The following is a 57,671-nucleotide window of genomic DNA, read 5'->3' as shown; positions in this document are numbered from 1 at the left end:
TCTTTTTTGTATTCATAATAACTCCTTTTTCTGTATATACAGTTGTATAGTACACTAAAATTTTAAACTAGTCAAGGAGCAAATTGCATTTCTGGAGAAAAATCGTTAAAATATAGTAAATAATCTTATTAAAAGTGGAGAGTTGAGATGGTAGATATTCTTTACCCGATTTTTGTCATTTATTATACATCTAAGCTGAAGAAAACTGGATTACGAGTATCAAAATTTACTACATTTACCGCCTATAGTTTCTTAATGATTTCTTTAATTCAAATTGCTTTTGGATCACTAGCACTAATTGTTTTTAGTATACCCATTTTCGGTTTTCTATATTTTCGTGCGATAGGAGTGATTCTTTTTCACATTAGTATTATTTATGGAATGATTTTGCTTTTCTTGTCATTAACACTATTCTTAGACAGTCAAAAATCTAATCAAGATATTCAAATCACGCAAAAAATTCCATTTATATTAAATGTACTCATGTTAGCCTTTCATGCGCTCTTAATCTATACTACCTTGGTACCAATCTTTTCCATTCAATGATAAAATCTAAGTATTTTCTTCCATAAACATCAGTAGAAGCAGGACAAAAAATAATCATTTTTTTTACAAAAAGACTTGCTTTGAAGTAACAAGTGTGATATACTTATAAGCGGTTTGAAAAAACTGCCTAAGACAGTAGGGGAGCAAGACTCATAAATATCCTACCGAGGACAAAACGTATCATGTAAAAAGAAGCGTATTGTACTTTCGTGTCTAGGTTTGGGCGCGTTTTTCTTTTGGAAAAATTCCCCAAGCAAAATAATTACGGAGGTGAACACACTAATGAGTGAAGCAATTATTGCTAAGAAAGCGGAACTAGTTGACGTAGTAGCTGAGAAAATGAAAGCTGCTGCATCAATCGTCGTTGTAGACGCTCGTGGTTTGACAGTTGAACAAGATACAGTTCTTCGTCGTGAGCTTCGTGGAAGCGAAGTTGAGTATAAAGTTATCAAAAACTCAATCTTACGTCGTGCAGCTGAAAAAGCTGGTCTTGAAGATCTTGCATCTGTTTTTGTTGGACCATCTGCAGTAGCATTTTCTAACGAAGATGTTATCGCACCAGCGAAAATCTTGAACGACTTTTCTAAAAACGCTGAAGCACTTGAAATCAAAGGTGGTGCAATCGAAGGCGCTGTCGCATCAAAAGAAGAAATCGTTGCTCTTGCAACTCTTCCAAGTCGCGAAGGACTTCTTTCTATGCTCCTTTCTGTACTTCAAGCGCCAGTGCGCAACGTTGCTCTTGCAGTCAAAGCGGTTGCAGACAACAAAGAAGACGCAGCTTAATTATAAGCTACGCAGCGTAGCCTAGCTACAAAAAAATAACAAAATTAAATTTAAACTTATTTGGAGGAAATAACAATGGCATTGAACATTGAAAACATTATTGCTGAAATTAAAGAAGCTTCAATCCTTGAATTGAACGACCTTGTAAAAGCTATCGAAGAAGAATTTGGTGTAACTGCAGCTGCTCCTGTAGCTGTTGCTGCAGCTGGTGCTGCTGACGCTGGTGCTGCTAAAGACTCATTTGACGTTGAATTGACAGCTGCTGGTGACAAAAAAGTTGGCGTTATCAAAGTTGTACGTGAAATCACTGGTCTTGGACTTAAAGAAGCTAAAGAACTTGTTGATGGTGCACCAGGTGTCATCAAAGAAGGCGTTCCAACTGCAGAAGCTGAAGAAATCAAAGCTAAATTGGAAGAAGCTGGAGCTTCAGTTACTCTTAAATAATAGAGCGACTACATTTGTAGCTTGAAAACATGATTAAACCGCTATTCTTAGGAGTAGCGGTTTTTCTTTTTGTTCAAAAAGTAGCAAGAAAGAGCATGACGTTAGATTAGTATTTCTATTTTAGGTGAATTATTGGAGATTCCTTATGAAAATAATTTTACTTTTTAATTGCATTTTGTTATAATAGACGCAAGAAAGAATATCTTATCGGTAAATCCTAAGCGAGCCTGAGATAGTGAGAGTCAGGTGATTGAGAGATAAGTGTGGCGCTTTCTGTAGTATTTTCAAAAACAATGAAGTAATAAATTAGGGTGGAACCGCGTTTCTGACGCCCCTAGTCGCAAGGCTTGGGTGTTGAAATTCGGTTCTTTTTGAATTCGTCTAATGCCTAAGTAGAAAGGAGTACAATGCTTAAAGGATCTTGTTTATGTAAAGCAGTGACTTACACTCTGGATGAGGAATTATCTGAATTAGTTTTTTGCCACTGTTCATTCTGTCGGAAAGCAACTGCGTCTGCCTATACAGTTAATGCCAAAGTTAGCAGTAAAAATCTAGTATTGCATGGAAAAGAAAAGCTTGTTACGTATAGTTCTTCTCCAGGAAAACAGCGTTATTACTGCCAGAACTGTTATAGTCAAATTTTCACTGTTCAAGAAAATATACCAGAAGTCTGTGCTTTGAAATTAGGTACAATAGATGAATGCGATCAGAATTTACAAAATGTTCCTAAACGTCATATTTTTCAGGACCCAGCCTTTTCTTGGTTGCTTGATAAATAAATATAAGAAGATAATATAAATTAAAGGAGTAAACAATGTCTAAAAAAATGACTTTCCAGGAAATCATCCTTACTTTGCAACAATACTGGAATGACCAGGGTTGTATGCTCATGCAGGCTTATGATAATGAAAAGGGTGCGGGAACAATGAGTCCTTATACTTTCCTTCGTGCCATTGGTCCAGAACCATGGAATGCGGCTTATGTAGAGCCATCACGTCGTCCAGCAGACGGTCGTTATGGAGAAAACCCAAATCGTCTCTACCAACACCACCAATTCCAAGTAGTTATGAAACCATCTCCATCAAATATCCAAGAACTCTACCTTGAGTCTTTGGAAAAATTGGGAATCAACCCATTGGAACACGATATTCGATTCGTTGAAGATAACTGGGAAAACCCATCAACTGGTTCAGCTGGTCTTGGATGGGAAGTGTGGCTTGATGGTATGGAAATCACTCAGTTTACATACTTCCAACAAGTCGGTGGTTTAGCAACAGGCCCTGTTACTGCTGAGGTTACCTACGGATTGGAACGCTTAGCTTCTTATATCCAAGAAGTAGACTCAGTTTACGATATTGAGTGGGCTCCAGGTGTTAAATACGGAGAAATCTTCCTTCAACCAGAATATGAGCATTCAAAATACAGCTTTGAAGTTTCAGACCAAGATATGCTTCTTTCTAACTTCGAGAAATTCGAAAAAGAAGCTGGACGTGCTTTGGAATTAGGCCTTGTGCACCCAGCCTATGACTACGTTTTGAAATGTTCACATACCTTCAACTTGCTTGATGCTCGTGGAGCGGTATCCGTTACAGAACGTGCCGGTTACATTGCCCGCATCCGTAACTTGGCACGTGTCGTAGCTAAAACTTTCGTTGCAGAACGCAAAAAACTCGGATACCCACTGCTAGACGAAGCCACACGCGCAAAACTCCTAGCAGAAGAGGAAGAATAGACAGAATTACAGGAATAAATGACTGAAAGTCGACCGTAGGTCGCTAAATAAAACAAGACCGCTGTAGTGAAAGTCGGATAAGAAGTTTCTTATCCGACTGGGGGACTGACGAGACTTAAGGCTTGACAGTTAGCAATGAAACCGAAGGTTTGCTTGCGTCCCCCATTACTAAAGGTCTTGTTGAAGAACATTAATTGTGTAAAGGAAAAAACATGACAAAAAACTTATTAGTAGAACTAGGACTCGAAGAGTTACCAGCCTACGTTGTCACACCAAGTGAAAAACAACTCGGCGAAAAAATGGCAGCCTTCTTGGATGACAACCGCCTTTCATATGAAGGGATTCAAACATTTTCAACTCCACGTCGTTTAGCTGTTCGTGTACTTGGTTTAGCAGACCAACAAACAGATTTGACTGAAGATTTTAAAGGACCTTCTAAGAAAATTGCTTTGGATGCAGAAGGAAATTTCTCTAAAGCTGCACAAGGTTTTGTCCGTGGAAAAGGATTGACTGTAGATGACATTGAATTCCGTGAAATCAAAGGTGAAGAATACGTCTACGTAACAAAACATGAAGCTGGAAAACCAGCGGAAGAAGTTCTGAATGGAATTCCTGAAGTCTTGGCTAGCTTAAGTTTCCCTGTTAGCATGCGTTGGGCAAATAACAGTTTTGAATATATCCGTCCAGTGCATACATTGATAGTCCTATTGGATGAAGAAGCTCTTGATTTGGATTTCTTGGATATTCACTCTGGACGAGTTAGTCGTGGACATCGCTTCCTTGGACATGAAGTTGAAATCCGTCATGCTGATAGTTACGAAGAAGACTTACGTAAAGTCTATGTCATTGCTGATAGCATTGAACGTGAAAATATGATTCGTGAACAAATTAAGGAAATTGAAGCAGAACATGGCGTTCAAGTACAGATTGATGAAGGACTTTTAAACGAAGTCTTAAACTTGGTTGAATATCCAACTGCTTTTATGGGGAATTTTGATCCTAAATACCTAGAAGTTCCAGAAGAAGTTTTGGTTACTTCAATGGAAACTCATCAACGTTATTTTGTTGTCCGTGATCTTGAAGGAAATCTAAAACCAAACTTCATTTCAGTTCGTAACGGAAATGCTGAACACTTGGAAAATGTCACTCGAGGAAATGAGAAAGTTTTGGTTGCCCGCTTGGAAGATGGAGAATTCTTCTGGCGTGAAGACCAAAAACTCAAGATTGAAGATTTAGTTGCTAAACTTTCACACGTAACCTTCCATGAAAAGATTGGTTCACTTCGTGAACACATGATTCGTACAGGACAAATTGCTATACTGCTAGCTGAAAAAGCTGGTCTATCAGTTGATGAATCTATTGATCTTGCTCGTGCTGCAGCCATTTACAAATTTGACCTCTTAACCGGTATGGTTGGTGAATTTGATGAGCTTCAAGGTATCATGGGTGAGAAGTATGCGCTTCTTGCAGGTGAAAATGCTGCAGTGGCGCAAGCTATTCGAGAGCATTACCTTCCAGACTCAGCAGACGGAGCTCTTCCTGAATCTAAAGTTGGAGCAATACTTGCACTAGCCGATAAATTAGATACTCTCTTATCTTTCTTCTCTGTTGGTTTGATTCCATCTGGTTCAAACGACCCTTATGCCCTTCGTCGTGCAACACAAGGGATTGTTCGAATCTTAGAAGACTTCGGTTGGAATATTCCAATGGACGAGTTGATTGCCAGTCTTTATGCTTTATCGTTTGATAGTTTAACTTACGATAACCAAGAAGAAGTGCTTAATTTCATCAAAGCTCGTGTTGATAAGATGATGGGTTCTACTGCAAAAGATATTAAAGAGGCTGTTCTAGCAAGTTCAAACTTTGTTGTCTCTGATATGATTGAAGCAGCAGAAGCTCTTTCAGAAGCTGCGAAAACTGAAGATTACAAATCATCAGTTGAGTCATTATCTCGTGCCTTTAACCTAGCAGAAAAGGCAGAAGGTTCAGTCAAAGTTGATGCAAGCCTCTTTGAAAATGAGCAGGAAAAAGAACTAGCTCAAGCGGTAGAAAACCTAGAATTGAAAGGTTCAGCAAGCGATAAATTAACACAACTATTTGCTCTTAGTCCAGTTATTGATGCATTCTTTGACAATACTATGGTTATGGCAGAGGATATTGATGTTAAGAATAATCGTTTGGCTATTCTAGCTGAACTTGTCAATAAAGCAAAAACAGTGGCTGCTTTTAACCTTCTTAATACAAAATAGTAATTAAAAAGTAGATTGGAGATCCAAAAATGAAACCAGAAAAAATCGCTCGTATCAATGAACTTGCTATAAAGAAAAAAACAGAAGGCTTGACTGCGGAAGAAAAAGTAGAACAAGCCAAACTTCGTGAAGAATATATCGAAGGCTATCGTCGTTCAGTACGTCATCACATTGAAGGAATCAAAATCGTCGATGAAGATGGTAATGATGTGACTCCTGAAAAGCTTCGTCAAGTGCAACGAGAAAAAGGTTTACACGGCCGTAGTCTTGATGATCCGAATTCATAAATAAAAAAATTCTCGGTTTGTGTGTGCGAACCGAGAATTCTATTTTAAAAAAGGAACCATTTTGGGTTCCTTTTTGTTAGTTATTAGTTACTAGCACCAGAAGTAGCATCTGCGCCACCACCGTGGCCGCCATCAGCTGAGTCAGAAGCGCCAGAAGTAGCATCGGCATCTCCGTGGCCTCCAGCAGCAGGAGCAAAAGGTCCGCTACCGCCTACCAAACGTTGACCAGTTTCTTTCAAGTACCAGTCAAGCCATGGTTGGAAGTTAAAGACAATTTCATTGATACCAGCATATGATCCATCTGGATAGTACATAGCTTGGTAGTTGTGAGTATTGATAACACCTGCAGGTGAACCAGGAACAATTGTACGTACGTATTCTTGGTTTCCGTTACGAAGAGTTCCGATTACCCACTCAACGTTTTTCATACGTGCTGGTGGAAGTGATCCGTGAACTGTTGACATACGGCTACCAGATTGAGATGGGACACGTTTTGCAAACATTGTGTCAGGATCCTGGTGAGCATTGTTGTAGTAAAGGAATTGGTTGTTGTCATCAGCATATGTCAATTCAAAAGGCATAGCTTTCAAGAACATATCGATTTGGTTAACTGTAAGGATACCATGGTCAAGTTTAACGTATGTATCACCAGATACAGCACCTGTAATTTCTGCAACTTTTTCTACCCATTCTGGATCATCAGGGTCAACTTCTGTAATAGTTGTGGCAATTGGTTTTCCACAATCCAAGTCTTCTGGTTCAATTGGTTTTGGTTTTTTCAAATTAGATACGACTCCTACGTATTTGACAAAGTTATCTAAGCAAGTTTCAAGGAATTTAACAGTTCCTTCGTTAATAATATTTCCTTTTGCATCAAAAGCTTCTTTGGCTTTTCCAAGAAGGAATTCATTACCTGGTAAAGTGTAGGCATTTACTCCTGGTGCATCAAGAATTTTACGAAGGTGAACTTGAGCACGTGAAGTTCCCTGATCGTAGTATGAAGCACCCACAATCATAACTGGTTTGTTTTCAAATGGATGAACTTCGTATGAAAGCCATTCAAGGACTGACTTAAGTGAAGCAGAAATAGTGTGGTTGTGCTCTGGAGTAGCAATAATCACACCATCAGCTCGAGTAATTTTATTGTAAAGAAGGCGCAACTGGAAGCTCTCGTCCCATTTTTCGTCTTGGTTAAACATTGGAACTTCATCGATTTCCAAAACTTCTAGTTCAAATTTAAATCTAAACTGACGGCGGATGAACTCCAAGAGTTTGCGGTTATATGATTGATCGTAGTTTGATCCAACAAGTCCAACAAATTTCATTCTTTCGATCTCCTATCTTACAAATTTTCCCAATCAAAATCTTCAGCATCTTTGCGAAGAAGCTCTTGTGCATTACGCAATTTCTCAGTAACTTTAACAAAGATACGGAAATCATCAAAGATGGCATCCAATTTCTTGATGACATCAAGATCTACCAAGTCACCGTTTTGATCAAATGCTTGAAGAGAATGTGAAAGCAAGAATTCATCTGGGAGAACATTTGCTTTGATTTCAGGAGCATTAAGAATTTGACGAAGTTGCAATTGAGCACGTGATGAACCGAGTGTACCATATGAAGCACCTGTAATCATGACAGGTTTGTTCAAAAGCGGGAATACACCATATGAAATCCAAGCAAGAGCGCTCATAAGAACAGCTGGGATTGAGTGGTCGTATTCTGGAGTACCGATAATAACTCCATCAGCAGCTTCGATTTTAGCAGCGATTTCCGTAGCTTCAGCTGGGATTTGTTTGTCAGCTGGTTTGTTAAATACAGGTAGATCTTTAATTTCTACCAATTCGATTTCTGCTTTATCAGCAAAGTGTTTCTGCATATATTGAAGCAGTTGGCGGTTTGTGGAACGTTTTGAGTTAGTTCCTACAATAGCAATAAGTTTAAGCATGGGCTTTCCTTTCTCTTTTTGCATTATTAATTATTTATCGTTGGATACCAGATGAACAAGCTAGGCGTCCATCTTTGTCAATGAGGATGGCTTCGATACCATCAATATTTTCGACTTGCCACATAATAGAGGCGCTGCGTTCGCCAAATAATCGTGTGGTCCATATCTCGCCGTCAACAGAGCGGTCAGATATAATGGTTAAACTAGCTAAATCCGTTTCAATAGGATAGCCTGTTTCACTATCGAAAATGTGATGATAATCCTTGCCATTGATTTCAAGATGCCGTTCATAAATCCCAGATGTAACCACTGATTTTCCAGTAATAGACAAGGTCATCAGGTGATTACCGCGTGGATTAATTGGATCTTGAATGCCGATTTGCCACGGACGTCCATCTTTTGATTGGTTGTTCCCAATTGTGAGGATGTTTCCTCCAAGATTGATAAGAGCAGAAGTGACGCCGTTTTCTTTTAAAAAAGCTGCAACCTTATCTGCACTGTACCCCTTTGCTAAACACCCTAAGTCAATTTTCATTCCCTTTTTTTCTAGGAAAACTGTAGAATTGACTGAATCGAGTTTAATAAAATGAGGGTCTATTAGTGGTAGGGCTGAAGCAATTTCTTCAGGGCTTGCAACCTTTGCATCGGAAAAACCAATACGCCAGGTTTGAACCAAAGGCCCTATACTAATATTGAGATGACTTTTAGGCGCTAGACTGTGTTCTAGACCTAATGAAATCAGCTCAAACAAATCAGGGTGGACTTTAACTGGGGCAATACCTGCCTGATAGTTAATTTCCATTAATTCAGATTCAGTACTGTTAGCATTGAAGCGGAATTCAAGTTCCTTGAGCAAATCAAAAGCTTGACGGAGAAGATTATCGGCTTGTTCATGTACTAAGGAAATAGTAATCGTAGTTCCCATTAATCGCTCAGATGATGAACTAAGAGGCAAAGAATCAACTCCCTTCAAATCACTCGGAAATAGCTACAAATCTTGAATGAATAAGAAATTTAAAATTTATAATTTATTTCCATATAAATAGAATATCATAAAGTCAGCGTTTTCACAAATCATTTTTTACAAAAAGTCAAGAAATATGCTTAAAAAATTAAAAACACCTCCAAATCAATGAGGACTCTTTGAAAAAAATTGATATATCTTTCAAAAACTTTCTTAAATGACACCATACGGGTCAAAAGTCTTGAAAACGTTCACAGATAATGGTATACTTGAGAGGTAAATAAAAAAATAAAGGTAGGATTTATCTTATGAGTAAAATCGTAGTCGTGGGTGCTAACCACGCTGGAACTGCATGTATCAACACTATGTTGGACAACTTTGGAAACGAAAACGAAATCGTTGTATTTGACCAAAACTCAAACATTTCATTCCTTGGATGTGGAATGGCTCTTTGGATTGGTGAACAAATCGACGGCGCTGAAGGATTGTTCTACTCTGATAAAGAAAAATTGGAAGCAAAAGGTGCGAAAGTTTATATGAACTCACCAGTTCTTTCAATTGACTATGATAATAAAGTTGTTACTGCAGAAGTTGACGGTAAAGAGCACAAAGAATCATATGAAAAATTGATTTTTGCTACTGGTTCAACTCCAATCTTGCCTCCAATCGAAGGCGTTGAAATCGTTAAAGGTAACCGTGAGTTCAAAGCAACTCTTGAAAACGTACAATTCGTTAAATTGTACCAAAACGCGGAAGAAGTTATCAACAAACTTGCTGACAAGAGCAAACACCTTGAGCATATCGCTGTTGTAGGTGGTGGTTACATCGGTGTTGAGCTTGCTGAAGCTTTCGAACGTCTTGGAAAAGAAGTTGTACTTGTTGATATCGTTGATACTGTATTGAACGGATACTATGACAAAGACTTCACACAAATGATGGCTAAAAACTTGGAAGACCACAACATCCGTTTGGCACTTGGTCAAACTGTTAAAGCTATCGAAGGTGAAGGAAAAGTTGAACGCTTGATCACTGACAAAGAAACATTTGATGTGGATATGGTTGTTCTTGCAGTTGGTTTCCGTCCAAACACTGCACTTGCTGATGGTAAGATCGAACTCTTCCGCAACGGTGCTTTCCTTGTAAACAAAAAACAAGAAACTTCTATCCCAGGTGTATATGCTGTTGGTGACTGTGCGACTGTTTATGACAACGCTCGTAAAGACACTAGCTACATTGCTCTTGCTTCAAACGCTGTTCGTACTGGTATCGTTGGTGCTTACAACGCTTGTGGACATGAGCTTGAAGGAATCGGTGTTCAAGGATCAAATGGTATCTCAATCTATGGCCTTCACATGGTTTCAACTGGTTTGACACTTGAAAAAGCAAAAGCTGCAGGTTACAATGCAACTGAAACTGGATTTAACGACCTTCAAAAACCAGAATTTATGAAACATGACAACTATGAAGTAGCCATCAAGATTGTCTTTGATAAAGACAGCCGTGAAATCCTTGGTGCTCAAATGGTATCTCGTGATTCAGCAATTAGCATGGGAATTCACATGTTCTCACTTGCAATTCAAGAACACGTCACAATTGACAAATTAGCATTGACAGACCTATTCTTCTTGCCACACTTCAATAAACCATACAACTACATCACAATGGCTGCACTTACAGCAGAAAAATAATTGATGATATGACAAAAAAAGTAACTTCAACTATTGAAGTTACTTTTTTATTTTAAGGTTAAGAAACCTCGTCTCTTGCTGGGAAAGTAAACCCTTCTCCAAGGATTTCGTGAGCTTCCGTGATAGTGATAAAGGCCATCGGATCAACTGTATGAATCATTTCTTTCATCTTGACAATTTCATTTCTTGCGACAATACAGTAAATAATCTTTAAGTCCTTTTGGCTATAGTAGCCTTGTCCTGAGATAAAGGTAACCCCACGACCGAGTTCTTCGTTAATTTTATCGGCTAATTCCATCGGTTTTTGAGTGATAATCATAAATCCTTTTCCAGCATATCCACCCTCACCGATTAAGTCAATAACTCTTGAAACGATGAAGTCAAATAAGAGAGTATAGGTTACAAGACGTAGGTCTTGGAAGATGATTAAAATCAACATTAGAATCAGAAAATCAAGTCCAAAAAGCAATTTTCCAACAGAGATATTGGTGTATTTATTAAGGATACGAGCGACAATATCGGTTCCACCAGTTGTTCCACCCGCATTGAAAATAACACCAAGCCCAACACCTAGGAGGACACCAGCTACTAAAGCAACCACAACGAGATCTCCTTCAAGGTTAAACTGAAGAGGAATCTTCTCAAAGATAGCTAACCAGACGGAAACGGCAATGGTTCCAAGTAGACTGGAATATAGTGATCTTAGTCCAAATATTTTCCAAGCTAGTAGGAAGAGAGGGATATTAATCAAGATATTCATCAGCGAAATAGGGATATTAAAGAGGTAATAGGTAATCAAGGTTATCCCTGTTGCTCCACCTTCGAACAAGTGATGTGGAACAACAAAATAAGTAAGTCCGAAGGCGAAGATAGCAGCTCCGAATATAATAGTTATAGTTGATTTAATATGCCGTAGCATTGAGCTCCCCTCCTATTTTTGTGTAAAAGTGAAGTAATAATATTTTTAAAATAAGACTGATATTACAACTTCATGGATTCAATTTTCTCGGAATCAGGTGTAACACGAAGAGTTTTTTGACCGGTATAGGTAACAAAACCAGGTTTTCCACCAGTCGGTTTATTGAGTTTTTTAACCTTAATCATATCCACTTGAACGAGATTAGAAAGACGTCCTTTCGAATAGTAGGCTGCGAGTTCTGCAGCATCCGTCTTGACTTCGTCAGAAGGATTTAGGTTTCCTGAGATGACCACGTGACTTCCTGGGATATCCTTAGCATGGAACCAAAGTTCCTCTTTGCGTGCAATCTTAAAGGTTAATTCCTCGTTTTGAAGATTGTTTCGTCCAACGAGAATAATGGTTTTCCCATCGCTAGCCAGATATTTCTCTGGCTTTTTACGCTTTTGAATTTTTTCGCGTTGGCGTCTTCTAATAAAACCAGTTTGAATTAATTCTTCACGAATTTCAGCAATTTCATCTAGCCCAGCCTGATTGAGGACTGTTTCGACGCTTTCCAGATAGAGAATAGTAGCCTTGGTTTCTTCAATTAGATCAGTCAGATATTTAACAGCCTCTTTTAACTTCTGATAACGTTTGAAATATTTTTGAGCATTTTGATTTGGTGTTAAAGCCTTATCGAGAGAAATCGTGATAGGCTGATTGGTGTAATAATTGTCTAAGACTACTTGGTCTTGGTCATTTGGAACTTGATGAAGAAAAGTCGTTAGTAATTCACCTTTTTGTCGGAATTCCTCAGCGTTTTCAGTAGCAAGCAATTCTTTTTCTTGCTTCTTCAGTTTTTGACGATTCTTTTGCAATTCATTTTCAACTCGGCGAATGAGTTCGCTAGCCTGTTGTTTAACACGGTCGCGTTCAGCCTTGTCCTTATAGTAGCTATCCAAGAGCTCTGAAAGGCTATTGAAAGATTCACCTACACGATTCGAGAAAGGTACAGAGCTAAATGATATTTCCGTAAGGTAAGGGTTTGTTTCTTGAGAGAAAAAGTTACGGAAGGTATTTAGTTTATCATCAAGGAGTATTTTCTCCAATTCCATAGCCGTATCACTTCCCAATCCTTGAAAAAGATGTTGAAGATTCTTTGTAGTTAATTCTTGAGTTTGGAGAATTTCAAAAAGTTTTTCATCCTTAATGGTAAAAGGATTAAAGGCATCTGAGCTTGGAGGAGCAATGTAAGTAGCTCCCGGTAATAAGGTCCGATAGCTATTTTGAGAAAAACCAATATGTTTGACCACTTCGAGGATTTTTTGCTCAGTTTTGTCTACCAAGAGAATATTACTATGTTTTCCCATGATCTCAATGATAAGAGTCGCCTGGATATGATCTCCAATTTCATTTTTGTTAGAAACAGTGATTTCAACGATTCGATCGTTTTCAATCTGCTCGATAGACTCGATAACAGCACCCTGTAAATATTTCCTTAAAACCATGATAAAGGTAGAAGGTTGAGCAGGGTTTTCAAAGGTCGTTTCTGTCAACTGGATGCGTCCAAAAACAGGATGAGCAGAAAGGAGCAGACGATGACTTTGGCGATTGCTACGGATTTGTAAGACCAATTCTTGATCAAAGGGTTGATTAATTTTTTGAATGCGACCGTTTAGTAGTTCAGCTCGCAATTCTTCAACCATGTGGTGTAAAAAAAATCCATCAAATGACATGGTTCTCTCCTTATGAATGTATTCCATAGTATTATATCAAAAAGGTAGAATAAAATCATAGAAATATGGTATAATAAAGCCAAGTAAAGAGAATCGAGAAGCACATGTATATTGAAATGGTAGATGAAACTGGTCAGGTTTCTAAAGAAATTTTAAAGCAAACACAAGAAATTTTGGAATTTGCTGCTAAAAAGATTGGAAAAGAAGAAAAGGAGATGGCAGTCACTTTTGTGACCAATGAACGCAGTCATGAACTTAATTTAGAGTTTCGTGCTACTGACCGTCCAACAGATGTTATTAGCCTTGAATACAAACCTGAATTAGAGATTACCTTTGACGAAGAGGATTTGGCAGAAGATCCTGACTTAGCAGAAATGATGTCAGAATTTGATTCTTATATCGGCGAGTTATTCATTTCAATTGATAAAGCGCATGAGCAAGCTGAAGAGTACGGTCATAGTTTCGAACGTGAAATGGGCTTTTTAGCTGTGCACGGTTTTTTACACATAAACGGTTATGATCACTACACTCCGGAAGAAGAAGCGGAGATGTTCGGTTTACAAGAAGAAATTTTAACAGCCTATGGACTCACAAGACAATAAACGAAAATGGAAGAATCGCGACTTGCTCTCAAGTTTAGATTTTGCCCTGACAGGTATTTTTACTGCCATAAAAGAAGAGCGTAATATGAGAAAGCATGCAGTGACTTCTCTCTTAGTTCTACTTGCAGGCATTGTTTTTCAAGTTTCCAGAATTGAATGGCTCTTTCTCCTATTAAGCATTTTTTTAGTAATTGCTTTTGAGATTTTGAATTCTGCTATTGAAAATGTAGTGGATTTGGCTAGCCATTATCACTTCGATATGCTTGCAAAGAAGGCTAAAGACATGGCTGCAGGTGCAGTTCTTGTAGTCTCTTTATTTGCTGCAGTGACTGGACTTATCATTTTCATCCCTAGGATTTGGGATTTGCTATTTTAAACATTATAGAGGTAACTATGACATTTAAATCAGGCTTTGTAGCTATTTTAGGACGTCCCAACGTCGGGAAGTCAACTTTTTTGAATCATGTCATGGGGCAAAAGATTGCCATCATGAGTGATAAGGCGCAGACGACGCGCAACAAGATTATGGGAATCTACACTACTGATAAGGAACAAATCGTCTTTATCGATACCCCAGGGATTCACAAACCAAAGACAGCCCTTGGAGATTTCATGGTTGAGTCTGCCTACAGTACACTTCGAGAAGTCGATACAGTTCTCTTTATGGTGCCAGCAGATGAACCACGTGGGAAGGGTGACGATATGATCATCGAACGTCTTAAAGCAGCTAAGGTTCCTGTGATTCTAGTGGTCAACAAGATTGACAAGGTGCACCCAGACCAACTTTTGGCTCAAATCGATGATTTCCGTAATCAGATGGACTTTAAGGAAATTGTACCGATTTCAGCCCTACAAGGAAATAATGTTTCGCGTTTGATCGATATTTTGAGCGAAAACTTAGAAGAAGGTTTCCAATATTTCCCGTCAGATCAAATCACCGATCACCCAGAACGTTTCCTAGTATCAGAGATGATTCGTGAAAAAGTGTTACACTTAACGCGTGAGGAAATTCCACACTCAGTTGCAGTAGTGGTTGATTCTATGAAACGAGATGAAGAGACTGACAAGGTTCATATCCGAGCAACCATTATGGTTGAGCGTGACAGCCAAAAAGGGATTATCATCGGTAAAGGTGGCGCTATGCTCAAGAAGATTGGAACCATGGCTCGTAAAGATATCGAACTCATGCTAGGAGACAAGGTCTTCCTAGAAACATGGGTCAAGGTCAAGAAAAATTGGCGCGATAAGAAATTAGATCTTGCCGATTTTGGTTACAACGAAAAAGAATATTAAGAAGAGGTGGGCAGAAGCCTGCTTCTTGTTTTTACAGAAGGAGGAGCTATGCCTGAATTACCAGAAGTTGAGACTGTCCGACGTGGTCTGGAAAAATTAATTCTGGGGAAGAAGATTTCAAACATTGACATTCGTTACCCAAAGATGATTAAAACTGATTTGCATGAATTTCAAAAGGAAATGCCTGGTCAAGTCATTCAATCAATGGGACGTCGTGGCAAGTATCTGCTTTTCTATTTATCCGACAAAGTTTTAATCTCTCATTTGAGAATGGAAGGCAAGTATTTTTATTACCCAGACCAAGTGCCAGAACGTAAACACGCCCATGTGTTGATTCATTTTGAGAATGGTGGTACTTTGGTGTACGAGGATGTTCGTAAATTTGGTACCTTGGAACTGTTAGCACCCGAACTCTTGGATTCTTACTTTATTTCAAAAAAACTTGGTCCGGAACCGACTGAGAAGGATTTTGATTTAGGAAGTTTTAAACTAGCCTTGAAAAAATCTAAAAAACCCATCAAATCGCATCTTCTCGACCAGACTTTGGTTGCAGGATTAGGTAATATCTATGTGGACGAAGTACTTTGGAGGGCGAAAGTTCATCCAGCTAGGATTTCTCAAAGTTTAACAGCACAAGAGGCTAGAAAAGTCCATGATGAAACGATCAATGTTTTAGGTCAGGCGGTTGAAAAGGGTGGTTCAACAATTCGCACCTATACCAATGCATTTGGAGAAGATGGCACCATGCAGGAATTCCATCGAGTTTACGACAAGGCAGGTCAAGCTTGTTCGCGTTGTGAAACCATCATTGAAAAAATTCAACTAGGTGGTCGTGGAACTCACTTTTGTCCTAAGTGTCAAAGGAGGAAGTGATGGGAAAAATAATCGGAATTACTGGTGGTATTGCGTCAGGTAAGTCCACTGTCACAGAATTTTTAAGACAAAAAGGGTTTCAAGTTGTAGATGCGGATGCAGTCGTCCACCAACTACAAAAACCTGGGGGACGATTATTTCAGATTTTAGTGGAGCATTTTGGGGAGAAGGTCCTTCTTGAAAATGGTGAACTGAATCGCCCCTTACTTGCTAGCCTTATTTTTTCAAATCCTGAAGAGCAAGAATGGTCTAAGAGAACCCAAGGCGAGATTATTCGTGAGGAGTTAGCTGCATTACGAAATCAGTTTGCTCAGACAGAAGCTCTCTTTTTCATGGATATTCCCCTGCTTTTTGAGCAGAACTATGCTTCATGGTTTGACGAAACTTGGCTAGTCTATGTAAATCGTGATGTTCAATTGGAGCGATTAATGAAACGGGACCAAATTTCAAAAGAAGCAGCTGAATCTCGTTTAAACTCTCAATGGCCTTTAGAAAGAAAAATTAGTCTAGCTAGTCATAGTCTAGATAATAATGGAAATCAGAACCAGCTGATAGCTCAAGTAGTTCAGTTGCTTGAAGAAATGTGTCTATAAATTAACATTGTTAGGAAGGAGAATTTTGGTATTGTTTGTTCAAATCATCTTAGATTGAAATAGTATCAAATACAAAAAATCTAGTGCGTGTAAAAATTAATCTAAAATGCTCCTCTTGTGGCAGCATGAATTATCTAACCAGCAAGAACTCCAAAACCCACCCAGAAAAGATTGAAGTTCTAAAATATTGCCCAAAGGAAAGAAAAGTAACTTTACATCTTGAATCTAAGTAGAAATTATGATAAAATGATAAGGATTTTAAGGAGTTTGATATGTATAACCTATTATTAACTATTTTATTAGTATTATCTGTTGTGATTGTGATTGCAATTTTTATGCAACCAACTAAAAATCAATCTAGCAATGTATTTGATGCCAGCTCAGGTGATTTGTTTGAACGTAGTAAAGCGCGTGGTTTTGAAGCCGTAATGCAACGTTTGACAGGAATCTTAGTCTTTTTCTGGCTAGCCATTGCCTTAGCATTGACGGTATTATCAAGTAGATAAGAAAATAATGGGCGAGACTAGGTCTTTGCCTATTTTTATTTTTATGCTCTTCAAAAATCTCTTCAAACCACGTCAGCTTCCATCTGCAACCTCAAAACGGTGTTTTGAGCAACCTGCGTCTAGCTTTCTAGTTTGCACTTTGATTTTTATTGAGTATTAAATGATGTTTGAGAAGGTTTTACACCAAAAAATTTTTAACAATCTAGAAAGAAAACATGAAAGATAGAATAAAAGAATATTTAAAAGAAAAGGGACGAGTCACTGTAAATGACTTGGCCCAAGCTCTTGGTAAGGATGGGTCCAAGGACTTTCGAGAGCTCATTAAAACCTTGTCCCTGATGGAGAGAAAGCATCAAATTCGCTTTGAAGAAGATGGTAGTCTCACCTTGGATCAAAAGAAGAAGCACGAGATTACTCTTAAAGGAACTTTTCATGCCCATAAAAATGGCTTCGGTTTCGTTAGCTTAGAGGGAGAAGAAGACGATCTTTTTGTAGGAAAAAATGATGTTAACTATGCCATTGATGGCGATACTGTTGAAATTGTGATTAAGAAGGTTGCGGATCGTCAAAAAGGAACTGCAGCTGAAGCTAAGATTATCGATATTTTGGAACACAGTTTGACAACAGTAGTTGGTCAAATCGTTTTAGATGAGGAAAAACCCAAGTATGCAGGTTACATCCGTTCAAAAAATCAAAAAATTAGTCAACCAATCTACGTTAAGAAGCCAGCTATTCAGTTAGACGGTACAGAAGTTCTCAAGGTCTTTATAGATAAGTACCCAAGTAAGAAACACGATTTCTTTGTCGCTAGTGTCCTAGATGTGGTTGGACATTCCACAGATGCGGGGATTGACGTTCTTGAGGTCTTGGAATCAATGGATATTGTATCTGAGTTTCCAGAAGCTGTTCTGCAGGAAGCAGAAAGCGTCCCTGATGCTCCATCAAAGAAAGATATGGAAGGTCGTTTAGATCTTAGGGATGAAATTACATTTACTATAGATGGTGCGGATGCAAAGGACTTAGATGATGCTGTTCACATCAAGTCATTGAAGAATGGTAATTTTGAACTAGGAGTTCACATCGCAGATGTTTCTTATTATGTAAAGGAAGGTTCTGCTCTTGATAAGGAAGCGCTTAATCGTGCGACTTCTGTCTATGTAACAGACCGAGTTGTACCAATGCTGCCAGAACGACTTTCAAATGGTATTTGTTCTCTTAATCCTCAAGTAGACCGCTTGACTCAGTCTGCTATTATGGAGATTGATAAATATGGTCGTGTTCGTAATTATACGATTACGCAGACTGTTATCAAGACAAGTTTCCGTATGACTTATAGTGATGTCAATGACATCCTAGCAGGTGACGAGGAGAAGAGACAAGAGTATAAGAAAATTGTTCCTAGTATCGAACTTATGGCCAAGCTCCATGAAACTTTGGAAAGTATGCGGATTAAGCGTGGAGCACTTAATTTTGATACCAATGAAGCTAAGATTTTGGTAGATAAAAAAGGCAAGCCAGTTGATATTGTTCTTCGTCATCGTGGTGTTGCTGAACGTATGATTGAGTCCTTTATGTTGATTGCTAACGAAACAGTTGCCGAACACTTCAGTAAGCTGGACCTACCTTTTATCTATCGTATTCACGAGGAGCCTAAAGCTGAAAAAGTCCAGAAATTTATTGATTATGCTTCAAGTTTTGGATTGCGTATCTATGGGACTGCCAGTGAGATTAGCCAGGAATCCCTCCAAGATATCATGAATGCTGTTGAAGGTGAACCTTATGCAGATGTATTGTCAATGATGCTTCTGCGTTCGATGCAGCAGGCTAGATATTCTGAACATAATCACGGTCACTATGGATTAGCTGCAGACTACTACACTCACTTTACCAGCCCAATTCGTCGTTACCCTGACCTTCTTGTTCACCGGATGATTCGTGACTATGGACGTTCTAAGGATGTAGCAGATCATTTTGAACAGGTCATTCCAGAGATTGCTACCCAGTCTTCCAACCGTGAGCGCCGTGCTATCGAGGCAGAGCGTGAAGTCGAAGCTATGAAAAAAGCTGAGTACATGGAAGAGTATGTTGGTGAAGAGTATGATGCAGTTGTTTCAAGTATTGTTAAATTTGGTCTTTTTGTTGAATTACCAAATACAGTTGAGGGATTGATTCACATTACCAATCTACCTGAATTTTACCATTTTAATGAACGCGATTTAACCCTCCGTGGGGAGAAATCAGGTATTACTTTCCGAGTGGGACAACAGATCCGTATTCGTGTCGAAAGAGCCGATAAGATGACTGGTGAGATCGATTTCTCCTTTATTCCAAGTGAATTTGATGTCATTGAAAAAGGTTTGAAAGGCACTGGTCGTAAGGATAGAGGGCGTCGTTCCGATAAGAAAGAAGACAAGAGAAAATCTGGTCGCTTAGGTGATAAGCGCAAGCATTCTCCAAAAGACAAGAAGAAAAAGAGCAAGAAACCTTTTTACAAAGAAGTAGCAAAGAAAGGAGCCAAGCATGGCAAAGGGCGAGGGAAAGGTCGTCGCGCAAAATAAAAAGGCGCACCACGACTATACAATCGTAGATACGCTAGAAGCAGGAATGGTCCTGACAGGAACTGAAATCAAAAGTGTTCGAGCAGCCCGCATCAATCTGAAAGATGGGTTTGCCCAGGTTAAGAATGGGGAAGTTTGGCTGAGTAATGTCCATATCGCTCCTTATGAAGAGGGCAATATCTGGAACCAGGAACCCGAACGTCGTCGTAAACTCCTGCTCCATAAGAAACAAATCCAGAAATTAGAGCAAGAAACCAAAGGAACAGGTATGACCTTGGTTCCTCTTAAAGTTTATATCAAGGATGGCTATGCCAAGCTTCTTTTAGGATTAGCAAAAGGGAAACACGATTACGATAAACGTGAGTCTATCAAACGCCGAGAGCAAGATCGTGATATTGCGCGTGTTATGAAAGCTGTTAACCATCGATAGAAAGAGTGAAGAATATGGAAAAACTAGTTGCCTACAAACGCATGCCTGTCTGGAATAAAGACACCATGCCAGAAGCTGTTCAAAGAAAACACAATACTAAGGTCGGAACCTGGGGCAAGATTACCGTATTAAAAGGAACTCTTAAGTTTATTGAGTTGACTGAAGACGGGGAAGTTTTAGCCGAGCACTTTTTTGAAGCAGGTGCTGATAATCCTATGGCGCAACCTCAAGCCTGGCACAGAGTAGAAGCCGCAACAGACGATGTGGAATGGTACTTGGAATTTTATTGTAAAGCAGAGGATTATTTCCCTAAGAAATACAATAGCAATCCAGTTCATTCGGAAGTTTTAGAAGCTATGGATACAGTAAAACCATGTAAGGCACTAGACCTAGGATGTGGTCAAGGAAGAAATGCACTCTTTCTCGCTCAACATGGCTTTGATGTCACAGCTGTAGATCAAAATGAGCTGTCTCTTGAAATCTTGCAAAGCATTGTGGAGCAAGAAGATTTAGAAATGCCTGTCGGTCTCTACGATATCAATTCAGCTAGCATTGGACAAACTTACGATTTTATCGTATCGACTGTTGTTCTCATGTTTTTACAAGCAGATCGCATTCCAGCTATTATTCAAAACATGCAGGAACAAACCTCAATTGGAGGTTACAATTTGATTGTGTGTGCTATGGATACAGAGGATTATCCTTGCTCAGTCAACTTCCCATTCACTTTTAAAGAAGGGGAGTTGGCAAATTACTACAAGGACTGGGAATTAGTGAAGTACAATGAAAATCCTGGCCATCTCCACCGTCGTGATGAAAACGGAAATCGTATCCAACTACGTTTTGCAACAATGTTGGCTAAAAAAGTAAAATAAATGAATAAAAGGGATAGAGAGCAGTCGTTTTCTATTCCTTATTTGTTACCCTAATAAGAAAGGAAAATCTCAATTTATGCTATACTAGAAGTAGGAGAAGTCGATGAAATTAAACAGAATTGTGATAGTTTTAAAACGATTCTGATCGCCCACTATTCTTTCAGACTTTTTTGTCTAGGAGGTCTTAAGATGACTAGTCTTTTAATTGAACTATACGACCGTCATACCATTGAGAAGAATGTCTACCAGGCTTTTGTCAGTGATTGTGATGAGATTTTATACCTTTCTACAAGAAAAATTGCTGAGGAAGAAAAGCTATCCTTGAAGCATTTTCTAATGGAAGAAGTTCCACACTTAAAACAAGTACATTTTCGACAATTTCACCTAAAAAAAATCTGCCAGGAATTAGACGTGTTTATCAATGATTTTGAGACAGTGACCATCGATGTTTTTGGTGGAGATAATCTATTAGCAATAGTTCTATATCAGTATGGTTTGGAGAAAGGTATTCCCATTATTGCTATGGATGTTGAACAAGGAAAGCAGTATGCCTGGGAAAGGGATAAGATTTATGATAAACAGTTAGAGATTCCTAGTTTATCCATTGAACAATTGATAGCTTTACGTGGTGGAAAAGTCCTTAAATCAAGAAGGCCTCAGCATCCAAATAAGCAAGTGCTAGCTATTAAAAATTTGGCCAAATATGCTATCGAAAATCCTGAAAAATGGTATCAGATTACCCAATTCTTTGCTCTGGCAAAAACAAATGATTTTCACGCTGAAACAGCAAAAGTTTTGGAGAGTAATGGAAAAATTTATTCTTACCCCAGTAGCTTGATTCCTTTGTTCACAAAAGCTAATTTATTGAAAGTAGAAGAGGAAACAACAGATACTGTCACTTATACATTCCCAACACCAGAAGCACATCTGTTATGTCGAACAAAAGGGCATATTTTAGAATTGTATATCTATTTACTAGCCCTCGAGTCGGAGTATTTTGATGAATGTATGATTGGTACTGAAATTGACTGGAATGGGATTTTTCCTGAGGCTGACAATGTTCAAAATGAGATTGATGTTATTCTTCGTAAAGGTCACTCTGTAGTTTTCATTTCTTGTAAAATGACTGATCTAGCAGTTGAAGCTATTAACGAACTTGAAGTTTATGCCAATCATTTTGCAGGTGATAATTGTTTGAAAATGATTGTTTGCTCTGGAAAAATCAATCCTGTTTATAGTCATCGTTGTCAGGAATATGGTGTAATGGTGATAAAACAGGATCAAATACAGAATCTTATTCCCATGTTACGGAAATATATTCGAAGACATCTGAAATAGCTTAGAATTTAATGTGAAAAAGGTTGAGTTGGTCAGCCTTTTTCTGCTTTTTCTTTTCGAATGAATTAGAAAAGGAGAGTTTATGTTTTTAGCTAGAGATAAAAAAGGTCATTTAATCAACGCGTTAGAGAATGAAGTAAAGAAACAAGCTTATTATTGTCCAGCTTGCGGAACGAGTGTTCGCTTGAAAAAAGGAAAAAATGTAAGAACTCATTTTGCGCATGAAAGTTTAAAAAGTTGTGATTTTTATCATGAGAACGAAGGACCAGAACATTCGGAGAATAAGGTGGCACTTTTTAATTGGGCTAAGAAAGATGCTGAAGTAGAAATGGAGTATCCGATTCCTGAACTTAAGCAAATCGCAGATATCCTCATCAATAAGCAATTAGCACTGGAAGTTCAGTGTAGTTCCATTTCTTGCGAACTTTTACGGGAGAGAAGCAATGGTTATCGAAGTTTGGGAATTCAAGTTCTTTGGCTATTGGGAGAAAAGCTCTGGCTAAAAGAGCGACTAACTAAACTTCAAAGAGATTTTCTTTATTTTAGTCATAATATGGGATTTTATCTTTGGGAGTTAGACCATAAAAAACAAGTTTTGAGGCTCAAGTACCTCCTTCACCAAGATTTGAAAGGAAAACTCCATTATCAGGTCAAGGAATTTTCTTATGGCAAAGGAAATCTTCTAGAAATTTTACGTAGTCCTTATCAGCAACAAACTCTTAGTACTTTTTCAGTTGAGCAAGACAGAGATATTTGTTATTACATTCAAAAACAGCTCTACTATCAAAATCCTTATTGGATGAAACAACAAGCCCAAGCTTACTTAAGAGGAGAAAATCTTTTGAATCTAAAAAAACAGGATTGGTATCCCCAAGTAAGGCCGATAGAACATGGTCATTTTTGTCAGATAAGTCAAAATATATATGATTATTACCGCAACTTTCAGGCTTATTATGAACTGAATCTACAAAATCAGCAACAAAAGCTCTATCCACCTGCCTTTTATCAGCAGTATTTCTCGAAAAATATGGTAAAATAGAAAGGATGGAGGAAATTTATGGTATTACAACGAAATGAAATAAATGAAAAAGATACTTGGGATCTATCAACGATCTTTGAAACAGACCAAAAATGGGAAGAAGAATTAGCCCTATTAACCGAGGATACAAAAGAAGCAGCTAGCCTTGAGGGACATCTTTTGGATAGCGCAGAGAGCCTATTAAATATTACAGAGCGTTATTTGGATTTGAGCCGTCGCCTTGAAAAACTCTATGTCTACGCTCATATGAAAAACGACCAGGATACACGAGTTGCTAAATATCAAGAATACTATGCAAAAGCAATGACTCTTTATAGTCAACTCGACCAGGTATTCTCTTTCTATGAGCCAGAATTTATGGCAATTACTGAAGAGCAGTATCAAAACTTTTTAGCAGAAGAACCAAAACTCCAGCCTTATAAACACTTCTTTGATAAACTCTTGCAAAACAAGGAACATGTCCTTTCACAACGTGAAGAAGAGTTGTTAGCAGGTGCTGGTGAAATCTTTGGTGCTGCTAGTGAAACTTTCGCTATCTTAGACAATGCGGATATCGTCTTTCCATTCGTTAAAGATGAAGATGGAAATGAAGTGCAGTTGTCACATGGTGTCTATATGCGCTTAGTAGAATCTAAGAACCGTGAAGTTCGTCGTGGTGCATATGAAGCACTATACTCTACCTATGAGCAATACCAGCACACTTACGCTAAAACCTTGCAGACCAATGTAAAAGTACAAAACTACCGTGCAAAAGTTCGGAACTACAAGAGTGCGCGTGAAGCAGCTCTTGCAGCGAACTTTGTTCCAGAAAGTGTCTATGACAACTTAGTATCTGCTGTTCGTAAGCATTTGCCATTATTGCATCGTTATCTTGCACTTCGTTCAAAAATCTTGGGTATTCCAGACCTTAAAATGTACGATGTCTATACACCACTGTCTTCAGTAGAATACAGCTTTACTTATGAGGAAGCCTTGAAGAAGGCAGAGGAAGCTTTGGCTGTTCTTGGTGAGGATTACTTGAGTCGTGTTAAACGCGCCTTTAGCGAACGTTGGATTGATGTGTATGAAAACCAAGGCAAACGTTCAGGTGCATATTCAGGTGGTTCCTACGATACTAATGCCTTCATGCTTCTTAACTGGCAAGATAACCTAGACAATCTCTTTACTCTTGTACATGAGACAGGTCATAGTATGCATTCAAGCTACACGCGTGAAACTCAACCTTATGTATACGGAGATTACTCAATCTTCTTGGCAGAAATTGCTTCAACAACCAATGAAAATATCTTAACTGAAAAATTATTGGAAGAAGTTCAAGATGACGCAACACGCTTCGCTATTCTCAATAACTTCTTAGATGGCTTCCGTGGTACAGTCTTCCGTCAAACTCAGTTTGCTGAATTTGAACACGCTATCCACCAAGCTGACCAAAATGGTGAAGTCTTGACAAGCGAATTCTTAAACAATCTCTATGCTGACTTGAACCAAGAGTACTATGGACTTAACAAGGAAGACAATCCTCAAATTCAATACGAATGGGCACGCATTCCTCATTTCTACTACAACTACTATGTGTATCAGTATTCAACAGGATTTGCAGCAGCTTCAGCCTTGGCTGAAAAGATTGTCCACGGTAGTCAAGAAGACCGTGACCGTTATATTGAATACCTCAAGGCAGGGAAGTCAGACTATCCACTCAATATCATGCGTAAAGCTGGCGTTGACATGGAAAAAGAAGACTATCTCAACGATGCCTTTGCAGTCTTTGAACGTCGTTTGGATGAGTTTGAAGCCCTTGTTGAAAAATTAGGATTGGCATAAGATGGTTGAGTCATACAGTAAAAATGCCAACCACAACATGCGACGTCCTGTCGTTAAGGATGAGATTGTGGAATTTATGCGCCACAGACAAGAGCAGGTGACTGGTTCTTTAAAAGAACTAGAAAACTTTGCTCGCAAGGAGAATATTCCTATCATTCCTCATGAAACAGTCGCTTATTTCCGTTTCCTAATGGAAACAATTCAACCAAAAAATATTTTAGAAATTGGAACGGCAATTGGATTTTCAGCTCTTTTAATGGCAAATCATGCTCCAAATGCAAAAATAATAACCATTGATCGGAATCCTGAAATGATTGGTTTTGCCAAGGAAAATTTCGCCAAGTTTGATAATCGCCAACAAATCACTCTTTTGGAAGGCGATGCGGTAGACGTTTTATCAACATTGACAGAGACCTATGATTTTGTTTTTATGGATTCTGCAAAATCCAAATACATCGTATTTTTGCCAGAAATCCTAAAACACCTTGAGGTTGGTGGAGTAGTTGTCTTGGATGATATTTTTCAGGGTGGTGATGTGGCCAAGGATATCATGGAAGTTCGTCGAGGCCAAAGAACCATTTATCGTGGTTTGCAAAGACTATTTGACGCAACTCTAAACAATCCGGGATTAACAGCTAGTCTAGTTCCTCTTGGAGATGGAATATTGATGCTAAGAAAGAATCAAGCAGAAATAGAACTGCCTGATGTTGATTAATTTCAGATATTTTTAAGACAATTTAGTAAAATAGATAAGGTAAACATTTATCTAGTGTATAAAAAGGAGTAAACATGAAGAAAAAATTATTGGCTGGTGCCATCACTTTGTTATCAGTAGCTACTTTGGCTGCTTGTTCAAATAGCTCTCAAGGATCTGACCTCATCAGTATGAAGGGTGATGTCATCACTGAGCACCAATTTTATGAAGAAGTGAAAAACAATCCAACTGCTCAACAAGTCTTACTTAACATGACAATTCAAAAAGTTTTTGAAAAACAATATGGTTCTGAAGTAAGTGACAAAGAAGTAGAAGATGCGGTAGCAGAAGAGCAAAAGAGATACGGTGATAGCTATCAAATCGTTCTTTCTCGCGCTGGTATGACAGCAGAAAGCCGTAAAGCTCAGATTCGTACAAGTAAGTTAGTTGAATACGCTGTTAAGAAAGCTGCTGAAGCAGAATTGACAGATGAGAACTACAAAAAAGCTTACGATGAGTACACACCAGAAGTAACTGCTCAAGTTATTAAACTTGACAGTGAAGAAAAGGCTAAAGAAGTTCTTGCTAAAGCTAAAGAATCTGGAGCTGACTTCGCACAATTGGCTAAAGATAATTCAACTGATGAAAAGACAAAAGCAAATGGTGGAGAAATCACTTTTGACTCTGCATCAACAGAATTGCCAGACGTTGTTAAAAAAGCTACATTTGCTCTTGATGTAAATGGTATTTCAGATGTGATCACAGCTCCAGGTACACAAGCTTATTCAAACAGTTTCTATATTGTGAAATTGACCAAGAAAACAGAAAAATCTTCTAACTGGGAAGATTATAAAGAAAAATTGAAGACAGTTATCCTGACTCAAAAACAAAATGATGCTACTTTTGTTCAAGGTATTATTAGTAAAGAATTGCAAGCAGCAAATATCAAGGTTAAAGACCCAGTCTTCCAAAATATCTTTACTCAGTACATTCAAAGTGATACAACAACTCAAACGACAACTACATCAGCAGCAACTGAAACGACAACAACTGCAGCTGAAACGACAACAACATCTTCAAACTAAAGATGAAAACTCTATCTTTCTACTCTTGAAAGGTAGAGTTTTTTTGAAGTTTTCTTAGCTAAAAGCCCAAAATATAAATAAATGTTTGTGAATTCTAAAAGCTTAAATTCTAGGCTTTAACGGATAAGAGTTTTTTTCTAGTCTAAAAAGTGGTATAATAGCATGTAAAACTAGAATGAATAGAAAATTAAAAATTTAGTAGATGGTGAAATATGAAAATTAGCAAAAGGCACCTGTTGAATTACTCTATTTTAGTGCCCTATATTCTCTTATCCGTTCTGGGATTGATAGTGGTATATTCAACAACGAGTGCATCCTTGATTCAGGAGGGTAAGAGCGCCTTTCAATTAGTTCGAAATCAGGGCTTGTTTTGGATCGTTAGTTTGTTGCTTATTGCAGTAATCTATAAGCTGAAACTTGGTTTTCTTCGAAACGAACGTTTGTTGTTTATCGTTATGTTTGCTGAGTTAGTGTTACTAGCTTTAGCTCGTTTGATTGGGATTCCCATCAATGGTGCTTACGGTTGGATCAAAGTAGGACCTATTACTGTTCAGCCTGCGGAATACTTGAAAATTATCATCATTTGGTACTTGGCTCAACGTTTTTCAAAGCAACAAGAAGAAATTGCCGTTTATGATTTCCAAGTTTTAACTCAAAACCAATGGTTTCCTAGAGCGTTTAACGATTGGCGATTTGTACTTCTAGTCATGATTGGTAGTTTGGCTATTTTCCCTGACCTTGGAAATGCTACAATTCTCTTTTTGGTAGCATTGTTGATGTACTCAATTAGTGGGATAGCTCACCGATGGTTTGCAACTATTCTTGGAGTATTGACCAGTTTATCCTTTGTTTCTCTAACAACCATTAAGCTTGTTGGTGTTGATAAGTTTTCTAAGATTCCAGTATTTGGATACGTAGCTAAACGATTCAGTGCTTTCTTTAATCCATTTGATGATGTCGCTGGTGCAGGACACCAGTTGGCGAATTCATACTATGCTATGGTAAATGGGGGATGGTTTGGACTAGGATTAGGAAACTCTATCGAAAAACGAGGCTATCTACCTGAGGCACACACGGACTTTGTGTTTTCTATCGTCATCGAAGAATTTGGTTTTGTCGGTGCCAGTCTTATTTTAGCTCTATTATTCTTCCTAATTCTTCGTATTATTTTAGTGGGAGTACGAGCAAAAGATCCGTTCAACTCTATGGTAGCAATCGGTATTGGTGGAATGATTTTAATTCAGGTATTCGTTAATATCGGAGGGATTTCAGGATTGATCCCTTCAACAGGTGTAACCTTCCCATTCCTTTCACAAGGGGGGAATAGTCTCCTGGTTCTATCAGTAGCTATCGCCTTTGTGTTAAATATCGATGCTAGTGAAAAACGTGCAAAACTCTACAGCGAATATAAAGCACAGCTCTAAGAAAATGTGACAAGGAGAAAAATATGTCTCTTCAAAAACTAGAAAATAACAGAAACAAAACTGTAGTCCAAGAAGAAGTTCAAATCTTGACAGATTTACTTGAAGATATCACGAAAAATATGCTTCCTGCTGAGACTTTTGATAAGATTATGCAGTTGAAGAAGCTATCATCAAATCTAGACTATCAAGGACTAGATAAGGTAGTGAGAAGCCTTTCAAATGATGAAATGGTCTACATCTCTAGATATTTCTCTATATTACCACTTTTGATTAACATTTCCGAAGACGTAGACTTAGCTTATGAGATTAACCATCTAAACAATATTGATCAAGATTATCTTGGTAAATTGTCAACAACCATTGAAATGGTTGCTGAAAAAGAAAATGCGGCTGAAATTCTTGAACATCTGAACGTGGTGCCAGTATTAACAGCCCATCCAACTCAGGTTCAACGTAAGAGTATGCTAGACTTGACTAATCATATCCATACTCTCTTGCGTAAATACCGTGATGTGAGAATGGGACTTATTAACAAAGAAAAATGGCACAATGATCTTCGTCGCTACATTGAGATTATCATGCAGACGGATATGATTCGTGAGAAGAAACTAAAAGTAACGAATGAAATCACAAACGTGATGGAATATTACAATAGTTCTTTCCTACAAGCTGTACCAAATCTAATGTTAGAGTATAAGCGTCTTGCAAAAGAGCAGGGAATTGACCTAAAACAAGCAAAACCTATCACCATGGGAATGTGGATTGGTGGAGACCGTGATGGCAATCCATTTGTAACTGCTGAGACACTCATGCGTTCTGCTACCATTCAAAGTGAAGTAATCTTAAACTACTACATCAGTAAGATTTCTAGTCTCTACCGTACCTTCTCTCTTTCTACTAATTTATCTAAGACAAGTAAGGCTGTTGAAGAAATGGCAGCTCAATCTCAAGATACTTCTGTTTTCCGCGAGAAAGAACCTTATCGTCGAGCTTTTCACTTTATTCAATCAAAATTAATTCAAACTCTTATAAATTTGAAAGAGTGGGCTCTTGTCGGCTCATCAGCAGATGAACGCCATCACATTGAACGACTCTTTGGAACTCAAGGACATCAACAAGGAGTAGTTACTGACTATATTAGTAATCGTCTCTCAGGAGCAATTCAAGAATTGGCTGAAGATCGTCCTCCTTACTACGAAACAATTGAAGAATTTAAACAAGACTTAGCTATCATTAAAGATTCATTGCTTGAAAATAAGGCAGAGGCTTTGCTTACTGGAGAGTTTGCCGAGCTTTTGGAGGCTGTTGAAGTCTTTGGTTTCTTCTTGGCATCTATCGATATGCGCCAAGACTCAAGTGTTCATGAAGCCTGTGTTGCTGAATTGTTAGCATCTGCTGGAATTAATGATCACTATAGCGATCTTTCAGAAGATGAGAAGTGCGAGTTGCTTTTACATGAACTATTAGAAGACCCTCGAATCTTGTCAGCTACTCATGCTGAAAAGTCTGAACTTCTTGAAAAAGAATTAGCCATTTTCCAAACTGCTCGTGAATTAAAAGATCGTTTGGGAGAAGACGTCATTCGTCAAACGATTATTTCTCATGCAACCAGTGTGTCTGATATGTTAGAATTGGCGATTATGCTGAAAGAAGTCGGTCTTGTGGATGCTGAAAAAGCACGTGTTCAAATCGTGCCTCTCTTTGAAACAATTGAGGACTTGGATCATTCCGAAGAAACAATGAGAAAGTATTTCTCTTTACCGCTTGCTAAGAAGTGGATTGCTTCAAAAGATAATTATCAAGAAATCATGCTAGGTTACTCAGATAGTAACAAGGATGGTGGTTATCTATCATCTTGTTGGACTCTATACAAAGCTCAGCAACAATTAACTGCTATCGGTGATGAATTTGGAGTCAAAGTAACCTTCTTCCACGGTCGTGGTGGTACTGTTGGTCGTGGCGGTGGCCCTACTTATGACGCCATTGCTTCTCAACCACTCAAATCAATCAAGGACCGTATTCGATTAACTGAACAAGGTGAAGTTATCGGAAATAAATACGGAAACAAGGATGCAGCCTACTATAACTTGGAAATGTTGGTATCAGCGGCTATCAACCGTATGATTACACAGAAGAAGAGTGATACTAATACATCAAATCGCTATGAGGCCATCATGGACCAAGTAGTCAGTCGTAGCTATGATATCTACCGCGAACTAGTATTTGGAAATGATCATTTCTACGATTATTTCTTTGAATCTAGTCCAATCAAGAATATCTCAAGCTTTAATATTGGTTCTCGTCCAGCAGCACGTAAAACAATCACTGAAATTGGTGGTCTGCGTGCCATTCCTTGGGTATTCTCATGGTCACAAAGTCGTGTCATGTTCCCAGGTTGGTATGGTGTTGGGTCAAGCTTCAAGGAATTTATTGATCAAGATCCAAAAAATATTGAATACCTTCGTGACATGTATCAGAACTGGCCTTTCTTCCAGTCACTCCTATCTAACGTTGATATGGTTCTATCAAAATCAAATATGAATATTGCTTTTGAATATGCTAAACTTTGTGAAAGTGAAGAAGTGCAAGCAATCTACTATACTATTTTGGATGAATGGCAATTGACTAAGAACGTTATCTTGGCTATCGAAGGTCATGAAGAACTCTTGGCAGAAAACACTTATTTGAAAGACAGTCTAAATTACCGCATGCCTTATTTCAATGTTCTTAACTATATTCAGTTAGAGTTGATTAAGCGTCAACGTCGCGGAGAGTTGTCCTCACATGAGGAAAGATTGATTCATACGACCATTAACGGAATTGCTACAGGATTACGTAATTCCGGTTAATACAAGCAATATTTTCCAAAAACCGTAGGAATTTTCATAATTTTTTAAAATAATTCATGAAAATCCTTGACAAGTTTTAGTAAAATGATATAATTTAAGCATTCAGAAAGTAATCATTGAATTTTTTTAGCGAGTCTGTGGTTGGTGGAAACAGATAGAAGAAGATGATGAAATTGGGCTGGATGTTATTAAGAATTTGAAATCATAAGAATTCGGTGAGCACACCTTATAGTGCAACTCGTGAAGCGAGTAAGAGCGATAGGAATAATTCCTATAATTGAGGTGGCACCGCGCATCGACGTCCTCACACAAGTTTTTTGTGTGAGGACTTTTTCTATAGGGAGGAAAAAATGATGGAAATCAAACGATGGCGACGCTTGGTAAAGTTATATTGAAAGTATAAAGAACATTACTAAGTTTAAGGGAAATAAGGAGAAATAGATATGAATAAACGTTTAATTGGTATTATTGTAGCACTAGCACTTGTAGTTGGAGGAAGCTTGGTCTACTCTAACTTAACGAAACAAGATACTAAAACCGAGACAGCTAACAAAACAGCTAAGGTTGGTGTTCTACAGTTCGTCAGTCACCCATCACTCGACTTGATTTACCAAGGTATCCAAGATGGACTTGCTGAAGAAGGCTATAAAGGCGACCAAGTTAAAATCGACTTTATGAATTCAGAAGGTGACCAAAGTAAGGTTGCCACAATGAGTAAACAATTGGTGTCAAATGGAAATGATGTTGTTGTCGGAATTGCGACACCTGCAGCTCAGGGTCTAGCAAGTGCAACAAAAGACCTTCCTGTTATCATGGCAGCTATTACAGATCCAGTTGGAGCTAACCTTGTACAAAACTTGGAAAAACCAGGTGGAAACATTACAGGGGTATCTGACCATAACCCTGCTGAACAACAGGTTGAATTGATTAAAACATTGACTCCTGATGTCAAGACAGTTGGAGCTCTTTACTCAAGTAGTGAAGATAACTCTAAATCACAAGTTGAAGAGTTCAAAGCTTACGCTGAAAAAGCTGGTTTGAAAGTCGAAACCTTTGCAGTTCCATCAACTAACGAAATTGCTTCTACAGTAAACGTTATGACTGGTAAAGTGGATGCAATCTGGGTTCCAATTGACAACACAATCGCATCTGCGTTCTCAACTGTAGTATCAAGTAACCAAACAGCTAAAAAACCAATCTACCCAAGTGCAACTGCAATGGTAGAAGCAGGCGGTTTGGCATCAGTGGTTGTGGATCAACACGATCTTGGTGTGGCTACTGGTAAGATGATCGCTAAAGTCTTGAAGGGTGAAAAACCAGCTGATACTCCAGTCAATGTCTTCTCAACTGGTAAATCAGTTATCAACAAAAAACTAGCTCAAGAACTTGGAATCACGATTCCAGAATCAGTTCTTAAAGAAGCTGGTCAAGTAATCGAATAAGAATGAAGGAGGAGTTGGAGACATCTCCTCCAATTTTTAAAAGAAGGAAATGAATGTAACATGATAGTATCGATTATTTCACAAGGATTTGTCTGGGCTATTCTAGGTTTGGGAATCTTTATGACCTTTCGAATCCTCAACTTTCCAGATATGACAACCGAGGGTTCCTTCCCGCTTGGAGGAGCGGTAGCAGTAACTCTAATTACACAAGGTGTCAATCCTTTTCTTGCTACCTTAGTAGCTGTTGGGGCAGGCTGTCTTGCAGGTTTAGCGACAGGTCTTCTTTACACGAAAGGAAAGATTCCAACACTCTTGTCTGGTATTTTGGTGATGACTTCTTGTCATTCTATCATGCTCATGATTATGGGACGGGCAAACCTTGGGCTCTTAGGAACCAAACAAATCCAGGACGTTCTTCCTTTCTCATCTGAGGTTAATCAATTATTTACAGGTTTGATTTTTGTGACTTTGGTTATCCTTCTTATGCTTTTCTTCCTAGATACTAAATTGGGACAAGCTTATATCGCAACAGGAGATAATCCAGATATGGCCCGTAGTTTTGGTATCAATACGGGACGTATGGAACTTATGGGCTTGGTCTTGTCAAATGGTGTGATTGCACTTGCTGGCGCTCTTATCGCTCAACAAGAAGGCTATGCAGATGTTTCTCGTGGTATCGGGGTTATAGTAGTTGGACTTGCTAGCTTGATTATCGGAGAAGTACTCTTTAAGAGTCTTACATTAGTAGAACGTCTGGTTACTATTGTTGTTGGTTCTATTAGTTACCAATTCCTAGTATGGGGAGTCATTGCTCTTGGCTTTAATACTAGCTACCTCCGTCTATACAGTGCTCTTATCCTAGCAACTTGTCTAGTCATTCCAACCCTCAAGGATAAATACTTGAAAGGAGTCAAGTTAAGCAAATGACAGCAATTGTAGAATTAAGAAATGCCACAAAAATTGTGAAAAATGGATTTGACGAGGAAAAAATTATCCTAAACGATGTTTCTCTCGATATTTATGAACACGACTTCATTACAATCTTGGGTGGAAATGGTGCAGGAAAATCAACACTCTTTAATAGCATTGCAGGAACTTTGCCCTTGACTAGTGGGACTATCCGTATTATGGGAGAGGATGTGACTCATTTCAGCCCTGAAAAACGTGCCAAGTACCTTTCTCGTGTCTTTCAGGATCCTAAGATGGGAACTGCCCCTCGTATGACGGTTGCAGAAAATCTCTTGATTGCCAAGTTTCGTGGAGAAAAACGTGGACTATTTCCAAGAAGACTATCAGCTTATAAGGAAGAATTTCAAGCAACTATTGAGAAGGTCGGAAATGGTCTAGAAAAACACTTGGATACACCGATTGAATTCTTGTCAGGTGGACAAAGACAGGCCTTGAGCCTCTTGATGGCAACCTTGAAACGTCCTGAACTCCTTTTGTTGGATGAACATACGGCAGCCCTTGACCCTAAAACAAGTGTGGCCTTGATGGAATTGACAGATGACTTTGTCAGCAAGGATCATCTAACAGCATTGATGATTACCCACCACATGGAAGATGCTCTCAAGTATGGAAATCGTCTCATTGTCATGAAGGAAGGACGAATCATCCAAGATTTGAACAAGGATGAAAAAGCTAAAATGAAAATTTCAGATTACTATCAACTATTTGAGTAGATGATTTTAAATAATTGATATAAAAACTTGGAAGTGGAATTTTTACTTCTAAGTTTTTTTAGTGGAATTTAAACTATATTTATATTTCCTTTATTGCCAGTTTTACTTTATAATAGAATCAATCTAAGAATCTTAAACTTTGATAATAGTAAGGAGATAAAAACATGGCATACACACAAGAAGATTTTCAGGAATGGATTTTTCAGATTGGATTTAAGATGGACTATTTCACAAGGGAGTTTGCGGAGAAAGAAGGGCTAAATTTAGACTATAGTATGCAGTCCTTGGATGATTTGGAGGCTTGGATCTTGGCTCACTACGAAGACCACCATGCTTTGATAGCAGACCGCAAGATGTTGGACTACCTGACAGTTTATATCGGCGAAACCTTTCGCAAACACCTAGGAGGTAAATGGTTTATTGACCTTAAAAATAAAAAGAATGCCTATTATTCTATGCCTGTATTGACTGATCCATCCTATAGAGGAGTGGTATACAAAGCACCATTGACTTATGCAACAGCTTGTATCAGTAGAAAAGATGGTCAGTATATTAGTAGGATATTGAAAAATAATCTCGAAAATCAGGTGAAATAGTCTTTAATTTTTTCTATTTTTCTTTCAAATATTAGAATGGTTTGCTCAAAAGATTCAGTTTTTCATGATAGCTGGAAACTTATGAAATAGAAGCATGTAAAGTGTATGAAATGGTTTACTTTTTTTCAGAAATAAGCTATACTATATAAAGTAAACTGTGATAAAATGGAGGTATTGTCTATGGTTGACAAGAGAGTCATCGAAGAAATCAAAAACAATACCAATATTGTCGAAATCATAGGAGAAGTGATTTCTTTACAAAAATCTGGACGGAACTTTTTGGGGCTCTGTCCTTTTCATGGTGAAAAGACCCCTTCCTTTAACGTGGTCGAAGATAAGCAATTTTACCACTGTTTTGGTTGTGGTCGTTCTGGAGACGTCTTTAAGTTTATAGAAGAGTATCAACAAGTAACTTTTGCGGATGCGGTAAGGATGTTGGGCGAACGTCTCGGAATGCACCTTGAAGCTCCTGCACATAACCCTGTCCCACACACGTCACCCCATCAAAATCTCTACGATATGCATGATAAGGCTGCACGCTTTTATCATGCAATCCTCATGACGACTAAAATGGGTGAGGAGGCGAGAAACTATCTCTATAAACGTGGCTTGACTGATGATGTCATTAAACACTTTATGATTGGTCTAGCTCCAGCAGAACGCTCTTATCTTTATCAGCGTTTGGCAGACGATTATAGTGAGAAGGACTTGCTGGATTCAGGTCTATTTTATCTATCTGAGAGTAACCAATTTTTTGATACTTTTCATAACCGGATTATATTTCCACTCTCAAACGACCAAGGAAAGGTAATTGCTTTCTCTGGACGGATTTGGCAAGAGACGGATTCTCAAACTGCCAAGTATAAAAATAGTCGAGCGACGGCGATTTTTAACAAGAGTTACGAATTATATCATTTGGATAGGGTAAAAAAAGGGTCTGGTAAGGCTCCTGAAATGTATCTGATGGAAGGCTTTATGGATGTTATTGCAGCCTACCGTGCTGGTATTGAAAATGCAGTAGCTTCCATGGGAACGGCCTTGACTGCTGAACATGTCGAACATCTCAAACGCTTTACAAAAAAAGTGATTATCACTTATGACGGTGATAAGGCAGGAAAAGCTGCAACTGCTAAAGCTTTGGACGAGCTTAAAGATCTACCTGTACAAGTAGTCCAGATTCCTGATGCAATGGATCCTGATGAGTATTTACAAAAGAATTCTCCAGAGGATTTGGCTTATCTTTTATCCAATACTCGAATCAGTCCGATTGAGTTTTATATCCATCATTACAAACCTAGTAATAGTGAAAATCTCCAAGCACAGATTGAGTTCATTGAGAAAATTGCACCTCTTATCGTCAAAGAACCTTCTATCACAGCCCAGAACACCTATATTCATTTGTTGACGGATCATTTACCATCTTTTGATTATCAACAAGTTGAGCACATTATCAACGAAAGTCGTGTCAGACAAAGACAAGAAAAAGTGAAGCAGGTTGTTAATCCGACACCAATTACTATGTCGGTTTCTAAACAATTGACGGCAGTCATGAGAGCTGAAGCACATATTCTTTATCGTATGATGGAGCACCCCCTTGTGTTGAATGATTATCGTTTGAGAGATGATTTTGTATTTGAAACTCCAGAGTTTCAGACCTTGTATGGACTCTTGATTGATAATGGTTCGATTTCTTCCGAAGACTTGGCAAATCAGACTAGAGAAGTGGAAAATGCTTGGTACCAAGTGTTAGCTTTGGATCTACCTTCTGAGATGCCTCCAGAAGAACTAAAGGAAGTTGAGGAGTCTCGTAATCGTGCTCTTTTGAATCAACAAAACTTACAAATTAAAAAGAAGGTCCAGGAAGCAAGTCATATCGGGGATACTGATACCGCTTTGGAAGAGCTTGAACGCTTAATTGCCCAAAAAAGAAGAATGGAGTAAGAATGGCAAAAAAACAAAAAGAAGTAACCACTTTTGATGTCCAAGTAGCAGAATTTATTCGTAATCATAAAAAAACGGGTACAGCTACAGATGATGAAATTAATAATGTCCTTGTAATTCCTTTTGCCTTGGACGTAGATGGTATTGAAAATCTTTTGCAACGAATTCAAGATGCTGGGATTTCTATCACGGATAACGAAGGAAATCCAAGTGAACGTGTCTTAAGTACAGAGGAAGAACCAGAACTTAGCGATGAAGATTTAATTGGTTCGACATCTGCCAAAGTGAATGACCCTGTACGTATGTACTTGAAAGAAATTGGGGTAGTTCCACTTTTGACTAACGAAGAGGAAAAGGAATTGGCCTTGGCCGTTGAAGCAGGAGACGTTGAAGCTAAACAGCGTTTAGCAGAGGCCAATCTTCGTTTAGTAGTATCCATTGCAAAACGCTATGTTGGACGTGGCATGCAATTCCTTGACTTAATCCAAGAAGGAAATATGGGATTAATGAAGGCCGTTGATAAGTTTGATTATTCAAAAGGATTCAAATTTTCAACTTATGCCACTTGGTGGATTCGTCAGGCCATTACGCGTGCCATTGCTGACCAAGCTCGTACCATTCGTATCCCAGTTCACATGGTAGAAACTATCAACAAGCTTGTTCGTGAGCAGCGTAACCTTCTTCAAGAATTGGGACAAGATCCTACTCCTGAGCAAATCGCTGAACGTATGGATATGACACCTGATAAGGTTCGTGAAATCTTGAAAATTGCGCAAGAACCAGTTTCTCTTGAAACACCTATTGGTGAAGAGGACGATAGTCATCTTGGTGACTTTATCGAGGATGAAGTGATTGAAAATCCAGTAGACTACACCACTCGTATCGTCTTGCGTGAGCAGTTGGATGAAGTTCTGGATACTTTGACTGATAGAGAAGAAAATGTTCTTCGTCTACGTTTCGGTCTTGATGATGGAAAAATGCGTACTCTAGAAGATGTTGGTAAAGTCTTCAACGTTACTCGTGAGCGTATTCGTCAGATTGAGGCAAAAGCCTTGAGAAAACTTCGCCAACCAAGTAGAAGCAAACCGCTTCGTGACTTTATCGAGGATTAAGATAGAGGAGACTGAATATGGCTTACACAGAAGAGCAAATTGAAAACATCAAAACACGGATTTTGACAGCTCTAGAAGAAGTTATCGACCCAGAATTAGGAATCGATATCGTCAACCTAGGTCTGATTTATGAGATTCGATTTGATGGTGATACCGGTGATACTGAGATTGATATGACCTTAACGACTATGGGTTGTCCATTAGCAGACCTCTTGACCGATCAAATTTATGATGCAATGACAGATGTACCAGAGGTTACTAACGTTGAAGTAAAATTAGTTTGGTATCCAGCTTGGACGGTTGAAAAAATGAGTCGCTATGCACGTATCGCTTTAGGTATTAAATAGAATGATATAAAAAAAGAAATAGTATAAGTGTTTGGAAATTCCCTAGCTTTTATGCTATCTCTTTTTTAATTTGCTGATTTTCTTTCAATAAAATGATATAATGGATAGTATGGAAAAAGAGAAATTACGCATCAACATGCTAAGTTCGAGTGAAAAGGTAGCAGGACAAGGTGTTTCTGGAGCTTACCGTGAACTTGTGCAACTTTTGAAACGTGATGCGAAAGAGCAACTAATTGTAACGGAGAATCTTCCTGTAGAAGCTGATGTTACTCATTTTCATACAATCGACCTTCCTTATTATCTGTCAACTTTTCAAAAGAAGCGTTCAGGTCGTAGGATTGGTTATGTCCACTTCTTGCCTGACACCTTAGAAGGTAGTTTGAAGATTCCATTCTTTCTAAAAGGGATTGTTAAGCGCTATGTGTTTTCTTTTTATGATCGTATGGAACACTTGGTTGTGGTTAATCCTACTTTTATCGAAGATTTGGTTGCAGCTGGTATTCCACGTGAAAAAGTGACCTATATCCCTAACTTTGTTAACAAAGAAAAATGGCACCCACTTTCTGCAGAAAAAGTAAGTCGACTTCGACAAGATATGGGGTTGAGTGAAAATCAATTTGTAGTAGTAGGAGCTGGGCAGGTTCAGAAGCGTAAGGGAATCGATGATTTCATCACTCTTGCTGAGGAACTACCGGATATCACCTTTATTTGGGCTGGAGGTTTCTCATTTGGTGGGATAACCGATGGTTATGAACGTTATAAAAAAATCATGGATAATCCTCCAGAGAATCTGATTTTCCCTGGAATTGTTGAGCCAGAACGGATGAGAGAACTCTATTCTTTGGCAGATTTGTTCTTACTTCCTAGCTATAACGAGCTCTTTCCGATGACCATTCTAGAAGCTGCGAGTTGTGAAGCACCCATTATGCTTCGGGACTTAGATCTTTATAAGGTAATTCTAGAAGGAAATTACAGACCAACCACTGATGTGGAAGAGATGAAAGAAGCTATTTTGGAATACAGAGCGCATCCAGAAGCACTAAAAGAATTAAAAGAGAGGGCTAAGGCTATTTCAAAAGAATACTCTGAAGAGCATCTTTTAGAAATCTGGCTAAAATTCTATCGGGACCAAGCGGCTTTAGGAAAAAAATGAGGTAGTATATGCGAATTGGATTATTTACAGATACTTATTTCCCACAGGTTTCGGGTGTTGCAACCAGTATTCGAACCTTAAAAACAGAGCTTGAAAAGCAAGGGCATGCAGTCTTTATCTTCACGACAACCGATAAGGACGTCAATCGTTATGAAGACTGGCAAATTATCCGTATTCCTAGTGTTCCTTTCTTTGCCTTTAAAGACCGTCGTTTTGCTTACCGTGGATTTACAAAAGCTCTTGAGATTGCGAAACAATATCAGTTAGACATTATTCATACCCAGACAGAGTTTTCTCTTGGTTTATTGGGAATTTGGATTGCTCGAGAACTGAAAATCCCAGTCATTCATACATATCATACCCAGTACGAGGATTATGTCCACTATATTGCTAAGGGGATGTTGATTCGTCCCAGTATGGTCAAGTATCTTGTGAGAGGATTTCTTCATGATGTTGATGGAGTCATTTGTCCGAGTGAAATTGTGCGGGATCTTTTATCCGACTATAAGGTAAAAGTTGAAAAGCGTGTTATTCCTACTGGAATTGAACTTGCCAAATTTGAACGCCCTGAGATTGGTCCTGAACACATTAGTGACTTACGGGATAAACTAGGGATCGAACAAGACGAAAAGATGCTTCTTAGTCTTTCTCGTGTTTCTTACGAGAAGAATATTCAAGCAGTTCTTACAGCTTTACCAGATGTCCTAAAAGAAGAACCAAATGTTAAACTGGTTGTAGCTGGAGATGGACCTTATTTGAAAAATCTTAAGGAGCAAGCAGAAGACTTACAGATTCAAGATTCTGTTATCTTTACAGGTATGATTCCGCCAAATGAAACGGCACTTTATTATAAAGCAGCTGATTTCTTTATATCGGCTTCTACAAGTGAAACTCAGGGGTTGACCTATCTGGAAAGTTTGGCAAGTAAGACGCCAGTTATTGCTCATGGTAATCCTTATCTGGACAATCTTATCAACGATAAAATGTTTGGAACCCTCTATTATGAGGAAAGAGATTTGGCAGGAGCGATTCTTGAGGCTTTACTTGCTACTCCGCTGATGGATGAAAAACATTTATCTGAAAAATTATATGAAATTTCTGCTGAGAATTTTGGTAGAAGAGTCCATGAATTTTATCTAGACGTCATTATTTCAAATAATTTTGCCAAAGAAACAGGAGCTGACGAACCTGTTACAAAACGTATTTTAAAGACAGTCTTTTATATTCCACAACAGGCCGTTAAGATGCCAGTTAAAGGTTCTAGACGTATGCTTAAGGCATCAAGAAAACAATTAAGAAATTTAAGAAAATACTTGAATGATTAAGATGTTCTGAAGAAAGGAATAAAACAATGAATAAGAAATTGATGAGAAGTGGTAGAGACCAAAAAATTGGTGGTGTCTGCGCAGGAGTAGCACATTATTTTGATATTGACCCTACAATTGTTCGTGTTATTTGGGGAGTTTTAGCTTTATGTTATGGAGCTGGAATTGTTGCTTACTTGATTTTGTGGGCTATCGCTCCTGTGTCAGATGAATTTTAAAATTATAATATAATAGTAAAGGAGAAAATATGGCATTCGGTGATAATGGTAAACGTAAAAAAACATTCTTTGAAAAATTGACAATGTTTGTTGTATTAATCATGTTGTTTGTTACTTTAGCAGGTATTTTTGCGACTGCAATTGGTGTATTCAGCAGATTCTAAATTGCTAGTTGTAGGATCTATTTCTAATAGTTGGTGACTGGGATTTTCCCAGCCCTTTTTAAAGTGAGAAGAGAATATGAGTATGTTTTTAGACACAGCAAAGATTAAAGTAAAGGCTGGTAATGGTGGCGATGGCATGGTTGCCTTTCGTCGTGAAAAATACGTCCCTAACGGTGGACCTTGGGGAGGTGATGGAGGACGTGGTGGTAACGTTGTTTTCGTTGTAGACGAAGGCTTGCGTACCCTTATGGACTTTCGTTACAATCGTCATTTCAAGGCCCAATCAGGTGAAAAAGGGATGACAAAAGGAATGCATGGCCGAGGGGCAGAAGACTTGATTGTCCGTGTACCTCAAGGGACAACTGTGCGTGATGCGGAGACTGGGAAGGTACTCACTGATTTGATAGAGAACGGACAGGAGTTCATCGTGGCTCATGGAGGTCGTGGAGGTCGCGGAAATATCCGTTTTGCAACACCTAAAAATCCTGCTCCAGAAATCTCAGAAAATGGAGAACCTGGTCAGGAGCGTGAATTACAGTTAGAACTCAAAATCCTTGCTGACGTTGGTTTAGTTGGATTTCCATCTGTTGGTAAATCAACTTTACTAAGTGTCATCACATCTGCAAAACCTAAGATTGGTGCCTACCATTTTACAACAATCGTTCCTAATCTTGGTATGGTACGTACTCAATCAGGTGAGTCCTTTGCAGTAGCAGACCTTCCCGGATTGATTGAAGGTGCTAGTCAAGGTGTTGGTCTAGGTACTCAGTTCTTGCGTCATATCGAACGTACACGCGTTATCTTGCATATCATTGATATGTCAGCTAGTGAAGGACGTGATCCTTACGAGGACTATCTAGCAATCAATAAGGAACTTGAATCTTATAACCTTCGTCTGATGGAGCGTCCACAGATTATTGTTGCCAATAAGATGGATATGCCTGAGAGTCAGGAAAAACTTGAAGAGTTCAAGAAAAAATTGGCTGCTAATTATGATGAATTTGAAGAGTTACCGCCAATCTTCCCAATTTCAGGTTTGACCAAGCAAGGTCTTGCACCTTTATTAGATGCAACGGCAGAACTTCTTGATAAGACGCCAGAATTTCTTCTTTATGATGAGTCAGAGATGGAAGAAGAGGCTTATTATGGCTTCGATGAGGAAGAAAAACCATTTGAGATTGGTCGTGACGACGATGCAACTTGGGTTCTTTCAGGTGAAAAACTCATGAAACTCTTTAACATGACTAACTTTGACCGTGATGAATCTGTCATGAAATTTGCTCGTCAGTTGCGTGGTATGGGAGTTGATGAAGCTCTTCGTGCTCGCGGTGCTAAGGACGGCGACCTTGTCCGTATTGGTAAATTTGAGTTTGAATTTGTAGACTAGGAGATAGCTATGGGGGATAAACCAATATCTTTCCGAGATGCTGATGGAAATTTTGTTTCTGCTGCAGACGTCTGGAATGAAAAGAAATTAGAAGAACTTTTTAATCGCCTCAATCCTAATAGAGCTTTGAGACTTGCGAGAATGAAGAAACAAGCCGAAGAAAAAAAATAAGAATAAAAGAACCCGTGATATTTGTATCACGGGTTTTCTGGTTTCTAACTATTTTTGATCTGGAATTTCAAGACTAGATTTCGCAAGGTCTACAGTTAATTGATAGTCAGAATTATCACGTACAGTAATTTCAAAGTCAGTAGTATAAAGAACGAGTCGGAGAGTATCGCCTTCTTTTAGTTTGTAAATTGTTGGTTGGAGTTCAAATTGGAATTCCATCCATTCATCTGGCTTAACTTCTTCAATTTTCAATAAATCATGACGATTTTGGAGGTTGAGGTAGCCCTTGGTAATAACACGTTGGGCATTTGGACTAAATGGTAGCTCGCAAAGGTTTTCCAGCATATGGTAACGACCATTATCAATAGTACGAGCAGACAAGACTCCAGGATAAGGTTGAAGGTATTTCTTTTGACCAAGTTCGAGAAGTTGAGCAGAGAGAAGACCTTTATTGGTACTTGACTTGAGACGAAGGTTTAGTTTAACACGACCATTGATATGAAGATCTTCAGTCACTGGAAGATCAATGGTAATCTGATTCACCTTACCTTGATAAAGTTCATTGTTAAAGGTTTGGTAAGTCTTTCCAAATCGTTCGAAGTCAGAATCTTGGTAATGATTTTCAATAACAGCTTCCTCAGTACCTAAAGAGAAAGTTTTATGTTCAACTTGATTACCAAAATCTTCAAGTGACAGCCAAGTTTGAGGATTAGTATTATCTTGCCAAACGACTTTTGGAAGTTGGTAGTCAGTGTTTTGACCCAATAATTTCTGCGTCAAAAGAGCATTCATGGATTCACGGAAATCAATAGATTGCCAGTTGTTCATATAAACATGGGCGCCGTTATGGTAAAAGAGATGTTTTTTAATATTGCTTGGAAGTGCATTAAACATTTGATAGACATGGAGTGGTTTCACGTTCCAATCTTGTGAACCGTGGGTAAAGACAACTTCAGCCTTAACTTTTTCAGCATTAAGAAGGTAGTTTCTATCATGCCAAAATTGGTTATAATCCCCAGTTTTACGGTCTAGATTTTTCTTAAGTTCTTCTATAGAATCTTTATGAGCCTCGTTTCCACGAATAAAGTCACCAGCTAAAAGATTACGTGAGTAGGTCAATTCATCTAATGAATCGAAGTCCTCTCCGGGATAGCCACCTGGGCTTGTCACAAGACCATTTTCACGGTAATAGTTGTACCATGATGAGATACCTGCTTCAGCAATAATGACTTCTAAGCCATCAACTCCTGTGCTAGCAAGACCGTTAGACATTGTTCCTAGATAAGAAAGACCAGTAGTTGCCACTTTACCATTTGACCAATCAGCTTTTACTTGACGTTTACGACTATGATCCGTAAAGGCACGACAACGACCATTTAGCCAATCGATAACATTCTTATAAGCTTCAACTTGACGGTAATCTCCATTGGTCATTAAACCTTGTGAATCTTTTGTACCAAGACCTGATACGTAGATATTGGCAAATCCTCTTGGAAGGAAGTAGTCGTTAAGTGTGTAACTGCTATTGATATGAGTGAGTTTTTCTTCAGCTTCAGACACAAGTTCAGCATCCCCAACGGGTTCAACCAAGTCCAGGGTTGGATTTTCTAACGTAATTTCATGTGGTTCCTTGACTTCTAGTTCGGCTTCCATCTTATAGAGAGCCTTATCGCTTGCTTTGTCATTGGTACCTTGATGGTATGGACTTGCTGTCATGACAGCTGGAATCTTTCCATTGTATGTTGGACGAATGATATTTACCTTGATGAGGTCAGGTAGACCATCTTTATCAGAATCAACACGAGTCTCTACATAAACTACTTCACGAATGACATTGTTAGTTGAGAAAGTCGCTAAACTCTTGCCATTGAAGTAGTGATAGTTATCGTCCTCAGGAATGAGACCATCACTAACTAACTGATCGATAAGGGTGTTTCCTTTTTTAGTACGTGTATTAAGAAGTTGGTAGAGGTTGTCAATCAAATCTCCATAAACGATCGGAAACGCTGTTTCTTTGTGAAAAGCAAGACCATCTTCAAAGTCTACTAAGTAACTGAATCCAAGCAATTGAAAGGCAACAGTGTAGAAAATTTCTACTGTCAATTCACGGTCTGAATTAAAGAAAGTAAGCAAATCTGTTTCTTTATCAACTGCTAAAGTAGTGAGGGGATAATCCGTATTTGTGTAATTAAAAAAACAAGTCCTAACAAAAGCTTCAAACTGTTCTTTATGTGAAGCTGAAAGATCAAGCTTGAATCCAAGCTCAGATAATTCCTGTAGAGCTTCTTGGTTTGTAACGGGATAATAACTAAATTGATTAAAACGCATGGATATCTCCTTTTAAAGATTCATTCAAAAGTCATTATATCAAAAAATCATAGAAAATAACAGAAAGAGTAGAGATATGACTTATAGTCAGGTATGATAAGAGAGTCGATACCAAAATAAGGACAATTTTCATTTTTTGAGTATCCTATAAGGATATGCTATACTAGATATATGTTAGATTTGGAGAAATATGGCGTGTCCATGTGGGAAGAGGAGAAAATTCTCTCTTTCCGTCAAAAACTTTTAGCCTGGTATGATGAAAATAAGCGGGACCTACCTTGGAGAAGAAGTAAAAATCCATACCATATCTGGGTGTCTGAAATCATGTTACAGCAGACCAGAGTTGATACAGTTATTCCCTATTATGAACGGTTTCTAGAATGGTTTCCGACTGTAGAGAGTTTAGCTAATGCACCCGAAGAACGCTTATTAAAGGCATGGGAAGGTCTTGGATATTATTCGCGTGTTCGCAATATGCAAACTGCAGCTCAGCAGATTATGAATGAATTTAATGGAGAATTTCCTTCAACTTACGAAGGTATTTCTAGTTTGAAGGGGATTGGTCCTTATACAGCAGGGGCAATTTCTAGCATCGCTTTTAATCTTCCCCAACCTGCAGTTGATGGGAATGTCATGCGTGTTTTGGCTCGTTTATTTGAAGTCAATCACGACATTGGTAATCCAAGTAATCGCAAGATATTTCAAGCCATGATGGAAATTTTGATTGATCCAGAACGTCCAGGTGATTTCAATCAAGCCTTGATGGATTTGGGTTCAGATATTGAGGCACCCGTTAATCCGAGGACAGAAGATAGTCCAGTTAAAGATTATAGTGCTGCCTATCAAAATGGAACAATGGATCGCTATCCCATTAAAGCGCCAAAGAAAAAGCCAGTTCCCGTCTATCTTAATGCTTTAGTTGTTCAAAATGCTAAAGGACAGTTTTTACTAGAAAAGAATGAAAGTGAAAAGTTACTAGCTGGATTTTGGCATTTTCCCTTGATTGAGGTAGATGAATTTTCTAAGAATGAAGAACTAAATCTCTTTAATCAGGTAGCTGAACCATCTATTCAACTTGGGCCATCACCGCAAGACAGTTTTGAGCAGGATTTTGATTTAGAAGTTGAGTGGCAGGATAGTCATTTCGAAGAAGTCAAACATATCTTTAGCCATCGAAAGTGGCATGTACGAATCCTATCCGGGCAAGTAGTTGATAGCAAAGAATATTGTGATAAAGAAGTCGTTTGGTTAACACCAGAAGAGTTTGACCTCTACCCACTAGCAAAACCCCAACAAAAGATTTGGCAAGAGTATTCAAAAAGATACTGATAGTACAGTCTTTCGTGTCTTCTTTGCATTTTTTTGGTATAATTGATATAAGGAAAAAGGTGACTATATGAAAAAAATATTGATTGTAGATGATGAAAAACCAATCTCAGATATTATTAAGTTTAATATGACCAAGGAAGGTTATGAGGTTGTTACAGCCTTTAATGGACGCGAAGCCATCGAATTGTTTGAAGCTGAGAAACCAGATATTATTATCTTGGATTTGATGCTTCCAGAAATTGATGGTCTTGAAGTTGCTAAAACAATTCGCAAGACAAGTAGTGTTCCAATTATCATGCTTTCAGCAAAAGATAGTGAGTTTGACAAGGTTATTGGTCTTGAACTTGGTGCGGATGATTATGTAACAAAACCATTTTCAAACCGTGAGTTACAAGCACGTGTCAAGGCCCTTCTTCGTCGCACCGAACTAATCGCAGTGGATAACCAAGAAGAAGATACAAAATTACAAAGTCTTAAAATCGGGGATTTAGAGATCCTCCCAGACGCTTATGTAGCGAAAAAATATGGAGAAGAATTAGAGTTAACTCACAGAGAGTTTGAGTTGTTGCATCACTTAGCTTCTCATCTTGGTCAAGTTATTACCCGTGAACATCTCCTTGAGACTGTTTGGGGTTATGATTATTTTGGTGATGTTCGTACTGTCGATGTTACCATTAGACGTCTACGTGAGAAGATTGAAGACACACCAAGTAGACCTGAATATATCTTAACTCGTCGTGGTGTGGGTTATTATATGAGAAATAATGATTGATATAATTAAACAAACAATTTTAACCAGAGATTTCGTCTTTGTACTCATATTAATTGGTTTTATTATGCTCGTTAGCTTTCTCTTGCTTGAAGGCCGTAGAGATAATATTCGACTCAAACAGTTAAATCAAAAGATTAAAGATTTAATTGCTGGTGATTATTCTCAGGTATTAGATATGCAGGGGAATACTGAAATCACTAACATTACGAATAACTTAAATGATTTGTCTGAAGTTATTCGTCTAACTCAAGAAAACCTTGAGCAGGAAAGTAAAAGATTGCATAGTATCCTATCATACATGACTGATGGGGTTCTTGCAACCAATCGTCGTGGTCAAATCACTATGATTAATGATATGGCTAAAAGACAACTTGGGGTTGAAAGTGATGATGCACTCAATCAGAATATTTTAGAGTTGCTCAAGATTGAAGATGAGTACGAGCTTAGAGACTTAATTACGCAAAGTCCTGAAATGATGATTTATTCCCAAAATGTAAATGGGGAGTATATTAGTTTGCGTGTGCGTTTTGCCTTGATTCGTAGAGAATCTGGCTTTATCTCTGGTTTGGTAGCAGTTCTACATGATACGACTGAACAAGAGAAGGAAGAACGCGAGAGAAGGCTTTTCGTTTCCAACGTTAGTCATGAATTGCGAACTCCATTGACCAGTGTCAAATCTTACCTAGAGGCCTTGGATGAGGGTGCATTATATGAACCTGTTGCTCCTGATTTTATCAAAGTATCTCTAAATGAGACCAACCGTATGATGCGAATGGTAACGGACCTCTTGCATCTTTCGCGTATTGATAATGCAAGTGGCCATTTAGATGTTGAATTGATTAACTTTACAGCATTCATTACCTTTATCCTAAACCGTTTCGATAAGATGCGATCCCAGGATCAAGAAAAGAAATACGAGTTGGTTCGGGATTATCCGATTACATCGGTCTGGATTGAAATTGATACAGACAAGATGACTCAGGTAATCGATAATATTCTTAACAATGCCATCAAGTATTCACCTGATGGTGGGAAAATTACGGTTAGCATGAAAACCACTGATGACCAGATGATTTTATCTATTTCGGACCAAGGACTTGGGATTCCTAAAGAAGATTTACCGAAGATTTTTGACCGTTTCTATAGGGTTGATAAGGCTAGAAGTCGTGCCCAAGGTGGGACTGGTTTAGGTCTTGCGATAGCAAAAGAAATCATCAAGCAACACAATGGATTTATCTGGGCCAAGAGTGAATACGGCAAGGGTTCAACCTTTACCATTGTTCTTCCTTATGATAATGATGCTGTAAAAGAAGAAGTATGGGAGGATGAAGTAGAAGACTAGAATGAGTGAAACAGGCTTTAAATATAGTATTTTAGCATCGGGTTCTAGTGGGAATTCCTTCTATCTAGAAACCCCTAAGAAAAAGATTTTAGTAGACGCAGGATTATCTGGCAAAAAAATCACAAGCTTATTGGGGGAGATTAATCGTAAGCCAGAAGATTTGGATGCTATTTTGATTACGCATGAGCATGCTGACCATATACATGGTGTTGGAGTTTTAGCTCGTAAGTATGGCATGGATCTTTACGCCAATGAAAAGACCTGGCAAGCTATGGAAAATAGTAAGTATCTAGGTAAAGTTGACTCTTCTCAAAAGCATATCTTTGAAATGGGGAAAACTAAAACATTTGGAGATATCGACATTGAGAGTTTTGGAGTTAGCCATGATGCAGTTGCTCCCCAATTCTATCGTTTTATGAAAGATGACAAGAGCTTTGTTATGCTGACGGATACAGGTTATGTTAGTGACCGTATGGCTGGCATAGTCGAAAATGCTGATGGTTACCTAATCGAGTCAAATCATGATGTTGAAATCCTGCGAGCGGGATCTTATGCTTGGCGACTCAAGCAACGGATTCTGTCTGACCTTGGTCACCTCTCAAATGAAGATGGAGCAGATGCTATGATTCGCACACTAGGTAATCGTACCAAGAAGATTTACCTAGGACATCTATCTAAAGAGAATAATATCAAGGAGCTAGCCCACATGACCATGGTCAATCAGCTAGCTCAAGCAGATCTAGGAGTAGGAGTGGATTTTCAAGTTTACGATACATCTCCAGACACTGCAACTCCACTGACAGACATATAAAAAGAAGGCACAGGCCTTCTTTTTTATTTTTTACAATCCAGCAAATTCTTTGATTTCTTGAGCTGACATAGAAGAATCACAACGGACCTTAATCTCTCCATTTTCAACATGAACAAAACCTGGTACAGTTGGGATTTCGTAACGTGTTCGGAAATCTTGCAATTCATTGAGTTGGCTTGGTTCTTCACTGTTGATGAAGTAGATGTGAGCTTTGGTTTCAGCTACGACACCTGCCAATGTACCTGCAAATTTACGGCAGTATGGGCAAGTTTTGCGACCAATAAAGAAGGTTGCAGTTTCTTTTTTATCAAGAGCTTCTTGCGCACGCGCAACAGTTGTAACTTCAAGATCTTTAATGTTTTCTAAAAATTGTTCCATGAGTTTTCCTCGCTTTCTTTTAAATCTAGTATGCCATAAAGTCTTTAAAAATGCTTAGATTTAATACGGAAAAAGATGAGATTGATTGATCTCATCTTTTAATTGTTTATTTTACAAAGGCATTGATTTCAGCTTCGATATTAGCAATCTTAGATTGTGAATCTTCGTTGCTTTCTCCAACAACGGCAATGTAAAACTTGATTTTTGGTTCAGTACCGGAAGGACGAACTGCAATCCATGAACCATCAGCAAGTGTGTATTTCAAGACATCACTTGGAGGAGTCGTTAAGGCTGTTACAGTACCATCAGCGGCAGTGGATATTTGTGCTTTAAAGTCTTCTACGACTGTGATTTCTGTTGCGTTCCATTCTTTTGGAGCATTGTTGCGGAATTTAGCCATAATAGCCTTAATTTGTTCAGCACCGTCAACACCGGAAAGAGTTACAGAGATTGTTTTTTCAGCGTAGTAGCCATACTCTTTGTAGATTTCTTCGATACCGTCTGCAAGTGTTAAACCACGTGAACGGTAGTAGGCAGCAAGTTCAGCAACGACAAGGACTGCTTGGATGGCATCTTTATCACGTACGAATGGCTTAATCAAGTAACCGAAGCTTTCTTCAAACCCCATCATGTAAGTGTGATTGTGTTTTTCTTCGAATTCTTGGATTTTTTCAGCGATAAATTTGAAACCAGTCAAGACATTAAACATGGTTGCGCCGTAGCTTTCAGCAATCTTCGTTACCAAGTCAGTTGATACGATAGATTTACATAGGGCTGCATTTTCAGGAAGAGTTCCAGCGTTTTTGTGAGCTTCCAAGATATACTTAGCCATGATGGCACCGATTTGGTTCCCTGAAAGATTAAGGTAGCTTCCGTCTTTTTGAAGGACTTCAACACCGACACGGTCAGCGTCAGGGTCAGTTGCAACAAGAACATCAGCGCCTACTTGACGACCAAGTTCTTCAGCAAGGGCAAAGGCTGCTTGGCTTTCTGGGTTTGGAGATTTAACAGTAGAGAAGTCTGGGTCTGGTGTTGCTTGAGCTTCCACGACTTGTACTGAATCAAATCCTGCTTGAGCAAGAGCACGACGAGCTAACATTTCTCCTGTACCATGAAGGGGAGTATAGACAATCTTCATGTCTTTACCAAATTCTTCAATCAAAGTAGGGTTAATGTTAACGTCCTTCACCTCTTTGAGGTATTCAGCATCGACTGCTTCACCAATGACTTCAATTAAACCTGAAGCTTTTTCAGCTTCAACATCAGCAACCTCAATAGCAAATGGGTTTTCGATAGCACGAATATAAGTTGTCAAAGCGTCTGCATCGTGTGGAGGCATTTGTCCACCGTCTTCACCATATACCTTGTATCCGTTGAACGGAGCAGGGTTGTGGCTGGCAGTAATCATGATACCTGCGAAACAATTGAGGTGACGAACAGCAAATGAAAGTTCTGGAGTTGGACGGAGACTTTCAAAGACATATGATTTAATACCGTGTTTTGCAAGAACTGCTGCTGATTCAAAGGCAAATTCTGGAGAGAAGTGACGGCTATCATAAGCGATGGCAACACCACGATCTTTTTCGTTTCCACCTTTTGATTCAATCAAGCGAGCCAAACCTTCAGTTGCTTGGCGAACAACGTAGATATTAATGCGGTTTGTACCAGCACCAATCAAACCACGCATACCAGCAGTACCGAATTCAAGGTTTGTGTAAAAGGCATCTTCCTTTGTTTTTTCATCCATGCTTTCCAAATCACGACGAAGATAGTCTGGAAGATCTGCGAAATCAACCCATTTTTGGTAGTTTTCTTGGTAAGTCATAAGTTATCTCCTTTAATATATAATCTAATCGCCTTCATTATACCACGATTTAAAGTTTTAGTAAAACGTTAGCGTGACTCAGTTCTTTGAATTTAAGTTTCATTTTAATCATAGAATGAGTAGAAATTTATTATATTTAAAAATTTGCAATATTTTTAAAGCGATTTCCTTTTTTTAGTTTGAAAATTATTGACTATATGGTACAATATAGTAAATAATAAAAGGAGTTTTCTATTATGAAAAAAGTTCTTAAGCACTCAGCTTTAGTTTTAACTGCTTTAGCATTGGTAGCTTGTGGAAATAGTAAAAAAGCAAGTGACAATGGTACTGCATCTAATTCAAACTTTGAAGTTTCTGTTAAAGACGGTATGTATGTTCTTCCTAAAGATGAAGATTCAAATTCACACTACCTTGCTCTTCAAGTAGAAATTAAAAATAATCGTGATAAACAGTTTAGCTTTACTAGCCATGATATCACGCTTTATAACGAAAAAGACGAAAAAGTTGAACCAATTAATATTTATGAGTCAGACAGTAAAACTAAATTTATGTCATACGGAGATAGCATCTCTAAAGGCAAGAGTGTTGCTGGTTATGTAGTTTATGAAGTTGATAAAGATGCAAAATATGAACTTCACTTTGCCCCAAGCTTTTACGATGATGTAAAAGAAAATCAAAAAGGTAAAAATGACGTAGCTATCAAGGTTGATCCAAGTCAATACGAAGACACTATTGATGAAGCCAAAGAAGCTATGAAAAAATATGTTGATGCTGTTTACCTAGATGGAGAAAACACTGGTGGTGCATCAAACGTAAGCTTTACTAATGATAAAACTCAAATCGTCGCACTTGAAGATAAAAAATCAGACAACAAGAAATCAGACGATAAGAAATCTGAAGAAAAGAAAGATGATAAAAAGTCTGAAGACAAAAAATCAGATGACAAAAAATCTTCAAACGATTCTGATGTGATCACAAATGACGTGAAGGCTGATAGAGAAGAATTTATCAAGAAATTCATCGAGTCATTCGGTAAAGGATTCTACAATTACAAACCATCTGATTCTGAACTTCGTACATTTGCAGAAGCATATATCAAAGCAAATGCTAAACGAGCAAAAGTTGATTACAAAGTAAAAACTTACTTGCCAGACTATGCAGTTATCTATGTAAGACCTGAAACAATCGACTTGGATAACTTAAATGTCTATGAATTGAGCCGTAAATTCTACGACGAAAACAAAGGTAAATACAGCAGCTACTCAGAAGCTATGAAAGCTGGTGAGAAGTACATTTTAGAAAACGCACCAAGCCAATTTGATTCAACTCCTCTTGATACTAGTGACAATATGCAAAAAGAAGGTTACGAAATCAAGATGACTAAGAAAGACGGTAAATGGACAATCGACACATCTTCTAAGAACTATAACTTAAAAGATATGGCACGTACATTCCGTGGTGGTATCGGTTATTAACATCTAAAAGTTCGAGTTTAAAGCTCGAACTTTTTTTATTTGAATTGTTAAAAACAGAAAAAGATAGTAAAATAGGTACATGATTATTTTACAAGCTAATAAAATCGAACGTTCTTTTGCAGGCGATGTTCTATTTGAAAATATTAATCTACAATTAGATGAAAGAGATCGTATTGCTCTCGTTGGGAAAAATGGAGCAGGTAAGTCGACACTATTAAAGATATTAGTCGGAGAAGAAGAGCCAACTTCTGGTGAGATTAATAAGAAAAAAGACATTTCCCTTTCTTACTTAGCACAGGATAGTCGATTTGAATCAGAAAATACTATCTATGACGAGATGCTTCATGTCTTTGACGACTTGCGCACTACAGAGAAACAGCTTCGCCAGATGGAGCTAGACATGGGTGAAAAGACTGGTGTAGAACTTGATAAGCTCATGTCCGACTACGATCGTTTATCAGAAGAATTCCGTCAGGCTGGAGGATTTACCTATGAAGCCGATGTTCGCACCATTTTAAATGGTTTTAAGTTTGATGAGTCTATGTGGCAGATGAAAATTGCCGAGCTTTCTGGAGGTCAAAATACAAGATTAGCCCTAGCCAAAATGCTCCTTGAAAAACCAAATCTCTTGGTTTTGGACGAGCCGACTAACCACCTGGATATTGAAACCATTTCCTGGTTAGAAAACTATCTGGTTAATTACAGTGGTGCCTTGTTAATTGTTAGTCACGACCGTTATTTCCTCGATAAGGTAGCAACCATAACGCTCGACTTAACCAAACATTCTTTAGATAGATACGTAGGAAACTACTCAAGCTTTGTGGAACAGAAGGAGCAGAAACTTGCAACGGAAGCAAAAAACTACGAAAAGCAGCAGAAGGAAATTGCTACTTTAGAAGACTTCGTCAATCGAAATCTCGTTCGAGCATCGACAACCAAGCGTGCCCAATCTAGACGTAAACAGCTGGAAAAGATGGAGCGTCTGGATAAGCCTGAAGTTGGTACTAAATCAGCCAATATGACCTTTCACTCTGAGAAAACATCTGGTAATGTTGTTTTGACGGTCGAGAATGCTGCTATTGGATATGATGGAGAAATATTATCAGAGCCTATCAACCTCGACCTTCGTAAGATGAATGCTATAGCAGTTGTAGGTCCGAATGGGATTGGGAAGACAACCTTTATCAAGTCTATTGTTGATCAGATTCCTTTTATAAAGGGTGAGAAGCGTTTCGGTGCCAATGTCGAAGTTGGCTACTATGATCAAACACAAAGCAAGCTTACACCAAGTAATAGTGTTCTAGACGAACTCTGGAATGATTTTAAATTGACGCCAGAAGTGGAAATCCGAAATCGCCTAGGCGCCTTCCTTTTTTCAGGTGATGATGTTAAGAAATCAGTTGGCATGCTTTCAGGTGGAGAGAAAGCTCGCTTGTTACTGGCTAAACTATCAATGGAAAATAATAACTTCCTGATTCTTGACGAGCCGACCAATCATTTGGATATCGATAGTAAGGAAGTCTTGGAAAATGCACTGATTGACTTTGATGGTACTTTACTTTTTGTCAGCCATGACCGTTACTTTATCAATCGTGTAGCTACTCATGTTCTAGAAATATCTGAGAATGGGTCAACCCTCTATCTGGGAGATTATGACTATTATGTCGATAAAAAAGCAGAGCTGGAGACTAGTGTAATAGCAGAAACTTTGGCGGATAGTAATAATAATGATGAGACTCTAATTAATGACTACCAAGCCCAAAAAGAGAGTCAAAAAGAACTGCGTAAATTGATGAGACAAATAGAAAACCTTGAGGCAGAAATCGAAGAACTGGAAACTCAGTCCCAGGTTATTGCTGAACAAATGCACAATACCAATGATGCAGATGAACTCATGCAATTACAAACAGAACTAGATAATATTAGCCAGCGTCAGGAAGAAGCTATGCTAGAGTGGGAAGAATTGTCGGAAAAAGTTTAATAATAAAAAAGCAACGTCAACCGTTGCTTTTTCGTTTATATCTATCCACCCTGAGGGAATCGAACCCCCATCTCAAGAACCGGAATCTTACGTGATATCCATTACACTAAGGGTGGAAACTCTCATCATTATATCAAAAATAGGAGTTTTACTCAAGACTAAAACCAATATAAAAAGAGGAAGAAAAAAGGATTTAGACAATATCTAAATCCTTTTACATTTTTATTTTTTTTCAAGAAGTGCTTTGATTTCTTGAAGAACTTCCAATTCAGTTGGAGCTGCTGGAGCTTCTTCAGCAACTTCTTCTTTCTTACGAAGGTTTTGAGCTTTTTCAATAGCTTTAATCATGAAGAAGAGAACAGTACCAATTACAACGAAGTTGATAACAGCGCTCAAGAATTTACCATATGTAACACCATTCCAAGCAAGCTCAGCAATGTTTTGTACATTCGCAGCTTCCAAGGCTGGGTTCAATAGAAGTGGAGTGATGATATCATTAACAAATGAATTGATGATAGCACCAAAAGCAGTGGCGATGATCACACCGACAGCAAGGTCAACGACGTTGCCACGGAGCAAGAAATCTTTAAGATCCTTTAACATAATAATTTCCTTTCAAAATTTTATCAAATTTTTACACACAGATTATATCGTAAATTTATGTTGAGTGCAAGAAAAGTGCTCATTTATTTTTAAAAACAAAAAGCTTGCTAAATAGGTAATTTAAAACAACAATTGTAACTTGAGCAAACCCTATTTCTACCGTGTTAATTATATTAATATCATCACCGACAAATTGACCAATAATATGAGGAAACTTGGTGACAAAAATAAAGGTTAGTGCCATATCAAGTAAGAAGGTAAAAAATCTAGCTCCAGAGAATTTAATGAGACGTCCAAACCAATTTTCTCGTTTTTGTTTGAAAACAATAGTGTCATTGGTAAAGAAAGCAAATAGAATACCTGTTATATTACCTAGAGCAGTAGCTGTTAATTCTTGCTGAGTCAAGTAAAAAATAATCATTCGAGTCCCTACAGAGACAACAGTAGTAGCAACACCGAAAAATAAATAGGACAAAATTTCATTATCAAAAAATTTTTTTATGTATCTTTTCATAAGATTAGTATAGCATAAAAGCTTTAGATGTGCTATCTTGTAAAGTTGATTTTTATCAACTCTTGGTGCTTAGCTCTTTCACCAAGCATATTAGACGCGGGATAGCCACTAAAGGAGAAAACATGAAAAAACTTACTGTCTGCGATTTGGCTGACATTGCCATTGTCGCGCAATTTATGTGGTGTTGACAATCACACCACTACTCAATGCCATTAGCTACGGAGCTTATCAATTCCGTATTTCTGAAATGATGAACTTCCTAGCTTTTTATAATCCTAAGTACATTATCGGTGTTACTCTTGGATGTATGGTTGCTAATTTTTTCAGTTTTGGACTCATTGATGTCGCTGTAGGTGGAGGATCAACTCTTGTCTTCCTAAGCTTAGGAGTTTGGTTGTTCAGTAAATATAGTAAAGACTATCTTTTTAATGGTTTGATTCGAAAAGATCATTTCTACTTTTCAATTCTGTTTTCAATTTCAATGATCACCATTGCTGCTGAATTGAACATTGTAGCAGAAGCGCCATTCTTCTTTACATGGTTCACTACTGGTATCGGAGAATTCGCTTCACTAATTGTCGGTGCAATTATCATTGGTAAAGTTGGTCAACGTATTGATTTGACTAGATAAAGATATCTTATCAACCATTCGTAAAAAGGGCTGAACTTTGTTCAGTTTTTTTCTTTGTCCATGAACCTAGAAGCTCAACAAAAGTGGTATAATAAAGAAAAAAGGGATTATTTTAATATGTATAGTTATCGTATTTCAGTTTTTGAAGTCCTTTGGAAAAATCAGGTCATTAGATTTTTGTTAATTTTTTTAGCACTATTTTATTTCTATCTTTTTTTCCAAAGAGTTAAGACATCCTTAAAAAGTGGTGGGAGTATGTTGGATCCTTTTCATATTGCAAAGGGAAGATTATACATTCACTCGATTATTCTTTTTAGAAAAAGGATTGTTCCTCTAGCTGAAATTAGACAGATTGATATTGATTACGTTCGAGGGAGAAGAATGAATGGGGACAGGTATCATCTGTACTTTACAAGGAAAGATGGAAAATCTTTTACTTTTCATTTTGGAAAAAGCAAAAGAAACGAGGAGTTATTGAAAAATCTTGCCAATGTGGCCAAGAAGTGCCATATTAAAATCTATTATTATTAAGAGTCGATTGCTAAAATTGGACTGTTGTCACTTGTGACAATTGTCAAAGCCAGGAGAATAGCTAATATGAATCAACTACAAGTAATAAGAGAAGATAAACAACTAAGAATTTTATTGATGCAAGAATGCGATATTCTCTTTTATGACCAGTTTAAAGAGGTTGAATTTTCTCAGAACAATGAAGTTTATTCTCTTTCGCCCATAGCCTTTGCTAAAGACGGTAGTGGGGGAGAATATGTAATTCTTGAGGATGAGAGTATCGGCTTTATAGGGAGTGAAGGCCAAGTTGGTCGGGTAGCAGAAAGCCTTAATGACTTGCTTACTTTCTTACTTCATGCTGGTTCTATCTCTGATTTTT

57 protein-coding genes, 1 tRNA gene, 1 pseudogene, 1 riboswitch and 2 other annotated features (2 of these 62 running past the window's edge) are annotated in these 57,671 nt (G+C 38.2%); of the genes and pseudogenes, 47 read left to right on the top strand and 12 right to left on the bottom strand.

All coding sequences use genetic code 11. The features are described from left to right. A protein-coding gene (locus tag QM923_RS03875) for an ECF transporter S component (RefSeq protein WP_414290942.1) crosses the window boundary here: on the bottom strand, positions 1-16 show its beginning. It extends 512 nt beyond the left edge of the window; 16 of the gene's 528 nt are visible here — the first part of the coding sequence; it begins with the start codon at positions 14-16; its stop codon lies off the left edge, out of view. Between the two features lie 131 nt (positions 17-147). On the opposite strand from QM923_RS03875, the gene QM923_RS03870 reads away from it, so the two are divergent. From QM923_RS03870 to QM923_RS03840, 7 genes are all read left to right on the top strand, one after another. After that, entirely contained in the window at positions 148-546 is a 399-nt protein-coding gene (locus tag QM923_RS03870; RefSeq protein WP_414290941.1) for a hypothetical protein, read from the top strand. A 108-nt stretch (positions 547-654) separates the two neighbouring features. Further along, positions 655-790 (top strand) — a sequence feature (ribosomal protein L10 leader region). 38 nt (positions 791-828) lie between these two features. After that, positions 829-1,329, top strand: coding sequence for a 50S ribosomal protein L10 (rplJ, locus tag QM923_RS03865; RefSeq protein WP_006152070.1), 501 nt, complete (start codon positions 829-831; stop codon positions 1,327-1,329). A 75-nt stretch (positions 1,330-1,404) separates the two neighbouring features. Beyond that, a complete protein-coding gene (rplL, locus tag QM923_RS03860; protein WP_001196964.1) occupies positions 1,405-1,773 on the top strand; it encodes a 50S ribosomal protein L7/L12 in 369 nt (122 codons plus the stop codon). A 407-nt stretch (positions 1,774-2,180) separates the two neighbouring features. Next, complete coding sequence (locus QM923_RS03855; protein WP_414290940.1) at positions 2,181-2,552, top strand: GFA family protein; 372 nt, start codon at positions 2,181-2,183, stop codon at positions 2,550-2,552. A 35-nt stretch (positions 2,553-2,587) separates the two neighbouring features. Further along, the gene (gene glyQ / locus QM923_RS03850) at positions 2,588-3,505 is read left to right on the top strand and encodes a glycine--tRNA ligase subunit alpha (RefSeq protein ID WP_414290939.1); all 918 of its coding nucleotides are present in this window, start codon (positions 2,588-2,590) and stop codon (positions 3,503-3,505) included. A gap of 212 nt (positions 3,506-3,717) precedes the next feature. After that, positions 3,718-5,754 carry a glycine--tRNA ligase subunit beta gene (glyS, locus tag QM923_RS03845; RefSeq protein WP_414290938.1) on the top strand — a complete coding sequence of 679 codons (2,037 nt, stop codon included), beginning with the start codon at positions 3,718-3,720 and terminating at the stop codon, positions 5,752-5,754. Positions 5,755-5,783: 29 nt separating this feature from the next. Next, the gene (locus QM923_RS03840; RefSeq protein ID WP_414290937.1) at positions 5,784-6,041 is read left to right on the top strand and encodes a DUF896 family protein; all 258 of its coding nucleotides are present in this window, start codon (positions 5,784-5,786) and stop codon (positions 6,039-6,041) included. Positions 6,042-6,124: 83 nt separating this feature from the next. Here the strand turns inward: QM923_RS03840 and QM923_RS03835 are convergent, their stop codons facing one another. The 3 genes from QM923_RS03835 to QM923_RS03825 are packed head-to-tail and all read right to left on the bottom strand — an operon-like array spanning position 6,125 to position 8,944. After that, on the bottom strand, positions 6,125-7,366 hold the full coding sequence (locus QM923_RS03835; RefSeq protein WP_414290936.1) for an NAD(P)H-dependent oxidoreductase: 1,242 nt from the start codon (positions 7,364-7,366) through the stop codon (positions 6,125-6,127). Positions 7,367-7,383: 17 nt separating this feature from the next. Then, complete coding sequence (locus QM923_RS03830; protein WP_004252640.1) at positions 7,384-7,989, bottom strand: NADPH-dependent FMN reductase; 606 nt, start codon at positions 7,987-7,989, stop codon at positions 7,384-7,386. Between the two features lie 34 nt (positions 7,990-8,023). Further along, entirely contained in the window at positions 8,024-8,944 is a 921-nt protein-coding gene (locus QM923_RS03825; RefSeq protein ID WP_414290935.1) for an FAD:protein FMN transferase, read from the bottom strand. Between the two features lie 317 nt (positions 8,945-9,261). On the opposite strand from QM923_RS03825, the gene nox reads away from it, so the two are divergent. Next, the gene (gene nox, locus QM923_RS03820) at positions 9,262-10,641 is read left to right on the top strand and encodes a H2O-forming NADH oxidase (protein ID WP_414290934.1); all 1,380 of its coding nucleotides are present in this window, start codon (positions 9,262-9,264) and stop codon (positions 10,639-10,641) included. Between the two features lie 58 nt (positions 10,642-10,699). Here nox and QM923_RS03815 read toward each other — a convergent pair whose 3' ends face one another. Together QM923_RS03815 and QM923_RS03810 are read right to left on the bottom strand one after the other, a co-directional pair. Next, positions 10,700-11,560, bottom strand: coding sequence for a YitT family protein (locus QM923_RS03815; RefSeq protein WP_004252643.1), 861 nt, complete (start codon positions 11,558-11,560; stop codon positions 10,700-10,702). Between the two features lie 62 nt (positions 11,561-11,622). Continuing rightward, entirely contained in the window at positions 11,623-13,275 is a 1,653-nt protein-coding gene (locus QM923_RS03810; protein WP_414290933.1) for an Rqc2 family fibronectin-binding protein, read from the bottom strand. 104 nt (positions 13,276-13,379) lie between these two features. On the opposite strand from QM923_RS03810, the gene ybeY reads away from it, so the two are divergent. The 30 genes from ybeY (at position 13,380) to QM923_RS03660 (ending at position 42,793) form a co-directional block, all read left to right on the top strand. Next, entirely contained in the window at positions 13,380-13,877 is a 498-nt protein-coding gene (ybeY, locus tag QM923_RS03805; RefSeq protein ID WP_414290932.1) for an rRNA maturation RNase YbeY, read from the top strand. Then, positions 13,858-14,253 carry a diacylglycerol kinase family protein gene (locus tag QM923_RS03800; RefSeq protein WP_004252647.1) on the top strand — a complete coding sequence of 132 codons (396 nt, stop codon included), beginning with the start codon at positions 13,858-13,860 and terminating at the stop codon, positions 14,251-14,253. Before ybeY ends, QM923_RS03800 begins: the two co-directional genes overlap by 20 nt. Before the next feature lie 17 nt (positions 14,254-14,270). Continuing rightward, positions 14,271-15,170 (top strand): GTPase Era, encoded by a 900-nt coding sequence (gene era / locus QM923_RS03795; RefSeq protein WP_004252648.1) that lies wholly within the window; start codon positions 14,271-14,273, stop codon positions 15,168-15,170. Positions 15,171-15,218: 48 nt separating this feature from the next. Further along, positions 15,219-16,043 carry a DNA-formamidopyrimidine glycosylase gene (mutM, locus tag QM923_RS03790; protein ID WP_414290931.1) on the top strand — a complete coding sequence of 275 codons (825 nt, stop codon included), beginning with the start codon at positions 15,219-15,221 and terminating at the stop codon, positions 16,041-16,043. Further along, complete coding sequence (gene coaE, locus QM923_RS03785) at positions 16,043-16,636, top strand: dephospho-CoA kinase (RefSeq protein ID WP_414290930.1); 594 nt, start codon at positions 16,043-16,045, stop codon at positions 16,634-16,636. The genes mutM and coaE overlap by 1 nt, the downstream gene beginning before the upstream one ends. 83 nt (positions 16,637-16,719) lie before the next feature. Then, positions 16,720-16,869, top strand: a complete 150-nt coding sequence (gene rpmG, locus QM923_RS03780; protein ID WP_042898781.1) for a 50S ribosomal protein L33 — start codon at positions 16,720-16,722, stop codon at positions 16,867-16,869. A 39-nt stretch (positions 16,870-16,908) separates the two neighbouring features. Then, a complete protein-coding gene (gene secG / locus QM923_RS03775; protein WP_000282517.1) occupies positions 16,909-17,142 on the top strand; it encodes a preprotein translocase subunit SecG in 234 nt (77 codons plus the stop codon). A 215-nt stretch (positions 17,143-17,357) separates the two neighbouring features. Further along, positions 17,358-19,700 carry a ribonuclease R gene (gene rnr, locus QM923_RS03770; protein WP_414290929.1) on the top strand — a complete coding sequence of 781 codons (2,343 nt, stop codon included), beginning with the start codon at positions 17,358-17,360 and terminating at the stop codon, positions 19,698-19,700. Next, positions 19,663-20,130, top strand: coding sequence for an SsrA-binding protein SmpB (gene smpB, locus QM923_RS03765; protein ID WP_001051741.1), 468 nt, complete (start codon positions 19,663-19,665; stop codon positions 20,128-20,130). Before rnr ends, smpB begins: the two co-directional genes overlap by 38 nt. A 14-nt stretch (positions 20,131-20,144) precedes the next feature. Next, positions 20,145-21,005 (top strand): SAM-dependent methyltransferase TehB, encoded by an 861-nt coding sequence (gene tehB, locus QM923_RS03760; protein ID WP_414290928.1) that lies wholly within the window; start codon positions 20,145-20,147, stop codon positions 21,003-21,005. Between the two features lie 189 nt (positions 21,006-21,194). After that, on the top strand, positions 21,195-22,343 hold the full coding sequence (locus tag QM923_RS03755) for a PDDEXK family nuclease (protein ID WP_414290927.1): 1,149 nt from the start codon (positions 21,195-21,197) through the stop codon (positions 22,341-22,343). A gap of 82 nt (positions 22,344-22,425) precedes the next feature. Continuing rightward, positions 22,426-23,382, top strand: a complete 957-nt coding sequence (locus tag QM923_RS03750; RefSeq protein ID WP_414290926.1) for a competence protein CoiA — start codon at positions 22,426-22,428, stop codon at positions 23,380-23,382. A gap of 18 nt (positions 23,383-23,400) precedes the next feature. Then, positions 23,401-25,203, top strand: coding sequence for an oligoendopeptidase F (gene pepF / locus QM923_RS03745; protein WP_414290925.1), 1,803 nt, complete (start codon positions 23,401-23,403; stop codon positions 25,201-25,203). 1 nt (position 25,204) lies between these two features. Continuing rightward, the gene (locus tag QM923_RS03740; RefSeq protein WP_414290924.1) at positions 25,205-25,918 is read left to right on the top strand and encodes an O-methyltransferase; all 714 of its coding nucleotides are present in this window, start codon (positions 25,205-25,207) and stop codon (positions 25,916-25,918) included. A 74-nt stretch (positions 25,919-25,992) separates the two neighbouring features. Continuing rightward, positions 25,993-26,982 (top strand): peptidylprolyl isomerase PrsA, encoded by a 990-nt coding sequence (gene prsA, locus QM923_RS03735; protein WP_414290923.1) that lies wholly within the window; start codon positions 25,993-25,995, stop codon positions 26,980-26,982. 212 nt (positions 26,983-27,194) lie between these two features. Continuing rightward, positions 27,195-28,406: a cell division peptidoglycan polymerase FtsW gene (ftsW, locus tag QM923_RS03730; protein ID WP_414290922.1), complete on the top strand. Its 1,212-nt coding sequence runs from the start codon at positions 27,195-27,197 to the stop codon at positions 28,404-28,406. Positions 28,407-28,429: 23 nt separating this feature from the next. Beyond that, the gene (gene ppc, locus QM923_RS03725) at positions 28,430-31,255 is read left to right on the top strand and encodes a phosphoenolpyruvate carboxylase (protein WP_414290921.1); all 2,826 of its coding nucleotides are present in this window, start codon (positions 28,430-28,432) and stop codon (positions 31,253-31,255) included. 94 nt (positions 31,256-31,349) lie between these two features. Next, positions 31,350-31,564: a binding site (T-box leader), on the top strand. Positions 31,565-31,698: 134 nt separating this feature from the next. Further along, entirely contained in the window at positions 31,699-32,697 is a 999-nt protein-coding gene (trpX, locus tag QM923_RS03720; protein WP_414290920.1) for a tryptophan ABC transporter substrate-binding protein, read from the top strand. A gap of 60 nt (positions 32,698-32,757) precedes the next feature. After that, positions 32,758-33,624, top strand: a complete 867-nt coding sequence (locus QM923_RS03715) for an ABC transporter permease (RefSeq protein WP_414287214.1) — start codon at positions 32,758-32,760, stop codon at positions 33,622-33,624. Further along, the gene (locus QM923_RS03710; RefSeq protein WP_195184164.1) at positions 33,621-34,379 is read left to right on the top strand and encodes an ABC transporter ATP-binding protein; all 759 of its coding nucleotides are present in this window, start codon (positions 33,621-33,623) and stop codon (positions 34,377-34,379) included. The genes QM923_RS03715 and QM923_RS03710 overlap by 4 nt, the downstream gene beginning before the upstream one ends. A 164-nt stretch (positions 34,380-34,543) precedes the next feature. Next, on the top strand, positions 34,544-34,975 hold the full coding sequence (locus QM923_RS03705) for a hypothetical protein (protein ID WP_414290919.1): 432 nt from the start codon (positions 34,544-34,546) through the stop codon (positions 34,973-34,975). 180 nt (positions 34,976-35,155) lie between these two features. Further along, positions 35,156-36,916: a DNA primase gene (gene dnaG / locus QM923_RS03700; protein WP_414290918.1), complete on the top strand. Its 1,761-nt coding sequence runs from the start codon at positions 35,156-35,158 to the stop codon at positions 36,914-36,916. Between the two features lie 2 nt (positions 36,917-36,918). Next, positions 36,919-38,028 carry an RNA polymerase sigma factor RpoD gene (rpoD, locus tag QM923_RS03695; protein WP_142557441.1) on the top strand — a complete coding sequence of 370 codons (1,110 nt, stop codon included), beginning with the start codon at positions 36,919-36,921 and terminating at the stop codon, positions 38,026-38,028. A 17-nt stretch (positions 38,029-38,045) separates the two neighbouring features. Beyond that, on the top strand, positions 38,046-38,375 hold the full coding sequence (locus QM923_RS03690) for a metal-sulfur cluster assembly factor (RefSeq protein ID WP_006145447.1): 330 nt from the start codon (positions 38,046-38,048) through the stop codon (positions 38,373-38,375). Between the two features lie 109 nt (positions 38,376-38,484). Next, positions 38,485-39,528 carry a glycosyltransferase family 4 protein gene (locus tag QM923_RS03685; RefSeq protein WP_414291048.1) on the top strand — a complete coding sequence of 348 codons (1,044 nt, stop codon included), beginning with the start codon at positions 38,485-38,487 and terminating at the stop codon, positions 39,526-39,528. An 8-nt stretch (positions 39,529-39,536) separates the two neighbouring features. Continuing rightward, positions 39,537-40,853 carry a glycosyltransferase family 4 protein gene (locus QM923_RS03680; RefSeq protein WP_414290917.1) on the top strand — a complete coding sequence of 439 codons (1,317 nt, stop codon included), beginning with the start codon at positions 39,537-39,539 and terminating at the stop codon, positions 40,851-40,853. A gap of 26 nt (positions 40,854-40,879) precedes the next feature. Further along, on the top strand, positions 40,880-41,071 hold the full coding sequence (locus QM923_RS03675; protein WP_006153749.1) for a PspC domain-containing protein: 192 nt from the start codon (positions 40,880-40,882) through the stop codon (positions 41,069-41,071). Positions 41,072-41,100: 29 nt separating this feature from the next. Continuing rightward, positions 41,101-41,235, top strand: coding sequence for a DUF4044 domain-containing protein (locus QM923_RS03670; RefSeq protein WP_000863850.1), 135 nt, complete (start codon positions 41,101-41,103; stop codon positions 41,233-41,235). 76 nt (positions 41,236-41,311) lie between these two features. Then, entirely contained in the window at positions 41,312-42,622 is a 1,311-nt protein-coding gene (gene obgE, locus QM923_RS03665; protein ID WP_414290916.1) for a GTPase ObgE, read from the top strand. Between the two features lie 9 nt (positions 42,623-42,631). Then, positions 42,632-42,793 carry a hypothetical protein gene (locus QM923_RS03660; protein ID WP_049495146.1) on the top strand — a complete coding sequence of 54 codons (162 nt, stop codon included), beginning with the start codon at positions 42,632-42,634 and terminating at the stop codon, positions 42,791-42,793. Positions 42,794-42,841: 48 nt separating this feature from the next. On the opposite strand, the gene QM923_RS03655 is transcribed toward QM923_RS03660, so the two are convergent. Then, positions 42,842-45,121, bottom strand: coding sequence for a Xaa-Pro dipeptidyl-peptidase (locus tag QM923_RS03655; protein WP_414290915.1), 2,280 nt, complete (start codon positions 45,119-45,121; stop codon positions 42,842-42,844). A gap of 171 nt (positions 45,122-45,292) precedes the next feature. Between QM923_RS03655 and mutY the strand changes: the two genes are divergently transcribed. The 4 genes from mutY to QM923_RS03635 all read left to right on the top strand — a co-directional run bounded on the left by mutY (position 45,293) and on the right by QM923_RS03635 (position 49,375). Continuing rightward, positions 45,293-46,450 (top strand): A/G-specific adenine glycosylase, encoded by a 1,158-nt coding sequence (gene mutY / locus QM923_RS03650; RefSeq protein WP_414290914.1) that lies wholly within the window; start codon positions 45,293-45,295, stop codon positions 46,448-46,450. A gap of 67 nt (positions 46,451-46,517) precedes the next feature. Beyond that, positions 46,518-47,222 carry a response regulator YycF gene (gene yycF, locus QM923_RS03645; RefSeq protein WP_414290913.1) on the top strand — a complete coding sequence of 235 codons (705 nt, stop codon included), beginning with the start codon at positions 46,518-46,520 and terminating at the stop codon, positions 47,220-47,222. Further along, entirely contained in the window at positions 47,215-48,564 is a 1,350-nt protein-coding gene (vicK, locus tag QM923_RS03640) for a cell wall metabolism sensor histidine kinase VicK (RefSeq protein WP_414266801.1), read from the top strand. Before yycF ends, vicK begins: the two co-directional genes overlap by 8 nt. A 1-nt stretch (position 48,565) precedes the next feature. Then, entirely contained in the window at positions 48,566-49,375 is an 810-nt protein-coding gene (locus QM923_RS03635) for an MBL fold metallo-hydrolase (RefSeq protein ID WP_004252694.1), read from the top strand. 30 nt (positions 49,376-49,405) lie between these two features. Here QM923_RS03635 and QM923_RS03630 read toward each other — a convergent pair whose 3' ends face one another. Then, the gene (locus QM923_RS03630) at positions 49,406-49,753 is read right to left on the bottom strand and encodes a thioredoxin domain-containing protein (protein ID WP_414290912.1); all 348 of its coding nucleotides are present in this window, start codon (positions 49,751-49,753) and stop codon (positions 49,406-49,408) included. A 106-nt stretch (positions 49,754-49,859) separates the two neighbouring features. Next, the gene (locus tag QM923_RS03625; protein ID WP_414290911.1) at positions 49,860-51,578 is read right to left on the bottom strand and encodes a phospho-sugar mutase; all 1,719 of its coding nucleotides are present in this window, start codon (positions 51,576-51,578) and stop codon (positions 49,860-49,862) included. A gap of 236 nt (positions 51,579-51,814) precedes the next feature. Between QM923_RS03625 and QM923_RS03620 the strand changes: the two genes are divergently transcribed. Both QM923_RS03620 and QM923_RS03615 read left to right on the top strand, forming a co-directional pair. Continuing rightward, complete coding sequence (locus QM923_RS03620) at positions 51,815-53,053, top strand: DUF4352 domain-containing protein (protein ID WP_371499265.1); 1,239 nt, start codon at positions 51,815-51,817, stop codon at positions 53,051-53,053. 79 nt (positions 53,054-53,132) lie between these two features. Next, positions 53,133-55,034 carry an ABC transporter ATP-binding protein gene (locus tag QM923_RS03615; protein WP_414290910.1) on the top strand — a complete coding sequence of 634 codons (1,902 nt, stop codon included), beginning with the start codon at positions 53,133-53,135 and terminating at the stop codon, positions 55,032-55,034. A gap of 44 nt (positions 55,035-55,078) precedes the next feature. Here the strand turns inward: QM923_RS03615 and QM923_RS03610 are convergent. The 3 genes from QM923_RS03610 to QM923_RS03600 form a co-directional block, all read right to left on the bottom strand. Beyond that, positions 55,079-55,150 (bottom strand) — tRNA-Arg (locus QM923_RS03610). 106 nt (positions 55,151-55,256) lie between these two features. Next, positions 55,257-55,637 (bottom strand): large conductance mechanosensitive channel protein MscL, encoded by a 381-nt coding sequence (gene mscL, locus QM923_RS03605; RefSeq protein WP_070678179.1) that lies wholly within the window; start codon positions 55,635-55,637, stop codon positions 55,257-55,259. Between the two features lie 79 nt (positions 55,638-55,716). Continuing rightward, on the bottom strand, positions 55,717-56,151 hold the full coding sequence (locus QM923_RS03600; RefSeq protein WP_414271687.1) for a GtrA family protein: 435 nt from the start codon (positions 56,149-56,151) through the stop codon (positions 55,717-55,719). Between the two features lie 28 nt (positions 56,152-56,179). Continuing rightward, positions 56,180-56,276: riboswitch (PreQ1 riboswitch) on the top strand. Here QM923_RS03600 and QM923_RS03595 point away from each other — a divergent pair. The 3 genes and pseudogenes from QM923_RS03595 to QM923_RS03585 form a co-directional block, all read left to right on the top strand. After that, positions 56,274-56,782, top strand: a pseudogene (locus tag QM923_RS03595) (QueT transporter family protein). (Overlaps the previous riboswitch by 3 nt.) A 117-nt stretch (positions 56,783-56,899) precedes the next feature. Continuing rightward, a complete protein-coding gene (locus QM923_RS03590; RefSeq protein ID WP_414290909.1) occupies positions 56,900-57,313 on the top strand; it encodes a hypothetical protein in 414 nt (137 codons plus the stop codon). A 66-nt stretch (positions 57,314-57,379) separates the two neighbouring features. Continuing rightward, positions 57,380-57,671, top strand: partial view of a hypothetical protein gene (locus QM923_RS03585; protein ID WP_414290908.1) — the 5' end (the start) only. Its footprint extends 341 nt past the window's final position; only the first 292 of its 633 coding nucleotides appear in the window; its start codon is at positions 57,380-57,382; its stop codon lies beyond the right edge, outside the window.

This window comes from Streptococcus infantis (assembly GCF_047463275.1).
Classification (GTDB): Bacteria; Bacillota; Bacilli; order Lactobacillales; family Streptococcaceae; genus Streptococcus; species Streptococcus infantis_AF.
The sequence above is the reverse complement of the archived record's forward strand: the minus strand, read 5'-3'. Positions and strand labels throughout refer to the sequence as shown.

What these genes read in the sequence shown, in the direction of transcription:
- QM923_RS03800 (WP_004252647.1), top strand. Translation starts at nt 13,858, where the DNA reads ATGGACTCACAAGACAATAAACGAAAATGGAAGAATCGCGACTTGCTC.
- QM923_RS03755 (WP_414290927.1), top strand. Translation starts at nt 21,195, where the DNA reads ATGACTAGTCTTTTAATTGAACTATACGACCGTCATACCATTGAGAAG.
- QM923_RS03685 (WP_414291048.1), top strand. Translation starts at nt 38,485, where the DNA reads ATGGAAAAAGAGAAATTACGCATCAACATGCTAAGTTCGAGTGAAAAG.
- nox (WP_414290934.1), top strand. Translation starts at nt 9,262, where the DNA reads ATGAGTAAAATCGTAGTCGTGGGTGCTAACCACGCTGGAACTGCATGT.
- dnaG (WP_414290918.1), top strand. Translation starts at nt 35,156, where the DNA reads ATGGTTGACAAGAGAGTCATCGAAGAAATCAAAAACAATACCAATATT.
- glyQ (WP_414290939.1), top strand. Translation starts at nt 2,588, where the DNA reads ATGTCTAAAAAAATGACTTTCCAGGAAATCATCCTTACTTTGCAACAA.
- QM923_RS03840 (WP_414290937.1), top strand. Translation starts at nt 5,784, where the DNA reads ATGAAACCAGAAAAAATCGCTCGTATCAATGAACTTGCTATAAAGAAA.
- trpX (WP_414290920.1), top strand. Translation starts at nt 31,699, where the DNA reads ATGAATAAACGTTTAATTGGTATTATTGTAGCACTAGCACTTGTAGTT.
- QM923_RS03710 (WP_195184164.1), top strand. Translation starts at nt 33,621, where the DNA reads ATGACAGCAATTGTAGAATTAAGAAATGCCACAAAAATTGTGAAAAAT.
- QM923_RS03870 (WP_414290941.1), top strand. Translation starts at nt 148, where the DNA reads ATGGTAGATATTCTTTACCCGATTTTTGTCATTTATTATACATCTAAG.
- ybeY (WP_414290932.1), top strand. Translation starts at nt 13,380, where the DNA reads ATGTATATTGAAATGGTAGATGAAACTGGTCAGGTTTCTAAAGAAATT.
- QM923_RS03600 (WP_414271687.1), bottom strand. Translation starts at nt 56,151, where the DNA reads ATGAAAAGATACATAAAAAAATTTTTTGATAATGAAATTTTGTCCTAT.
- ppc (WP_414290921.1), top strand. Translation starts at nt 28,430, where the DNA reads ATGTCTCTTCAAAAACTAGAAAATAACAGAAACAAAACTGTAGTCCAA.
- mutM (WP_414290931.1), top strand. Translation starts at nt 15,219, where the DNA reads ATGCCTGAATTACCAGAAGTTGAGACTGTCCGACGTGGTCTGGAAAAA.
- QM923_RS03830 (WP_004252640.1), bottom strand. Translation starts at nt 7,989, where the DNA reads ATGCTTAAACTTATTGCTATTGTAGGAACTAACTCAAAACGTTCCACA.
- rnr (WP_414290929.1), top strand. Translation starts at nt 17,358, where the DNA reads ATGAAAGATAGAATAAAAGAATATTTAAAAGAAAAGGGACGAGTCACT.
- QM923_RS03705 (WP_414290919.1), top strand. Translation starts at nt 34,544, where the DNA reads ATGGCATACACACAAGAAGATTTTCAGGAATGGATTTTTCAGATTGGA.
- QM923_RS03670 (WP_000863850.1), top strand. Translation starts at nt 41,101, where the DNA reads ATGGCATTCGGTGATAATGGTAAACGTAAAAAAACATTCTTTGAAAAA.
- rpoD (WP_142557441.1), top strand. Translation starts at nt 36,919, where the DNA reads ATGGCAAAAAAACAAAAAGAAGTAACCACTTTTGATGTCCAAGTAGCA.
- secG (WP_000282517.1), top strand. Translation starts at nt 16,909, where the DNA reads ATGTATAACCTATTATTAACTATTTTATTAGTATTATCTGTTGTGATT.
- glyS (WP_414290938.1), top strand. Translation starts at nt 3,718, where the DNA reads ATGACAAAAAACTTATTAGTAGAACTAGGACTCGAAGAGTTACCAGCC.
- prsA (WP_414290923.1), top strand. Translation starts at nt 25,993, where the DNA reads ATGAAGAAAAAATTATTGGCTGGTGCCATCACTTTGTTATCAGTAGCT.
- QM923_RS03835 (WP_414290936.1), bottom strand. Translation starts at nt 7,366, where the DNA reads ATGAAATTTGTTGGACTTGTTGGATCAAACTACGATCAATCATATAAC.
- QM923_RS03630 (WP_414290912.1), bottom strand. Translation starts at nt 49,753, where the DNA reads ATGGAACAATTTTTAGAAAACATTAAAGATCTTGAAGTTACAACTGTT.
- yycF (WP_414290913.1), top strand. Translation starts at nt 46,518, where the DNA reads ATGAAAAAAATATTGATTGTAGATGATGAAAAACCAATCTCAGATATT.
- QM923_RS03590 (WP_414290909.1), top strand. Translation starts at nt 56,900, where the DNA reads ATGTATAGTTATCGTATTTCAGTTTTTGAAGTCCTTTGGAAAAATCAG.
- QM923_RS03740 (WP_414290924.1), top strand. Translation starts at nt 25,205, where the DNA reads ATGGTTGAGTCATACAGTAAAAATGCCAACCACAACATGCGACGTCCT.
- QM923_RS03660 (WP_049495146.1), top strand. Translation starts at nt 42,632, where the DNA reads ATGGGGGATAAACCAATATCTTTCCGAGATGCTGATGGAAATTTTGTT.
- QM923_RS03615 (WP_414290910.1), top strand. Translation starts at nt 53,133, where the DNA reads ATGATTATTTTACAAGCTAATAAAATCGAACGTTCTTTTGCAGGCGAT.
- rplL (WP_001196964.1), top strand. Translation starts at nt 1,405, where the DNA reads ATGGCATTGAACATTGAAAACATTATTGCTGAAATTAAAGAAGCTTCA.
- obgE (WP_414290916.1), top strand. Translation starts at nt 41,312, where the DNA reads ATGAGTATGTTTTTAGACACAGCAAAGATTAAAGTAAAGGCTGGTAAT.
- smpB (WP_001051741.1), top strand. Translation starts at nt 19,663, where the DNA reads ATGGCAAAGGGCGAGGGAAAGGTCGTCGCGCAAAATAAAAAGGCGCAC.
- rplJ (WP_006152070.1), top strand. Translation starts at nt 829, where the DNA reads ATGAGTGAAGCAATTATTGCTAAGAAAGCGGAACTAGTTGACGTAGTA.
- tehB (WP_414290928.1), top strand. Translation starts at nt 20,145, where the DNA reads ATGGAAAAACTAGTTGCCTACAAACGCATGCCTGTCTGGAATAAAGAC.
- QM923_RS03620 (WP_371499265.1), top strand. Translation starts at nt 51,815, where the DNA reads ATGAAAAAAGTTCTTAAGCACTCAGCTTTAGTTTTAACTGCTTTAGCA.
- mutY (WP_414290914.1), top strand. Translation starts at nt 45,293, where the DNA reads ATGTTAGATTTGGAGAAATATGGCGTGTCCATGTGGGAAGAGGAGAAA.
- era (WP_004252648.1), top strand. Translation starts at nt 14,271, where the DNA reads ATGACATTTAAATCAGGCTTTGTAGCTATTTTAGGACGTCCCAACGTC.
- ftsW (WP_414290922.1), top strand. Translation starts at nt 27,195, where the DNA reads ATGAAAATTAGCAAAAGGCACCTGTTGAATTACTCTATTTTAGTGCCC.
- QM923_RS03855 (WP_414290940.1), top strand. Translation starts at nt 2,181, where the DNA reads ATGCTTAAAGGATCTTGTTTATGTAAAGCAGTGACTTACACTCTGGAT.
- QM923_RS03690 (WP_006145447.1), top strand. Translation starts at nt 38,046, where the DNA reads ATGGCTTACACAGAAGAGCAAATTGAAAACATCAAAACACGGATTTTG.
- coaE (WP_414290930.1), top strand. Translation starts at nt 16,043, where the DNA reads ATGGGAAAAATAATCGGAATTACTGGTGGTATTGCGTCAGGTAAGTCC.
- pepF (WP_414290925.1), top strand. Translation starts at nt 23,401, where the DNA reads ATGGTATTACAACGAAATGAAATAAATGAAAAAGATACTTGGGATCTA.
- QM923_RS03675 (WP_006153749.1), top strand. Translation starts at nt 40,880, where the DNA reads ATGAATAAGAAATTGATGAGAAGTGGTAGAGACCAAAAAATTGGTGGT.
- QM923_RS03750 (WP_414290926.1), top strand. Translation starts at nt 22,426, where the DNA reads ATGTTTTTAGCTAGAGATAAAAAAGGTCATTTAATCAACGCGTTAGAG.
- QM923_RS03680 (WP_414290917.1), top strand. Translation starts at nt 39,537, where the DNA reads ATGCGAATTGGATTATTTACAGATACTTATTTCCCACAGGTTTCGGGT.
- QM923_RS03635 (WP_004252694.1), top strand. Translation starts at nt 48,566, where the DNA reads ATGAGTGAAACAGGCTTTAAATATAGTATTTTAGCATCGGGTTCTAGT.
- QM923_RS03810 (WP_414290933.1), bottom strand. Translation starts at nt 13,275, where the DNA reads ATGTCATTTGATGGATTTTTTTTACACCACATGGTTGAAGAATTGCGA.
- QM923_RS03815 (WP_004252643.1), bottom strand. Translation starts at nt 11,560, where the DNA reads ATGCTACGGCATATTAAATCAACTATAACTATTATATTCGGAGCTGCT.
- vicK (WP_414266801.1), top strand. Translation starts at nt 47,215, where the DNA reads ATGATTGATATAATTAAACAAACAATTTTAACCAGAGATTTCGTCTTT.
- QM923_RS03655 (WP_414290915.1), bottom strand. Translation starts at nt 45,121, where the DNA reads ATGCGTTTTAATCAATTTAGTTATTATCCCGTTACAAACCAAGAAGCT.
- mscL (WP_070678179.1), bottom strand. Translation starts at nt 55,637, where the DNA reads ATGTTAAAGGATCTTAAAGATTTCTTGCTCCGTGGCAACGTCGTTGAC.
- QM923_RS03625 (WP_414290911.1), bottom strand. Translation starts at nt 51,578, where the DNA reads ATGACTTACCAAGAAAACTACCAAAAATGGGTTGATTTCGCAGATCTT.
- QM923_RS03715 (WP_414287214.1), top strand. Translation starts at nt 32,758, where the DNA reads ATGATAGTATCGATTATTTCACAAGGATTTGTCTGGGCTATTCTAGGT.